Here is a 57,671-nt window from a genome sequence, read left to right on the forward strand (position 1 = left end):
GAAACTCCGTTTTCGGAAGGATTGTTCCACTGAATGAAAAATCCACTTTTTAGCGTGCTAAACAAGGGGAGTGTGAGGGTGGGAGAAACGCCCTGCCCCGCCTCAAATATCTAAATATTAGTTAGGCGGGGTGAACAAGTAGTGTTTCCTACCCTCACAAAGAAAAAATATTTTCAAATTCTCCAAACGAGAATACTCAACCCAACTATAAATAAAGCCACTAAACTTGCACTAATACCCAAGAGATATTTTGTTCTTTTTTCTAGTAACTCATTTTCTGTATTACTAGATATTTTTTTAGCAACGACTTGAATTTGATTAGAATTAGCTGATTCCAGATTCTGAAAATACGATCGGCCCATATAAATATATTCTTTACCCTCCTCAATTTGTTTTGAATCAATAAAAATCAGAGTATTTTTTTTCGTCTGCCCAACTAATTTATAATTGGTATTTTTTGTTTTGCGATAAATTCGATACCCATCAATATTTTTGGTCGGTGATGCTGACCAAGAAAGTGAGACTTGAGGATTGTCTTCGAATGAACCGAAAGCTGCTAAATTTTTCATTGGTTTTAAATCAGAAGAGACCTTGTCAGAGGGTGAAGAACCAATAGTAGCCGGAGATGGTGGGATTGTAATTTTGGGAGTTTGGGTGGACGATTCGGCTGGTGTTTCAACAGCTGGCGTGGTCGTTTTTTCCAATTCATAAACATGAACTTGATAAGGCGTGAAAGTATCACTAAAAGTATTTCCACTCATCTGAGAACTTCTATTTTCAAATAACACCCTGATTTTATAATTTTCAACCGGTAAAGTAAAAGTAATTTTATTAATTTTTTCATTGCTATCATTGGCGGCAATTAAATAAAACTTACTTCCTTTCTCGCGAAAGATGAAATGAATTTTATTATTAGAACTTTTAACCCGACCCTCAATTGGCGGCAAATTCAACAAAGGCATCACAATTGGTTTTATTTCATTTTTTACCAATGGCGCCAGCACCGTGTCTATCCAATTTTGATTAGCTCGATAATGCGTCCAAAATAAAACCCGCTTGGCGCCATGAATATATGCCGTATAAACCATATATCGTTCTTCATTAAGGGTGGGCAATCTACGCGTCAGTTGACCATCGCCAAATCCTTGTGCCACAAACGCTGAGTAAGGTTTAGAATTTGCTTTTGAAAAATTGCTTAAGTTCTCGACAAGTGATGGAATTCGTCCAAAATTAATCCTGGGATCGAATTCCTCGTAGCCATCCCAAATAGGATAATCGTCATGCATCCCAATATCAAAAGAGTCTTTATAATTTCCCCAAACTCCTTTAACAGAAAAAGTCATAAAAATTGGTTTTGTTGATATTTGCTTGACAGCATCAAAAGCTATTTTTAATTTTTGAGGAGTCACATTCGCATCATTTTCTGGTTCATCAAAAAGATACCAACCAATCACCTCGGCACGAGAATTATATCTTTGGACCATATTTTTTATTTCGCTTACATTCTCGCTTGTTATCCAATCCTTATTAATTGGCAGAACCATCTTTAAGTTTGCATTTCTTGCCGTAGATAAATAGGTATCAGAAAAAGTATAAGGTAAAATAACATCAATTCCTTCAGATTTAATTTTTGCTAATTTATCACCTTCACCACTATTTGAATACCAACCGACAAATCCGCAATCTAAGGGGCAATTATCAAAATTTTCTCCGGTTTCACAAACAAAATTGCCGCAGGTTGTGCCTTTGATAATGGAATCTGCGACTATTTTTAATTGATCCCGCTTCCAAATTAAACCAACTGCCATTAAAAATAAAAGTAAGACCCAAAAACCAATAATTATAACTTTTTTCTTTTGCATGCCCCCACTTTTTTAGCGCTATTTTTAGGATGAATTCCTATCTTTATTATATAAAATTTTAGACCCAAAACAAGTCGATTTTCGCAAATGCCTCTTTTTTTGTAGTATAATATAGGTATAAGATAATAATAGACCCCTCAACTGCGTTCCTTCAAGTGAGTTCGGGACAAGTCGGGGTAATCTCTCGATATAGCTCGAGATAAACCCCTCGAGCAAGCTCGGGACAAGTCGAGATAAACCCCTCGACGAAGCTCGGGGTAAAGGAGTGTGGATGAATAAAAAATTACCAATAGTTGCGATTATTGTTTTAGTTATCTTTGGTTTAGCCACTGGTGGTTATTTCGTTTGGGTAAAATATTTTACCCAAAAAGCCGTCAAAACTGAAGATACCAAAAAACTTAATTTAGAACCGGAAAAAGTCAAAACTCATCTTTCAAAAGTAGCCGATACCCAAGGGGCTTATTGGATGCGGGGCGGTTTTGATTTGTCGTGGAATGAAGCTGAAAAAACAAAAGGCCAATTAGATTGGACCGCAACTGATGAAATGGTTAAACAATTTAATGAGCAAGAAATTTATTTAATTCCCATTGTCAAGCCTTTCGCCAATTGGGATCAAAATACTTGCCATCCAGAATCTAAATATGAGGCTGAATATGATTCGGCAAAAGGCGGAAATATTAAAGTTGGCAAACCCTGCGATATGCAGGCATATGCTGATTTTTTGGCAAAAGCCGTCGAGCGCTATGATGGTGATAATCAAGATGATATGCCAGGATTAACCCTGCCAATAAAATATTGGGAGATAATGAATGAGCCGGAAATGCAGGGCGGTTCAACCGGCGGTATGGGCGAAGAATTAAAATTTTTTGTCGGCACCCCGCAGGAATATTTAGAAATATTAAAAATTTCATATCAAACAATCAAAAAGGCTGATTCAGATGCGAAAGTTTTACCGGCAGGTATGGCAGGAATGCAGCAAAATTTTCAAGACTTTTGGGATCCAGTATTTGCAGCCGGCGGCGGAGATTATTTCGACATTGCTAATATTCATACCATCAACACTAATTTCAAAAGAGAAGATATGTATGTAATTAAATTTAAAAAATACTTAGAAAAATATGGTTTAGACGATAAACCAATTTTTATTACCGAAGTACAATTTGGCAATTTAGCTCAAAAACCAACAAATCTAAAAGATTTTGAGATTTTAATAGTTAAAAGCACCGCATTTTCTTTAGCATTAGGTGCTGATAAACTCTTTTACATTGATAATTGGATGTTTTGGGATACAATTAAAAATAACAATAAAGAAGAAAAAAAGAACAGGCCAAAAGTCGATCCAAAGGCTTTAACCAGCTCAACTCACCAAGTTTATCTTAATTTAGTAAATCTTTTGAATAATTTTGACCAAATTGATTGTGTCCAAAATAAATATTTTGAAAATCCCCAAGAAAATGATGGTGTGACTTCGAATATTTTCCAATGCAAATTCATCTCAAAATCAAAAACCATTTATGTTTTGTGGGGGGAAGAAAAAGTTCCCTCAGAGATTTCAGGAAGAATAAAAGTGACTAATATTTATGGAAAAAGTCAAGAAATTTCAGCAAATGACTTAATACTCGGTGATGAACCTATTTTTGTCGAAATCCTTTAATTTATGTTTTTTTAATCCTTCGAAATAAATTCTCTTACCCTCAAGAAATATAATAAAAATTAATTAGATTTTTTTGATTTTGATATATACATTTCAAGTTCTAAAAACGCCTCTTTTTTGTAGTATAATATAGATATATAAATAAAAGCAGGTTTATCCGACAACTTGCGGAATAAGAGAGGAAATGAATAAAAAAGTCTTAGTTATCATTTTATTAGCTGCAATTTTAGTAATTTCTGGTTTAGTAATAGCTGGTTATTTCACCTTCAAACATTTTTATAAAAATGTTTCTGAAGAACGAAAAACAGACACCAACGATCAGTCCACAAAACCCACCTCTTCTCAAGCTAATTATCCTTATACTTTAATAGCTTATACTGGAGAGGTTTTTGGCGCCAAAGTACCCCAAGGTTGGACCGTCACAAGCAATGAAAGCGGCGTGGATATTATGGATCCTAATGATAATAATACCGGCGCTTCTGGCGCAGTCGCAGTAGGTTGGTTTGGTTATCAAACGCCAGATGGTTTTATTGATTTTATGCTTAATGCGATTGGTGCGACCGCAGTTAGTTATGAAAATGAGTCGTCTCAAGAAACTATTACCGACCCCATTTCTGGTTTAAAATGGGTGATGAAAACTAAAACTTTCACTTTTAACAACAAAAATGGTGTTAAAATTAAAGCTAAGGCCTCGGCTGGAGTATTAAATGGTTACGGCCAATTTATGGGCATGATTACCGCTTTCCAAACCACCCCTGATAAATGGTCAAAATGGGCGCCAACCTTGGAAAGAATTGCCAAATCTATCACTATTATTAATCCCTCAAAAGCTGGCGGAATTGATAAAGTCAAATTACCAACTGCGGCTGATTTGGCTAATGATTCTTCGCCGATTATGGAATCATGGGAATATCGAAACAGAGTTCAAGATCGTACTTCCCATGAATTTTCTGACGCAATTATGGGGCAAGAAACTGATTTAGTTTCACCTGCAACTGGACAAAGTTATACCAGACCTTTATCATCTTATGACCCGACGATTGGCGGATATCGCAATCCAGATAATTCTTCAGAAATTTTAGTTGATCCTTATGCAAAATAAAAATTAATTATAAAGCCATCGACTATGCTCCCTCAAGTAAGTTTAGGACAAGTCGGGGTAATCTCTCGACACAGCTCGAGATAAGCCCCTCGACGAAGCTCGGGGTAAAGGAGTTTAAAATGGCGAAAAAAGATTTAGAAAAAAACCAGAAATGGCATCATCATCAGGGGATGTTGGGTGGCGGCTATTTTTTAGGAATGATTGGCGCTGCCGTTTATTTTGTCCAACAAACCAGCGGTTTTTGGCCTGGAGTTTCGGGAGTTTTAAAAGCCTTGGTCTGGCCGGCATTTTTAATCCATCGAATTTTTGAATTATTAATGATGTAAAATTCTAAAAAATTATGAGAACAAAACTAAAAAAATGGTCAAAAAAGGTAACTGAGCATAGCATCGCTTTAGATTTAGAATCAAATGTTTTTACTTGGAAAAGCCCCAAAAAAATTGCGCTCTCGCTTAAAAATTCAGCTGAAAAGAGCACCCGCCGTAAAGCCTCACCTTTCCAATCCGCGATGTCAATGTTAAATTTTTATATTAACCGCGCGGGCACAAATTTGAATTCCACGCAGAAAAAAATTTTAGAAAATGCTAAAATAGAATTAAGAAAATTATTTAAAATTAAAAGTAAAAAATGACAATTTTCTTATCTTTACTAATTGGATATTTACTCGGATCTATTTCGCCAGCTTTTATCTTAGGCAAAATTCTTAAGGGGATTGATATTCGAGAACACGGCACCAAAAATGCCGGCACCACCAACGTCAAAAGAACTTTGGGAATTGGCCCGGCCACCATCACCGCTATTTATGATCTTGGCAAAGGCTTGTTGGCAATGTGGATCGCCTCATTATTGGGTGCGAGTCCAATAATTATATATGCGGCTGGTTTCGCGGCTGTCTTTGGCCATATTTTTCCGTTTTATTTAAAGTTTCGTGGCGGTCAAGGTTCAGCGACAGCCTTGGCGATTTTATTTTATAATTTATCGATTCTGCTGCGCCAAAATTTAATGCCCATTTCTGATATTTTAGCGTTGGCAGTTTTGGTTTTGGGCATATTATATATTACCCAACAAGGAGAAATGATTGGCTTTGTGGCTTTGCCTGGCTTTGCATATTTTATGTTTAAAAATTATCCAGTTAATATTATCACCATTACCTCGGCAATAGTTTTGGCATTACTTTTTACCAATGTTGTTCGTGAAATTATCAGACAAAAATTATATACCCTAAAACCAGCTTTCCATAAAAAAGTAAAATTATGGCGCCTTGTCAGCAGGCCCCTTGCGATAGTTTTTCCTTTACTCCTATATTATACAGATAAAAAAGTGACACTTTTGGTTCTGGGTCCAATTTTATTAATCTCAATTATTGCAGATCTAATACGCTTGCTCAACAAAAAAGCAAATTTATTTTTTCTCATTACTAAACCTGGAATTTATAAAGAAAAAGAAGCCCGCAGATTTTCTTCTATTACTCTTTTCTTGATGGCTTCTTTTTTGATAATTTTGATTTTTCCAACCCCGATTGCAGTTTTGGCGACTGTATTTCTAATTTTTGGCGACATGTTTTCCAAATTTTTCGGAATTCAATACGGCCGAACTAATTTTTTTGGAAAAACTCTTGAAGGTTCAGTGGCATATTTTGTGGTTTGCTTTTGTGCTGGTTTTTTCCTCTTAGATTATTTTCCTAATCTGAGCCTTTTTATGATATTGGCAGGGTCAATTGTCGCGGCCATTATTGAGGTCTTGCCGCTCGGAGTTGATGATAACTTATCCACTGGTGTGATCTCGGCTGCGGCAATGTTTTTTATCCAACAAATTTCATAAGATTTAAGACGATGATTTTAACCAAGGCCGATTAGGATGACGCCTTAGAATATAGTCATAGAGGTCGGTTATTTTTTGTGTCTTTTCGTCCAACAAAGGTGTTCCACCAGCATAAATCGTGTCCGCAGGATCTCCATACCGATTTAAATTATTAGTTTTAATCCATCCTTGAATTTTAGTTTTTTCAGTGGTGGATAAAACCTTGTAATCACGAACACCCTCGAGGCTATATGCTAAACTATTGGATTCCATTTCAAAGATAACTTTATCAAATTGGCGCCAAACAAATAATCCCATTGGCAGAATAAATAAAACTACAAACATAAATGCTAAAATAGTTGAAATTTTATACTCGAAAAAATTATAAGTGTTCATTTTTTAGGCAGGCAATTTTGAACCTATATATTTTATAAATTCCGCGAGACGATGCGAATATCCCATTTCATTGTCATACCAGGACAAGACACGCACTAAGTCGCCGTCGATCACTTGCGTGGAAGCTAAATCAATAATTGAGCCGGCAGGATTGCCTTTAAAATCTACTGAAACCAAGGGTTCTTCGCAAACCTGCAAACTCCCCATCCAGTCCACATTTTTTGCCGCGGTACGAAATGCTTCATTAATTTCTTCGATGGTGGTTTTTTTCTCCACGAGAGCAACAAAGTCTACCACGGAAACGGTTGGGGTTGGCACGCGCAAAGATACCCCGTCCATTTTATCTTTAAGCTGAGGCAATACTAAAGCTGCGGCCGTGGTGGCACCAGTGGTGGTGGGAATAATTGATTGTAGGGCAGAGCGAGCGCGCCTTAAATCTTTATGCGGCGCATCCTGAAGCCGCTGATCCATCGTAGATGAATGAATCGTATTCATTGAGGCTTTAATAATTTTAAAGTTATCATCTAAAACTTTTGCCACCGGAACTAAACAATTAGTAGTACAAGATGCCATCGAAACGATTTTATCAGTTCCCGGATCAAAATCTTGGTGGTTAGCGCCCAAAACAAAAGTTTTAATTTTTTCCGAATCTTTAGATGGGGCTGAAATCACCACTAATTTAGCGCCAGCTTTTAGGTGGGCAGAAGCTGAATTATAATCTAAAAATATTCCCGTAGATTCAACCACCACATCAATGCCTAATTTTCCCCACGGCAAATTAGCCGGATCCTTTTCGGCTGAAACTTTAATCTCTTTTCCGTCAACCACCAGTTGGTTATTCTTAACTTCGATTTTACCTTCAAATTCGCCATAAGTTGAGTCAAATTTAGCCAAATGCGCTAAAGTTGGCAAATCCACCAAATCATTTATCGCTGAAATTTCTAAGCCACTTTTATAGATGGCACGAAAAAAAGTTCTGCCGATTCGGCCAAAACCATTAATTGCAATTTTTGTCATTTAATCTCCTTTACCCCGAGCGTAGTCGAGGGGTTTATCCCGACTTGTCTCAAACTCACTTGAGGGAGCAAAGTCGAGGGATTATTCTATTTATTTATAAATGTTTTGGAATATGAGCAATAATGCCATTTTTGGCACCAATTTTTTTAATCACTGAGCGGGCATTAGTAATCCCTAATTTTAAGGCAAATTTAATTTTTTCACGTCGAATCATACCAGCCACAAAAGCTGAAGCGAAAGCATCGCCGGCCCCAGTTGAGTCTTGGATATTTTTAACCGGTTTAGTGGGGATTCTAAAAAATGAATTTTCATCCGCCGCAATCACCCCTTTGGCACCCAAAGTTATCACCGCAATATCTGCTAAGGATTTTAATTTTTTGAAAATTTTAGTTTGAGCGGTTTGTCCTGTTAATTTTTGCGCTTCTTCGAGGTTCATAATTAATATTTCCAGATGTTTGAGGATTTTTGTAAATTTTTGTCCTTGTTCAATCTCTTTTGACCCGGGATTTAAAGCCACCTTAATATTGTGAATAGCCGCATAATTTAAAATTTCTTTCAAGAGCGTTAAATTTCCGCCCAAAGAGCTGATGTAAAACCATTTTGCCTCGTGAAGTTTTGCCAGCTTCACATCAGAAGCTTTTAAATTAATTTCGGCTCCCCGAAAAATTAAAATAGTTTTTTCGGTATTGGGTTTTAGACAAATGACCGAAAAAGCAGTTTTAGTTTTAGGATCTTCTTCAATTAAATTAGTAGCGACATTAAATTTTTTTAAGGTTTTTATCACTTGAGCGCCAGCCGCATCTTTACCAACTCTGCCCCAAAAACCGACCTTAAAACCTAGTTTTGCAAAGGTGCAAGCGGCATTTGTGCCGCCGCCGCCAACTTCAAATAAGGAATTTTGAAATTCAACTTTTTCACCAAATTCCAAATGATCATGCGCTTGAATAATTTTTTTTCGGTCATGATGAGATAAATTGTCAGCCAACAAATAAATATCTTGTGAAGCCCCTCCGATGGTAATAATTTCGTTCATCTTCCCCCAACCCATATTTCTAGTTTATGATACTGCTTTGTCGCGGCTGCCGATTAATTCAATTTTTTTTTCTACCACCGCTTCAACCGCGCTCGCCGCCGAACCCAACATTTCTCTTGGGTCAATGTTTTGCTGATGGGTTTTTAAAAATTCCACAATATTTTTAGAAAAAGCAATTTTAATATCAGTATCAATATTGATTTTGCATATTCCCAGCGAAATCGCTTTTTTCATCTCGGCTTCTGGCGTGCTCGAAGCACCATGAAGCACTAAAGGCACGGAAACTTTGTCGCGAATTTGTGAAAGGCGATTAAAATCTAATTTTTCTTCAGGCAAAGGAATACCGTGGGCATTGCCAATTGCAATCGCCAAACCATCAATCTCGGTTGTTTTGACAAATTCTTCGGCTTTTTCCGGGTCAGTTAAAAATTGATTAATACCGACTTGATATTTATCAGGCGTCGCCAGCGCACCCAATTCTGCTTCAACGGTGACATTTTCACGATGTGCAAGTTTTACTACCCGGCTAGTTAAGCTGATGTTTTCTTCAAAAGAAAGGCTTGAGGCATCAATCATCACTGAAGTATAGCCAGTTTGGATTGCTTTTTGGCACAAATCAAAACTTTTGGCATGATCTAAGTGCATTACCACTGGAATTTTAACCTGTTCAGCCTCATTTTTAATAATGTCTGCCAGTTGTTCAAGTCCAGCAAAGCTGATCGCTTTTTCGGAAGTAGCGACAATCACCGGCGAATTAAGCTTTGCCGCCGCCATCACAATTGCTTTAGTGATTTCTAAATCAGAAGTATTAAAATGACCAATAGCATAGCCTGATTTTTGGGCATTATTTAAGAGCTGTTTTGAACCTGTAAGCATTTTTGTCCTTTCTTCTAACTTAATATAATTTGTTTGAAAAATCAACTTAATTTTTCCTTTAATCTTAAAAAGTGGTAAAATTAAAGAAGGAGGATGTATGAGCAGGCGAATCGAAAAAATCAATGAATTACTCCAGCAAGAATTATCAAAATTAATTCTCATTGAGGAAAAAAATTTATCACCAAATTGCATTATAACTGTAATGGAAGTCGAAACTGCCGAGGATTTAAAAACTGCCAAAGTCTGGGCGAGTGTTTTAGATGGGGTGAAAAAATCAACACAATCTGAAAAAATTATTAAAAAATTACAGCATTTATCATTCCAATTTCAAAAAGAATTAAGCCGAAAATTAACCCTGAAATTTATCCCAAAATTAACTTTTAAATTAGACACCACCGGCGAAAGAGCACAAAAAATTGATAAAATTTTAAACGAAATAAAATAAACTCAATCAATCTTGAAAAAAATTAAATTTAAGGTTAAAATAGATTAAGTTAGAGGAGGCGGGTTGCTCTTTAAAGCATATTTGTGGGGAATCGCAATTGTGGCAATTTTGTCTTGGTCAGCCTTAGCCATTATTGTGATTAATGTTGATCCATTTGTGGCGGATTTGAGAATCTTGGTGGCTTTTTTTGTTAGCTTATTTTTAGGCTTAACCCTTGCGATCACTTTTATGGGTTATCTGATTCGGGTAAAACTTTCCCGCAAAGAAGTGGTTTTTGCCCATCTAGGTATTGCCTTTCGCCAAGCCGCCCTAATTTCTTTAGCTGGGGTTGGAATTTTAATTTTATCTTCTTTTAGCGTTTTAACCTGGTGGACGGCAATTTTGCTCGTTGCCGCGGTGCTATTGCTGGAATTATTCTCAAAAACGAAATAATAATCTCAAGGATTAAATGAGTATTCATCCAATTCGACAATTTTTACAAAAATCGGTTCAGGTTTTTTCTGATCTTGGTTTTGAAGTCTATCAAGGTCCGGAGATTGAATCCGAATGGTATAATTTTGATTCTTTGCGCATGTTTGCCGATCATCCAGCCAGAGATATACAAGATACTTTTTGGTTGCGTGATGGTCGCGTTCTGCGAACTCACACTTCCGCCGCTCAAGTTAGATTAATGGAAAATCTTAAGCCGCCAGTTCGAATTTTGGTGCCGGGTCGGGTTTTTCGCCACGAAGCGATCGATGCTACCCATGAAGCCAATTTCTACCAATTGGAAGGTTTTGCCATTGATAAAAATATCAACATGGCAGATTTAATTGGCACTTTGGATTATTTTATGCGCAAAATGTATGGAAAAGAAATTAAAACTCGGGTTCGGCCAGGTTATTTTCCTTTTACCGAGCCTTCAATGGAAATGGATATTATGACTTCAAATTCAAAAGAATGGCGAGAAATTTTGGGATCAGGCATGATTCACCCCGGCGTTCTTAAAAATATGTTGAAAGGAAATGAAACTGAAGCTGGTCCGCCAGCTGGTGGATGGCAAGGTTTCGCTTTTGGGATGGGTTTAGACCGTTTGATGATGGTGGCTTTTGGGGTTGATGATATTCGCCAATCATACTCAGGTGATTTAAGATTTTTAAAACAATTTGGGGGCTAAAATGGCTGAAATTGAATCTGGCCACCCAGAAGCGTCAAAACAATTTACAGATTTACCAGAATTTCAAGCAGAAATCGAACGATTAAAAATTGAGGAAAAAGAAGCCGGAAAAACAGTTCATTTGCTTGAAACTAAAGATCGTCCAGAAATTATTCCAGCTAATTTAACCGAAGAAGATATGCAAGCCTTTAATGATTTATTGGCCGAAAGATATGATCCGGAAAAATTTAACGAGTATCGGCACAACATCGCTTTACATTTTCAACAAGACCGTTCTGATTTAAAAACAAAAAACCGGCTTGATTTTGTTGCCTTTTTAGCAAATAAATGGATGTCAATATTAAATAAAAAATCCTAAAAAGATAAAAGTAAGATGAAAATTCCCGTTGATTGGTTGAAAGAATTTGTCAAAATTGACTTAAAACCCGAAGAAATTGCGGAAAAATTAACGATGGTCGGTTTTTTGGTGGAAAAAATTGAAGATGGCGTTTTGGAAGTCGAAAACTTAGCGAATCGTGGGGATTGTTTGTCCATTTTAGGAATTTCCAGGGAATTAGCCGCTATCACTGGGCAAAAAATTAACCTACCTCAAAATAATTTAAAAATTGAATCATTGGATTTGCCGCTTGAAATTAATATTGCGCAGCCGAAATCTACCCCAAAATATAGCTATCGGTTGATTTCTAATTTAAAAATTGGGTCATCCCCAGATTGGTTAGTAAAAAGATTAGAGCAAATGGGAGGCCGGTCTGTTAATAATATTGTTGACGTCACCAATTATGTGATGTTAGCTGTAGGACAACCTTTGCACGCTTTTGATTATGATAAAATTGAGCCTAAAATAATCTCGATTCGGAATTCAGAAGATTCAGAAAAAATTACCACCTTGGATGGGACTGAGCATAAATTAGCCCCAGAAACGCTCGTAATTGAGAATAACGGCCGTTTAATTGATCTTGCAGGGATTATGGGTGGGGAAAATTCACAGGTTTCTCATGAGACCGGCACAATTATTTTACAGGCAGCAATTTTTGATCCTGTCCAAGTCCGCCGCAGCTCAAAAAAATTAAATTTTTCCACTGACGCCTCATACCGATATGAAAGGGGAGTGGATTTTGAATTTACGCAATATGTCTTAGATTTCGCCACCAACTTAATCTTGAAATTATCAAAAAATGCCAAAGCTGGCGAAATTGTCGATTTAGTTTTGGAAAAAGAAAAACCAATTGAATTAGACTTATCTGTCGAGAAAATCAATCACCTTTTAGGGACAAATTTATCCAAAGAAGTAATGGAAAAAATTTTGAAAAATTTGGGATTCAAAATCGGCAATAAAATTACAGTTCCGTCCTGGCGCCACGATATTTATTGCTGGCAAGATTTAGCCGAAGAAATTGCCAGAATTTCCGGATATGTAAATATTAAAATGAGTTATTTAAAACCCAAACCTCAACGGACGAATTTGGAATTTAATATTGAACAAAAAACAGCTTCAATCATATCCTCGTTGGGATTTGTCGAAACTTTAAGTTATTCATTTGTTTCAGAAAAAGATTTGCAGAATTTTGGACAAAATCCAGCTAATGTTTTGGAAGTCACCAATCCAATTTCAAAAGAATATCAGTATTTGCGGCCTAATCTAAAAATTTCCGTCATTAAACAAATTGCCAAAAATCCCTGGGCGCCCGAGGTCAAATTATTTGAAATTGGGAATGTTTTTAATAAAAAATCTTCAAAAACGGAATTATTAATCGCCTCCACTCAAAAAAAATTAAAAACCGAAGAAATTATCTCAAATCTTAAAACCGGGTTAGGGATTAAGAATATTGAATATCAGGAAGAGGCGATTGAAGCGCGACTTTTAGGTTTATATAAAATTCGCCGTCCGGTGCGGATTATTTCAATTAATTTTAATCAAATCAATAAAGTCGCCAAGCCTATTAAGATTGAATACCAATTACCAGAAATGTCCCAAAAATATCAACCAATTTCTAAATTTCCACCCACCATTCGCGATTTAGCCTTTATCATCGATGCTAATATTTTGGCAGATGAGGTTTTAAAAACTATTAAAGTAATTGATCCGAAAATATTTTTAGTCGAAATTTTTGACGAATTTGCCTCTGATAAATTTGGAAAAGGCAAAAAAAATCTTGCTTTTCATATCTGGCTACAAGATTTACATAAAAACTTGAATCCAAATGAAGTTGATAATATAGTTGAAAAAATTAGCAATCTCATACAGAAAAAATATCAGGCAAAAATTAGAAATTTCTAAGGAGTAAAATGACTCAACAATCAAAATCATCAACCAAATTAGAAACTCGAATTGAAATTATCAAATGCCCAGATTTAATTAACAAAGAAGTTCAATTATCAGGTTGGGTCCATTCCCGCCGCGATCACGGCCAGATAATTTTTATTGATTTGCGGGACCGATCTGGAATTGTGCAATTAGTTTTTTCTAAAGATTTAAGCCCTAAAGCTTATCTGCTTGCTCAAAAATTAACTGCCGAAGACGTAATTTCAATTACCGGCCAAGTTTCTGCCAGACCTGAAAAAATGGTCAATTTAGAAATTCCCACCGGTAAAATTGAAATTTCAGTTAAAGAATTAGAAATTTTAAACAAAGCTGCCAATTTACCCTTTGATCCAACACAAGACACCCAAAAAATTAATGAAGAAACCAGGCTAAAGTATCGTTATTTAGATTTACGGAATGAACGCCTCAAAAATAATCTCGAAAAAAGGCATCAAGCAATTTTATTTATCAGAAATTGGTTAGCCAAACACGATTTTTGGGAAATCGAAACCGCAATTTTAACTAAATCCACTCCAGAAGGTGCCCGCGATTATTTAGTGCCTTCGCGCCAACAACCAGGCAAATTTTATGCCTTACCACAATCCCCTCAGCAATATAAACAATTATTGCAGGTGGCTGGTATTGAAAAATATTTTCAGATCGCACGTTGTTTTCGCGATGAAGACCCCAGAGCTGATCGCCAGCCCGAATTTACTCAGTTGGATTTGGAAATGAGTTTTGTTAAGGCTGAGGATGTGATGCAAATCACCGAAGAACTTTTTATAGAATTGGTTGAAAGAGTTTTCCCAAAAAAGAAAATCAGCCAAAAACCATTTCCGAAATTAACTTATGACGAAGCGATCAAAAAACACAAAACCGACAAACCAGATTTAAGAAAAGATCCCAAAAATCCCCACGAATTAGCTTTTGCCTGGATTACAAATTGGCCATATTTTGAAAAAACCGAAAATGGTTTTGAACCGCACCACCATATTTTTACTTCGCCAACCCAAGAAACTGTCAAATATTTAGATTCAGATTTATCGAAAGTCAAATCTTCCCAATATGATTTAGTTTTAAATGGCTATGAAGTGGGTGGCGGTTCGATTCGAATTACCAACCCCGAAATTCAAAAAAAGATTTTTAAGGTGGTAGGGATTTTGGAAAAAGATGCCGAAAATAAATTCGGGCACATGTTAAAAGCCTTTACTTTTGGCGCGCCCCCGCATGGCGGTATTGCCCCGGGCTTAGATCGAATTATTGCAATTTTACAAAATGAAGATAATATTCGCGAAGTCATCGCCTTTCCTAAAACCGGTGATGGCCGTGATCCTTTAATGTCTTCGCCCTCTGAAGTGGCAAACGAGCAATTAAAAGAACTCAAAATTCAAATTAAAAAATAAAAAAAGCTTGGCAGGGGTTTTAGGAATTAATATTAAAATGGAGATAACCCAATTACCAAGCTTAGATTTTGGATAAAGTAGATTTAGTGTTTGTGCTACACCCTGATAAAAGTAGGTGGTGATTCAATTAAATGAAAACGGCTCACAAATGATTGAACGCCACAAATATCAGTATAAGATTTAGGGAATGGGCTATTTTCTGAAATCGGACAGGTATAACGGTATGCTACTAAATTATTAATTACTCTGGTTACGACCACTTCCGTATTATCAGAATTTCGACGAAATTTTTCATTGAGACGAGGTACTCTTGGGCTGTCCATGATGGTTTATGCCTCCTCAGTATCTCGAAATAAATCTTCCTGACATTCACCAATATACGTAGTCGAAGCTGCGGCAGCTCTTAGTGAGCGGGCATGGATTAATCTCATTGGATTATTCGAATAAGCCTTTCGAGCTTTTTCTTCAATTTCGCGAATTTCTTCAGGTGTTCGCCTGATAACTCGTAAAGTTTTTCGTGATTTAACGTTCTGCGAAGCCTCAAGTTCTTTACTTCGCAATATTACTAATTGTTCCTCGGTTAAATCACGATGATGAGAGGGATATTTTAACAAATGAGAAAATCTTGGCGTCTTTTTACGGTGTGTTTTTTTTGCCACGCTCATCAGCTCCCTGAGAGGAGTCAAAACCCATCGTTTAAATTATATCTAAAAAACAGGTAAAAGTCAAAAATTTGCATTATTTGAAATTTAATTTTATGATAGGTATAGATTAGAAAAAAAAGAGGGGAATTCAATGATTAAAAAAATCAGCCTGTTTTTTATCGCTTTAATTACTTTATTTTTGCCTCAAACGGCTTTGGCAGATGGTGGAGTTTTTCCGCCCCCAGACAAATATGTCACCGAAACTGATCAAAAAGCCATTATCGCCTTCGAAAACAATTTAGAAACCCTAATTTTGTCCGTCAACTTTAAGGGTGATCCTGAGGATTTTGGCTGGGTAATTCCTATTCCTTCAAAGCCCGAAATTACCAAATCCCAAGATAATTTATTTCAAGCCTTATCAGATTTAACACAACCTATCACCACCCAAACCCCGACAATGTCCAATGGTTTTAATTTATTAGATAAAGCGACTACGGCCGAGACCCATGTTAGTATTGTCGAAACGCAAGAAATTGAAAATTATGATATTACTACTATTACTGCCAATGATTCCAAAGCCTTGGCCAAATGGCTCGCCGATAATAAATACCAGGTTCCCGAAACAGCTTCCGGAATATTTGAAGATTATGTGCAAAAATCATGGTATTTTATTTGTATCAAATTGGATTTATCCAAAACCACCGCCGCGGCCAAGGACCAATTAAAAAGTGGCCACGCCACCCCCTTAAAAATTCAGTTTGAATCAAAACAAATTATTTTTCCTTTAAAACTAACCTCGATTTTATCCGAATATGAAGAATTATCTCCGGATGCCAAAAATGAGGTTAAGGGTTTAACGCGTTTGCCCCAAATTTCCATCATGCTATATGTTTTAGCAGATGGCAAAAAAACGGCTCCGGGCTTTACCACCCAATTTGCTAAATGGTTGCGAAGAAATGAAATTCAAGATTTATCCCAAGATACCGAAGGCTCGAGTTGGTATCAGCCAAAAGCTCCAAAACTATATTTGACAAAATTATACCGTTCCATGAGTACGGCGCAAATGACTGACGATTTAGTAATTTCATCAGTCAGCAATAATGAAACTGTCGGGACATCGGCAAACAATTTGTGGCTGGACATTATTACTGCCGTGGTGGTTTTTGCCTTGTCGTTAGTGATTATTATTTTATCGCCGCTAGGTTTGTTGTATTTTATTTTTGCCTTGGTTCAGTTTTTCTCAAAATCCAAAACCGCTCATATTGTCGCCTGGATATTTCAATCTTTATTAATTTTATTAACATTGTTGGTGGGTTTGGTTGTATCTTTAGTGGTATCGGATAATTTTAAAAATAATGTTGCCATTGACTCAATTGGGTATAATTATCGCTTTGATTGGTCTGGAGTTGGCGTTTTAACAGCTATTGTGATGGTGATAGCCTGCCAAACTGTAGTTTTATTTTATCAGCGTCGACATCACCAAACCTTGATCCAGACCAAAAACGATAATCCCGAGAACAAAGCTGACGAAATGTTTGAAGGCGAAAAGCAGGAAAAATAAAAAATGGTTTCAAATTTTATTTTAGCAGTTACAATTTTAGCTGAAATTTTTGGTATTGTTCATCCCACCCAAAAGCTCTCGACCGAAATCGGTGAAAATTCTGTTTTTGTCAAATCGACTCCGGGACAGGTTTTAGGAGAAAGCTCTAAAGATTCACAACTTCCCCAAATAGCGCTTTCGCAGATTAATCCCTTGCCTCAGCCAATCCAAAAAAATCAATTTTCAACCAGGGCACGCTCAGCCTTAGTTTTAGATATGAATTCAAATAAAATTTTGTATCAAAAAAATGCCAATTTATCACAACCCATAGCTTCAATTACGAAATTAATGACCGCGGTGGTGATTTTAGATAATTTTAATGTTAATGAAACCGTGGATATTTCTGCCCATTCAGCTTTTCAGGTCGGTTCAAAAGCCCATTTATTACCCGGTGAACAAGTTTCCGCTTTAGAATTAATTAAAGCCATACTCATTGTCTCCGGCAATGACGCCGCCGCCGCCTTAGAAGAGCATTATGGTCAAGAAAAATTAGTCGCCACCATGAACGAAAAAGCCCAGTTTTTGGGCATGACAAATTCAAAATTTGCCGATGCGACCGGTTTAGATTCGGGTAATATTTCAAATGCGAATGATTTGGTTTTGCTGACTAGGTATGCGATGAAAAATAAAATCATTGTTGATGCTGTTATCACTAGGGAATATATTGTTGTGGCAAAAAATGGCCAAACTCAACATCTTATTCATACTACCAATCGTTTATTAAACCAATATCCAGATATTATTGGTGTAAAAACTGGTTTTACAAATGAAGCTGGCAATTGTTTAATTGCCGTTGCAAAACAAAACAAACATCAAATTGTCTCAATAGTGCTCGGCGTTGATAATTACGACTTGCGGTTTTCAGAATCGCGAGATCTTTTGGACTCAGCCTTTTCCGGTTTCAAATGGTAATTATAAATTAAAAAACCTTGCTTACAAACCAGCCGATCATGATGGCGGCTAAGGCAAATTTTAATATTGAGCCGAAAATAATTCCAAAAATTGCACCTACACCAGCCTTAACAGCTCCTTCAATTTTTTTATGGGAAAATATCATTTCAAAAAGAATTGTGCCTATAAATGCTCCGCCTATGATACCGACCAAGCCACCAATAAAAATCCCCACAATTGCTCCCACGATTGCGCCAAGAATGCCCATAAAATCTGCTTTGCCGCTTTTGGCACCTAAAATAGCTCCCAACCAATCAAATAATAAACCAAATAGGGTCAAAGCCAGAAAAATTATAATAAAAATTAAGTTTGTTTTTTCAAAACCAGTCCAAATCGAATATATGAGTGCGCCCAAAAAAACAAAAATTAAATCAGGCAATCCTGGCACCAAAATTCCCGCCAGTCCGACCAGCATTACAATTAAAGCAACAATAAATGGCGCTAAATCGGTCATTTTTTTGATTCCTTTGGCCATTTATCAATGGCATTTTGGGCAGCTTTTACTTGGGCTAATTGTTTAGATGATCCTTGTCCAAGACCTGCCTCTTTGTTGCCTAAAAATACGGTCATCGTGAAAATTTTCGCATGGTCGGGACCGGTTTCCTTCAAAACCTCATAGGTTGGCGTCACGCCCAATTCATCTTGGGCTTTTTCTTGTAACTGAGTCTTAGGGTCAATATAAATCTTTTTTTCAATAATTTCCGGCAAATCGCTTAAAAGGTGTTTTTCGAGAAATTTTTTTACCTTTTCGTAGCCTTTTTCTAAATATAAAGCGCCGATTAACGCCTCAAAAGCATTCGCTAGCAATAAATCTTTTTCACGGCCACCCATTTTTTCTTCCCCGCGGGATAAATACAAAAATTTTCCCATCTCAAATTTTATGGCAACTTTAGACAGGCTTGGTCCGCAAACCAAAGCCGAACGCCAGCCAGTTAATTCGCCTTCGGGATTTTGATAATTTTTAAACATATTTTCCGTCACCACTAATTCCAAAACCGCATCACCTAAAAATTCGAGCCTTTCATTTGACTCTAAAGTTAATTTCGGATTTTCATTCAAGAAAGATCGGTGAATAAAAACATTTTTGAGCAAATTTTTATTATCAAATTTAATCTCAATTTTACTTTCAAATTCTTTTAAATCTCGCATTATGCTCCTTTAGGGTAAATCATAATTTCTAAATTCTAAATCCTAAACAATATTAAAATTCAAAAGTCCAAATATCCCAAACATGTTTGAAATATTGTATTTTAGAAATTTGAATTTGTTTAGTATTTGGTGCTTAGGATTTCGGATTTCTTCAAAAGCAAAATTGCTTTTGAAACGATTGGCTTTAAATCTTTATATTTAATTAATTTTTCAGCCTCAATTATTGGTAACCATTTCGCATCTCTAATTTCATGTTTTTGAATTTTTAAAGCATCTTGCGGATCAGCTTTAACTAAAAAATATTCCACAATTTTAAAAATTGGTTGACCCTTAAGTCGAAAAAAATATTTTGCTTTTCCAATTTTTTCAATAATTTCTAATTTCACCAAACCGGTTTCTTCGGAAATTTCCCGTAAAGCCGCATGGGTCATTTTTTCTTTGATTTCCGGATGACCCTTTGGCAAGGCCCATTTTCCATAAGAATCCTTAATCACTAATATTTCAAATTTATTTTTTAAATCGTGGCTTTCAATTTTCCTATAAACCACCCCACCCGCGGAAATTTCAAATTTAGTCTTGGGTTTATTCAATTTTTTATTTTCACTCTGCATTTTTACTTTTTGCTCTTTTATTTTCAAATTTATTATCATCTTCTTTGACATAAACATCTGAATGGCGATAAATTGTCCCTAAAACACCGTTCACAAATTTAGAACTATTTTCCCCTCCAAAATTTTTAGCAATTTCAACCGCTTCATCTATGGCAACTTTTGGCGGCACGCGCTTATCTTTATCTTCGTACAAAAGCTCAAAAACTGCAATTCTCAGTACGTTTTTATCAACTCGAGCAATTTGTTCTAACGGCCATTCTGGGGCGGAATCGGCAATTAATTTATCAATCTCCTTGGTATGTTTGATGACACCCGAAATCGTATTTTTTACAAAATCTTCATCCGTATTTGGTTTTTCGGTAAAATTTCGATTTAAAATTTCCGTCAATTTTGCCGATGGCCTAAGATCAAATTCGTATAAAGACTGCATTGCGCAAATACGAGATTGATGACGATTTGCCATAATCGCTCCTTTTAGTCGCTAAAATTTAAGATTAAAAAGAAAAGATTATAAATTAAAATTAAAAATAACAGATTATTTATTTTTTAAAGTTAAAATACTTTTACCTAAAATATTACTAAGCTGATTCGTCTCGTCAAGGAGTTTGTTCGTTTTATATATTTCTGATTTTTTTGAATCGCGAAGTAAGCATAACCAAAATTTAGTTTCATTTGCAGATTTTAAGGCATGGCTTAGGAAATTTTTAAAATCATTTCGAGAACTTGACGCTTGAGCCTCCACGATATTTGCACTAATTGACGTTGCAGAACGTAATAGTTGTTTGTTTATAATCTGTGTTGTTGTATTTTCAGGCGTACTTTCAATAAATTTAATAATATTCAACGCAAAGACATAAGCTCTTTCTTTGGCAACATTGTTATTCTGTCCAAATCTTTGATTTTTGCTTTGCATTTTTACTCTTTTATTTTTTATTTTTTATTTTTTTAGTCACTTTTGTGGCGGTTTCTAAAACTTCGCGTCCTTTATATGTTCCACAAACTTGGCAGACATGATGAGGTAGATGTTTGGTACGGCATTTTGGGCAAATTGATAATTGAATTTTGGTTATTTTTTGTGATCCCTTGCGTTTTCGGTTTCGAGATCGAGATAGCTTTTGCTTTGGCTCTGGCATATTCGCTCCTTCCCTTCCTAATTTATTTGGGTCAGTCGCTTAAAATAAAAGATTAAAGAGAAAAAATAAAAAATCCTGTTATAAATTTTTAATCTTTGCTCTGCATTTTTAATCTTTGATTTTTAATTTTTACTTTTATATTTTCTTATCTAAATTATATCCGAAAAATCGCCAAATTGCAATCCCATATACCTATTATATATATTAATAAAGCCCTGCCTCAGCAGATGTGATCTGCGTCTGAGGCAGGGCTCGTATGATATCAGCAACTCCGAAAGTCGCTGTTAGGGGTTCGTTTACAGGGTAACTCCTTCGGCGATGTTTAGACAACGCGGCAGCCCAAAGGGGAACATCGAACACTTATTACCTGAACAAGTATTGCGGGGGCAGTCCTTGGCGAGCACTTTATCGTTGACGCCAACATACAGGGCATGGGACAACTCATCCATCGAAAGCATTGTAGATTTAATGTCATGTTTTTGAGAGCCATTCATCACTCCCCAGACAATGCCGTTTTTACCCCGAGGTGCGTACCACCAGGGACAGATGCCATTAAAATCATCAGGTGAAAGGTCGCAAATCCGGTAAGAATCCGTAATTCCTCGAGCCTTTAGCTCAAGCACCTTGATTATTCGCGCTGTATCAGCAAGATCTAAATATTCGTCTGATGGACCCAAATCATCCTGGGGACGATGCACCCATTGATTGAGGAGAATCTGGGTATTGCCCGATGATTGACGCTGAATAATAATATTGTGCTGCCCACCAGCTTTGCTTCGGCTATAACCGGCAACACCGTCCACATCAGTTTCGATCATTGCCACTGAAATACACATTCGTCCGATTATGAATGATTTACACTTCACTTTATCTTGATATTCTGCTGGGACAGTAGCATCATACCAACGTTTGTAATCAACCATACCGTCAACAATTCGTCCAACCAGCGTTTTCTCGCCTGGATCGCCAAGCTTTTTTCTTAGGTGCCCCATGATTGAAGGTAAACTAAACATTTCCAGAAGTCGGACCCGATCTTGTATTTCTTGCGGAGCTCCCAAATCACGAAGATCCTGAGAAACCGTGAAAGGCCCTTCGGTGTCGTGCATGTCAACATAATCAACAAGAGCTCGAAAATAAGGGTGAAATTCAACTCCACCCCGGCGCGCGACGAGACGGGTTGTCGAACAATCAACGTCACTGGTTCCATGGTGGTCAATAACGTAAAGGTCTAATTCCGGATCGTGCAATTTCTCAAGGGTTAAATGTTGTCTCCCAAAATCAAGAGCAATCGCACCAGCTTGTTTCATCTGTGCTAAGGTCATTGGCAGTTTGCCATGAAATTCAACTTTAGCCTCGCGAATTCCGGGAAATGCATGCAAACACTCTTCCTGGCGAGCGATTGCCAAAGATGCGAGGGCATCAAGGTCGGTATTTTGATGTAAAAGGACAATCTTAATGGTCGGATATTCTCTAATAGTTCGTGTCGGTTCTGAGTTAGCCACTTGAGTCACCTCTTGGGGCGTGGTAGAGATTAAATTGTGTATGTGCTTCTGGTTCAAGATTATATCAAATAAATTATAAAATGTCAAGATTTTAGTACAAAAAAATCCAAAATTATATTTTTTGGATTTAAAAACGATAAAGGCTGGCATAGGTGGATTCTGAAAGAGAGGATCAACAGAGCGAACTCTGTTGAAGATTCTTTCAGGCCTATGTCAGCCTTCTGGACATCAAGCTCTTGGGGAGCCTGATGTTAGTAGTTTAGGTTAGAACGGGGGTGTTGGTGGGTGGGGTGTGCCCCAGGTTGGGCTACCCCTCGCGGAGGAAGCTGTTGCGGGTGCGGGTGGGTTTGTTCTGCCGAGCGGCACGGCGAATCTCCTTGCCGTTCTCGGCGTTGCGCTTGGCATCGCGGCGGGAAGTGGGGCGGGAAGTGGAGGCCGGTGCGGCCTGAGTAGTGGTCTGTTCCAGGTAGGGACCCACATCGCCGTACTCGCGGTGATCAGCCTTGGCGATGATCAGCCGAAGACCAGTACCGTTCATGCGGTCCTGTACCGCGGCCACGAGACCCTCCCCGCGCTCACGCGAACGCAGGTACATACCGGCGTTCTTGAGCGCCGTTGCGACCTCGTTCCATGTCTCCTGCCATTGCGCGCCCTGAGCGAAATACGAGTGGGCACGTTCAAGCTCGACGGGGAAGCCGTCGGCTTCGGCCTTGGAGATGAACTTCTCGACGGACTGTCTGGCGGCAGTCTCGTTGCCCTGGAAGACCTCGCTGGCAACGCCGAGAAGTTCGGCGAGGCACGTCTCGAACTCGTCGTGGCTCATCGCAGCGACGGTCTGTCCCTCCCACGCATAGGAGGGTTCGAACTCGCGAGACGGCAGCTCAGCCTGTGTGGCCGATGCCGTCGCTGCGTCCGTGTCGGCGCAGACGTCGTCTGCGGTCTCGGTCTGTGTCTCGGCCGCGGGCTCTGCAGACTCAGCGACGGGTGTCGCTTCAGCCGCAGGCGCGGTTTCGGGGGTGGGGGCCATCTCGGCCTCGGACCCACCCTCGTCGCTCGGTGCCGGAGGGATCTCCTCCTCTACAGGAGCAGGAGGGATCACCTCTTCGGCGGCAATGAGCTTCGTTTCGCGAAGATCGAACCACGAAGCCCAACCGTCGTTGGCGGCGCGGAGCTTGGCGACGCCGTCGGTGTTCTCATCGCAGACCTGACAGAACTCCGTCAGAGTCTGTGCCCCCTGAAGGGCAGTCGAAAGATCAGCGAGAGTCAAAGACATTATTGAACCTCCAGTGGTGCTATATTCCCTCCGCTTAAGCGCGAGGGTTTGTAACCTTGGAGCATGATCACGTCGAGTATGTAAACGAGTTAGTACGACAAATCTAACTCGAGACTTTTCCAGACCTTGGATGTACAAGTTGCGATTAAGTCAAGTTGTGAAGGAACCGAGTTGATCTGGCAAACAGCGTGAAGCTGAAATAATACCATTACAACATATGCGTATATTATAGCAAATAATAATTTATTTGTCAAGAGTTATAGGAATAAAATCTCAGAAAATAATTTAGGCTCATAAAAAACGAACAGGGTGGGCAGAAAATCTCGGGTTGATAGCTGAAAGCTATCAAGCTTTGAAATTCTACCCACCCTTGGGTAAATTGTCAGATCCGACCGAAGTCGAATCATTAGTCATCGGGTACGGGCGGAATCGGTTCAAGTGTTGGAGTTGACGGGGCTGGAGGTGCGGGGGTTGGTGGCGTTGGTGTAGTGTCGGCGGTGGGACCAACAGTCGCGCCAGCGGCGAACCGAGTCCGATTGGTGACCCGGGTGGTGTATCTGATGTACACAGAATTCCGGGCCGGGATCTCGGTGACCCCAAAGTCAGACAAGGAGGCATCCCCACCAAAGAGTCGAGCAAGTTGCTCGTCCGAAATGGGGATGTCTTCGCCGTCCCGGCCGATGTTAAGCAGACCGGAACCGGCCACCAAGGTCGCGTCACCATGTAGATTGTCGGTGCCGCGAACCTCATCCGCACGGGTCGGGGTATACCCGGAGTTCTGCCAATCGAGGCGCCACCGGAGATAGTCCCCGACACCGGACTCGACATTCTCCTGCCAGCCTGAGCCGGCGGGAGTCCGAGTCAAGTTCCGGACAAGCTTGAACGTCCGGAGCGGAGGCGGGAGGATCACCCTCGAAGCAGCTCGCGCTTCCCGAATGGGGATTCCCAGGAACCAACCCCGCAAGATATTGGTAATCCTGCGACCGGACCAGAACAGAAGCCACAGGAGCCAGGCAACGACTCCTGCTGCGACGACGGACAATACCGTTACGAGTGTGGTCATTACCATAACCTCCTGAGGTATTCCCGGATGCCGATGTACGCGCAGCCCAAGATTACGAAAATCAGGGCTACGATGGCAACGAGTAGCCAAGGGCTGTCTCCTTGCCCATCGGGTGCGGACGGACCAGTCATTGTCTTGGATGCGAGGACCTGACGGTCTCGTGCCTCGACAAACGACTTTGAGACGACGCCGGATTTGATAGCCCATTCCGCGATGGTCTCAATGACCACGTGGCGCGATAGGCCATCTTGTCCGGCTGGTCCGCGAGGTCCGCGCGAACCGCGACGTCCCAGACCCGAAGGTCCAGGTACGCCATCTTTGCCAGCAGGACCAGGAGCACCGTTTTGGCCGTTTAGACCAGGCGCCCCGTCCTTAACGGCAGGCCCCGGGATTCCCTGCGGACCCGGAGGTCCGGCAAGTCCGCCAGTTGACACCACCACTGGGGGTGGTGTTGTGTCCGGTGAGACCGGAGGCGCTAGAGTTTCCGGAGTCGAATTGACCTCCGGTTGCTCCACTGGAATCTCCACTGGGATGGTCGGCTGGTTGGGCTGATCAGTGCGCCCAAGGACTTTTACGTCCCGGGCGTCACCTTCGGCCCTTGCAACTTGCAACGAGGCCACCGCTGCCAGGAGGCAAGCGGCGACCCAGAGAACGAACTTGTGACGGTTCATCGCCGTCACCTCCTATCCGGCAGCGGTGACCTCTCTGGTGGTCATCGTGCCTAAAACCGTCCCAATACACCCACAAAGGGTTTAATCAGGATCGGTCGAGAGCTATGTTAAAGTGCCTGAGGCACTTGGAATCTGAGAAATCTGAGAGTAAGCCTCGAATTCCTATATTATATCAAAAAAAGCTCCCTCTGTCAAGGGAATTAGCTTTATTTTACTAAATTTATTCTAGCGCACTATAAAATTTAATTAGATCACAAAATTTATTAAACGGTTTGGGACCCAGATCGTTTTTTTTATTTTTTTATCAGCCAATAACGCCAAAATATTTTTAGATTTTTTCGCCAGTTCAATTATTTCTTTTTCCGAAATTCCATTGACCACTGTTAATTTATCTCGAACTTTGCCATTAATTTGCACTACTACCAAAATATCTTTAAGTTTGACTAATTTCTCATTAAACTCAGGCCATTGTTCTTCGAAAATGGGATTTTTATGTCCTAATTTTTGCCATAACTCTTCAGCCAAATGCGGAAATATCGGTGCCATTAAAATCAGGATTTTTTCACCAGGCTTTTTTTCGTGATTAAAATATTCCATCATTGCCGAAATTGCGGTATTTAATCGAAAATTTTCTAAATCTTCTGTCACTTTTTTAATCGCATGATGTAGCAGTGGTGTTTCATTTTGACCAAATTTTGTCCCCCAGACTTTTTTCAAAAACCTAAAAATACCCAAGATGCCAGAATCCATCCATTCCGAATCCTCATCAGCCGGACCGATAAACATTTCATAGCCGCGTAAAGCATCGGTGCCATATTTTGCCACCAATTCATCTGGCGAAACAATATTGCCTTTGGATTTGGACATTTTTGCACCTTGATAATAAATCATGCCAATGTTAAATAATTTGCGAAATGGTTCGCCATCTGGATCAAAATTAGTTAATTTGAAATCGTGTAAAAATTTACAAATAAATCTCGCGTATAATAAATGCATCGTGGCGTGTTCAATACCACCAATATATAAATCAACCGGCAACCAAAACTCGGTTTTTTCCTCATCAAAAGCTTTTTCAGAGTTTTTCGCATCCGCGTATCTTAAATAATACCAAGATGAACAAACAAATGTATCTAAAGTATCGGTTTCTCGTACAGCTTCGCCGCCGCATTTTGGACATTTGGTTTCTAAAAATTCTTTATCGTGTTTTAATGGAGAACCGCCAGTCGGTTTAAATTCAATCTCTTTTGGCAACACCACTGGCAGCTCATTTTCAGGTACAGCCATCTCACCGCACTTATTGCAATATATAATAGGTATAGGGGCACCCCAATAGCGCTGCCTCGAAACCAACCAGTCTCGTAAATGATAAGTGGTGGTTTTTTTAGCTTCGCCCTTTTTCGCCAACGAGCTTGTAATCTTAATTTTTGCTTCATTAGAATCCAAGCCATCAAATTCACCCGAATTTATCAAAATTCCCGTCTCCTCATAAGCCAAATTTTCATGATCAATTCGGTCAAACCACAAATCTAATTCTGCACAAGTCATTCTGGCTGGAGTAATTTGCTCGCGAGATAACCATTCAATCTCGTGTTTTTCTTTTTCTTCCGCAGAAACTGGTACGCGCTCGTCATCAATCAATTCAAAATACAAAGCATTCGTCATCGCCTGCCGATTGACATTTTTGTGAGCGGCATAATATTCGGAAAAAACCAGACCGCCTAAAAATCGAGTGAATTTAACATTCACAAAACCGGTTTCTTCTTTAATTTCTCTTTTGGCTGCCCCTACTAAATCTTCGCCATCTTTTGCGCCGCCAACCACAAAAGCGATCCAGGGTTGTTTTTTCCAATTCAAACAGAGGTATTTTTTAGTTTTTGGATTGAAAACTATGGCATGGACTGAATTTCTTTTGGCAATTTCTTTTCCGTCTTTGGGTGGATTTTTAGAATCAATTCGATGGGGGATAATGACATCTTTTATCGGTAAATCGTATTTCTTAGCAAATTCAAAATCGCGCTGGTCATGAGCTGGCACACACATAATTGCACCTGTCGCATAATCTCGCAAAACATAATCCGCGACCCAAACCGGGATTTTCTCGCCATTTACCGGATTAACCGCGTATGCACCCGTGAAAACGCCAGTTTTTTCACGAGTCGTAGAAGTTCTTGCTATTTCCGAATATTTTCCGGCCTTTTCCACGTATTCCGCCACCGTCTTTTTTTGTTTAGGAGTAGTAATTTTAGCCACCATTTCGTGTTCTGGGGCCAAAACTAAATAAGTGGCGCCAAATAAAGTGTCGGGTCTGGTGGTAAACACCTCAATAAAATGTTTCGAATTTAATATTTGAGATTTAGGATTTGTTTCGAATTTCGAATTTCGAATTTCGAATTTAATCGTTACTCCCTCAGAGCGTCCAATCCAATTTTTTTGCAAGATCTTAGTTCGTGCTGGCCAATCAATTTTTCCCAAATCCGCTAATAACCGATCGGCATATTTAGTAATCTTAAAAAACCATTGTTTTAAATCTTTTTTGACCACTTTTGAACCGCAACGTTCGCATTCACTTGCCACCACCTGTTCATTAGCCAAAACCGTGTGGCAAGATGGACAAAAATTAACCAAGGCTTTTTTGCGATATGCCAAACCCTGTTTATATAATTGCAAAAATAACCACTGCGTCCAGCGATAATAATCAGGGCTTGAGGTATTAATTTCTCGTTCCCAATCATATAATGAACCAATTTGTGCCAATTGTTCTTTAAATTTAGAAATCGCAGTCTCAGTAAATTCCGCCGGATGAGAATTTTTTTTAATCGCCGCATTTTCCGCCGGCAAGCCAAAAGCATCAAAGCCCATCGGATGCAAAATATTTTTACCTTTTAAAATTTGATAGCGCGTCCAAATGTCAGACAAAACATAGCCTCGCCAATGCCCCACATGCAAACCTTCCCCAGATGGATAAGGGAACATATCCAAACAATAAAATTTGGGCTTTTTAGAAAAATCCACGGCCTGATTTAAATTATTCTTGGCCCAAACTTTTTGCCACCTGGATTCAATTTTTTGAGGATTATAATCTGTCATAAATTATTCCTTTTGAGTAAATTTTATCAAAAAAAATCAAATTTCGCAATTAAAATTGGCAAAATTTCAATAAATTAAATTTTAGGAGGTTATGATTGAGTTTGGATTTTGCTCTTTTGCTTAAAGACCCAGAATTTACTCCAGATATAGTTCCAAATAAAAACCAATATTAGCGAAATAATTTTTGCATAATTGAACCATAAATGGGCATATTGAATAAAAACAAACATCGCCAATAAATTTAAACCAAAACCCGTGCCGCGGACAATAAAAAATTGAGTGTATTCAGTCGCTTTATTGCCTTTACTTTTGAAAGTCCAAATCCGATTCCAAATATAAGCATTCGTGGCCGCCACGATAAAGGAAATTGAGGTGGCAAGGTAAACATTCGTATGAAAAACTATCACCAATAGATTTAAAACCGCAAAATCAATTACCAACGATGAAAGGGCAACTAAGGCAAATTTTAAAAATTCAAGCACATTTTTTTGAGTTTTTTGGGGTTGGCTATTTTCCGGCATTTACTCCTCCTTTAAAAAATTTAGTCCTATTTAATATTTTCGATTTTTATTGAATTAATTTTGTCGCCAACTGCGATATTTTTCACTACATCCATTCCGACAGTAACTTGTCCGAATAAATTATATTGTTTTGGCAGGGTTGGTTGATCATCTAAACAAATAAAAAATTGCGAGCCGTTGGTGTCTGGACCAGAATTAGCCATCGCCACTGTGCCAGCTTTATAATCTCCTTGAACTTTCTCATCCTCAAATTGATATCCCGGGCCACCCGATCCGGTTCCCTCGGGATCTCCGCCCTGAATCACAAAACCAGGTACTACACGATGAAAAGTTAAACCATCATAGAACCCTTTTTCAGCTAAATATACAAAATTACTGACCGTTTTTGGCGCAGAATCTGCATATAATTCAAATTCAATTTTGCCCTTGCCAGTTTCTAAAACGGCTTTTTTGTTATTAATTTTATCTTCTGCTAAAATTCCAGGAAATTCTAATTTCATCCCAGTCTCCTTTTTAATATTATTATCAGCGGTATTTGTGTCGGTGTTATTATTAGTATTTGATTTTGCGCCAGACCCTTTGAGTCCAAAATATGCAAAAACCGCAATAATCGCAATTAATATAATAATTCCAAAACTTTTCATGAATAATATATCCTTAGGTAAAAAATTATTTATAACACATGTGTTTCGAAAATAAATCTATTTTATTATTGAAAACTTTAATATAATTGTCGGCTAGTTTTTTTTATTTTAAATTCTTCAGTTAAGTATTTTTTCATATCTTATTATTTAAACCCTTCATCTTTTTATCTATCTCATTATAAAGTTCTGAACCTACTTCCTCAAAAACTTTTAATAAATCTTCATAAGTATTTTTACCGCCAAGTAAATCCCAAAATTCAACCCCAACCAAAACTTCTTCTTTCAAGTCAAAAAGTCCTTGCAATGTCCAACGCTCATATGGTTTTGGTTCGTAAGGATTATATGGAATAGCAACGATTGTTTTAATTTTTGCTTTTGGGTTTTCACTACCGCGCATCGTAATCCAATCTAGCATTTGCTTTTTAATGCCGGTAAATTCGTTCATGTTTGGTTTTGCGCTTTTTAGTTCAAAATAATACTCTGTTTCGTCTTTCATTTCTATAAAAAGGTCAACGCGCTTTTTAAGTTTTTTTCCCATTTCGCCTTTGCCGGCTACGGCCAATACTTCTTTCGTTTCTTTATCCTTATCAGGCGTTCGTGAAGCAAGACGTAATTCACGCATTATACTATCAATTTTCAAAACGGCTTCGCTACTGATATATCCTTCAAATCCTTTATATTGTCCTATTGCTTGTTTGGCTTTTGGCTCGGCGATTATTTTACCAACCTGCTCAAAAATTGATGTTCCAAGTATTGTGTTTACTGATTGAATAAAAGAGAATAACGCCATTCTATCTTTGCCGAGTAAACGAAAATGAAATGGCATTGAATTTGTCTCCGGATCATAAGTCGCCAACTTTTGGCGGATTTTACTTACTAAATACTCCTTAATCTGTTTGCTTTGTTGAGTTGTGAGTGCCATATTATTTTTCCTTTTTTAAGTGAAAAATTATTTCCGAATAAGGAGACTTGTCCCGTTCGGTTCTATTTAATACTGGTCGTTTAAATTGGTTTATAATTTTCATTCCAACTCGATCGGCAATTGTAGAATAAAGATTGTATTTATCGTTTGCAACGATGAATACATCAAAATCATTAGCTAAAAATTTTCTACAATTAAGCAGAACTCTTGAAATTCCCTCAACATAAGATGCGCGCGCTTCCGTACTCTGACCTTTATAAAGCGGTCCTATCTCAAGCTCATCTCTGCGTTCAAATCCGAAAAGATCGTATGCATAAGCATGTTGCTCGTGATAATCAATTTGACCAACATAGGGTGGTGAAGTAAAAATGCCATTGATTTTTTTCTTCTTTAAAACCTCGTAGAATTTTTTGTTTCTTTTTTTTACTTCTTCAAAAATATCCACCGTCCGAGAGTCTGCAGGAAGTATGGTATAATGTGCGTTTGTCTTTAGCTTTGTGAAGGTTCTGAGTCGATATACAGTATCAACTGCATATCGATCGAACCACTCCTTTACTGAGAAAAGAGGCTTACAGATCTTTTTGTGTTTCCAGCAATAATAAGTTGTTATTTGCGGTTCTTTGAGGGTAGCTAAATCCGAGTGTGTCGTTGCGCGGCACGACCTTATCGTTCGACTCAAAATTATCGCTAATATCTTTTTATTCCTGACATCTTTTACTTTCTTGATTTGTTTAAATGCAAAATCAATTTCTTTGCGTATATTTTTAATATACCATTTGTCTAAGAAGTTTTTAGCGGAAAAATGATTTAATTCAATACCATATTTCTTAACGAGGCCGTTATAAATTTTCAAAAATTCTTTTTCTTTCTCTGTCGAGTATTTTTTTTCATCTATTTGTCTTCTTTGAACCTTATATTTGAATTCTGGACTTGGGAAGTATTTATTATTGAAATTTGTCATATGCATTAATAGCTCATTTTCAAAACTAGTAAGATTAATGTCAGCCTCGTAGTTTGTAATTGCTTGTCTTATTTTTTCAACTTCGCTCTCAAGAGCTGGAAAATCATAATCGAGCAACTTTGTTTCTGTCATCATGCAATTAAAACGAGATATATCAATACCGATAGCATTTATTCCCATTTCATGTGCTTGTACAAGTGTTGTTCCTGAACCGGAAAACGGATCAAGAACAATGTCGCCTGAATTAAAATAAACATCTTTTTTAAAATTGTCAGTATGGTTGTCAATAAAATATTGGACAAGTTGCGGAATAAACTTGCCTTTGTACGGATGCAAACGATGGACGTGCTTTGTCGTGTCCTTTTCTTTGAGGTGATCAAAGGACAATGCCCAATTCAAGTCATTACCAAGTCGTTTTTTCCAATCAATCTCTTGTTTTCCTCGATATGAATCATAATAATTTTTTAAATCGTTTAGATTAACAAAAATAGAAGCACCGCTATTGTGTTTTTTTATTTTCCCGTATTGAACTAAATACGAAATATTTGATTCGCTAATATCGCGCCTAAGGAAATCACTTGCCCAATGACTCGCTTCTTTAATTGTTAGAAGTTGTTTAGTTTGTTGCATGATTCCATTTTATCAAATCATCAATTAAAACGCCCAGCGCTTTGGCTATTTTTGAATGTTGAATTTTCAAATTATAAAAAATAAAATAATTTTTGGACCCAGCCGGATTCGAACCGGCGGCCTCATGCATGCCATGCATGCGCTCTAGCCAGCTGAGCTATGGGCCCAAATTTGTAAAAATCCTAAGCACGAAATCCTAAATCCTAAACAAACTCTAATGATCAAAATTTTAAATGTTTAAAATCGGTTTTGAAAATTTGAATATTGGGATTTTGATATTGTTTAGAATTTAGATATTCGGATTTCGAATTTTCAACGAAGGTGTGGCCAAAAAATAATAATCCCTACCACCAGTGAAACGATAGACCACAATAAAACAAAACCGGCCATCATGTCTTTAATAATTTTAACGTCTAAATCATTTGAGGGATGAAAACGATCCAAGGTAAATTCGACTAAAGTGTTTAAGATTTCCGCCGCAATCGTTGATGTCACAAAAAGCAAAAGAATTAATTCCTTATTAAATTCCAATTGATAATACCAGGCTAAAAACATTACCAATATCCCGACTACCAGCATAATCCATAAATTTTGTTCAGTGACTAGCGATCGCCACAAACCAGACCAGGCGTAAAAAAAGCTTCCTTTAAATCTTTCCCAGCTTGAAAAAATCATTTTCCCTCCTCCTAATTTTACCCAATTTGTACCTAAAAATCAATAAATTTATATATTTTTAATAAATTTTTCCGCTTCAACTTTAGTTTTTACTTTTTCTTCGAGCTGCGCATCCATTAAAGCTTCCATAATTTTTCCTACCTCAGGGCCAGATTCAATTTTTAAAATTTTCATAATCTGATTACCATTTAATAGTGGAATAGGTGGTTGTGGTTTTTTCAATTCTGCCTGATATAATTTTAAAGAATAATTATACAAGGTTAAATCTTCAGGCATTGATCCTTGGCCATCAGCTTTCCAAACCGCCAATAAGTCGTGAATCCAAGGATGCCTTGCCCAGCGGATTTGTTTGGCCAATTTCATTTGCATAATATCTTTGTGGCGTAAATGTTCGCGTACCAAAAAAACCACTTTTTCAGAAAATTTTCGTGGAAATTTTAACCTTTTCATAATCTTTTCTGTCATTTGCGCTGATAATTTAACATGGCCATAAAAAGTGATTCTTTTGCCATATTTTGGGTGTTCGCGGATTTTCCAGGTTTGCGGTTTGCCAATATCATGCAGTAAAACTGCCCAAATCACCGATAATTTTGCCTGGGCTGGAATTTTTTTCAATGATAAAATCGTATGAATCCAAACATCGCCTTCAGCATGAAAATTATTAGGCTGTGTTGAACCTTTGCCGTTTTCAAGCTCTGGCAAAAGATGATTTAAAATTTCTAATTTTGACAAATCTTCAATACTTTTAGTTCTGGAAGGATTTTTGAGCATTTTATTCAATTCATCTCGAATTCTCTCGGCAGATACCGAAATTACCAATTTCGCATTTTTACGAAGCGCTTTTTCGGTTTCTGGATCAAATTTAAAACCCAAAGCATTTTTAAAACGAACCGCGCGCAAGATTCGCAAATGATCTTCGCCAATTCTTTTTTCGGGATTGCCAATAAATCGCAAGATCTTATTCTTAATATCTTTTTGCCCGTCAACCCAATCGATTACTTTATTTGAAAGAGGATCATACAAAAGGGCATTAACCGTAAAATCTCGGCGTTTAACATCTTCTTCGGCGGTTGCCCAGGAGACTTGGGATGGTCGGCGAGAATCACGATAATCCGCTTCGGTGCGAAAGGTGGCGACTTCAAATTGATGTTTATTTTTGATCACCAAAATCACCCCAAATTTTTTCCCCACCGCCACGGTTTTAGAAAATAGTTTTTCGACTTCGTCGGGTTTTGCCGAGGTGACAATATCAAAATCATGGGGAGTTTTACCCATGACAATATCTCGTACGCACCCGCCAACCCAATAGACTTCGTGTCCGGCATTTTTGAGTTTTTTGACAATTTCCAAGGCTGTTTTTTTCATAATTAATTTAATATTAGCATGAATTCCGCTAAAAATGAAGCTTTGACGAATCCGCTCCGGTTTGATATTGTGGAGAAAGGAGGTAAAATGTCTAAAAAATTTACTTATGAGACTATCAAAAAATCAAAAAAAGACTTAAAAATTGAGCCAAATCTACCAGATTATGACAAGACCCATCAAACTTGGGATTGGAAGAAGGCTGAAAAAGCCCTAACTTGGTTTCCGGGCCACAAAATCAACGCTGCTTACAATGCCATTGACCGGCATGCCGAAGGTGAACGTAAAAACAAAGTGGCACTTTACTGGATGGGCGAAGACGGCACCAAAAAGGAATTCACTTTTTGGGAGATGCAGAATTTATCAAACCAAGTCGCTAATATCTTAAAAAATCATGGACTCGAAAAAGGCGAACGAGTTTTCCTATTTTTACCCAGAAATCCCGAACTTTATTTTAGCTTTTTGGGAGTGATTAAAACTGGCGCCATTGCCGGCACCATGTTTCAGGCCTTTGGACCCGAAGGGATACGCGACCGTTTGCAAAATTCCGGCGCCAAATTTTTAATCACCACCAGCGAAATGGTCAAACGCGTTTACAAAATTAAAAAAGATCTTCCAAATTTAGAAAAAATCTTTTTAACTGATGTCAAACCTGGCCAAAAACTCAAAAAAGGCGAAGTCGACTTTCAAAAAGAAATGAAATCAGCCTCAGTTGAGTTTAAAGTCGTGGAAATGAAACCCGAAGATTACGCCTTTATGCTTTATACTTCAGGCACCACTGGCAAACCCAAAGGCGTGGTACATAGGCACTTAGCTATTTTACAGGAACATTTTACCGCCAAGTGGGTTTTAGACATTCATGATTCTGATATTTATTGGTGCACGGCTGATCCGGGCTGGGTGACCGGCATCGCTTATGAAATTTTAGGGGTTTGGTCAATTGGTGCCTCGTCAGTGGTTTATGATGGCAGATTTGATCCGGCAACTTGGTATCAGATTTTGCAGGATTATGAAGTCACAGTTTGGTATACCGCGCCAACCGCAATTCGCATGTTGGCAAAATCTGGCACTGATTTGGTCAAAAAATATGATTTATCCCATTTGCGCTATATGGCTTCGGTGGGTGAACCTTTAAATCCTGAACCGATTAAATGGGGCATGAAAGCTTTTGGTTTGCCATTTCATGATAACTGGTGGCAGACCGAGATTGGCGGCATTTCCATTGCCAATTACCCAACCATGGACATCCGTTTAGGTTCAATGGGCAAGCCAATTCCTGGCGTCTTTGCCACCATTTTGTCGGATGATGGCAAGGAATTGCCAAATTTGCATGAAGGCAATTTAGTTTTAAAGCCGGCTTTTCCGTCGCTCATGAAAGCCATTTGGCGCCGTCCCGGCAAATTTAAATCTTATTTTATGAAGGGGCTGGCTGGCCACGAGCGGGGAGTCGAGTGGTATATTACCGGCGACCGTGCCTTCAAAGACAAAGACGGTTATTTTTGGTTTATTGGTCGTGCTGACGATGTCATTAAAACTGCCGGCGAAAGAGTTGGTCCGTTTGAAGTCGAATCTGCCTTAATTGACACCGGCAAAGTCATTGAAGCAGGCGTCATCGGCAAGCCAGATCCAGAACGTGGCGAAATTATCAAAGCCTTTTGTATATTGCGGCAAGGCGTGACCCCATCTGAAAAATTGAAAACAGAACTCTCAGAATATGTCAAAAAACATTTAGCCGGCCACGCCTACCCCAAAGAAATTGAATTTGTCGAAACTTTACCAAAAACCCGCTCAGGCAAAATTATGCGACGTGTTTTAAAAGCCAAAGAACTCGGTTTACCGGTTGGCGACACCTCGACACTTGAAGAGTATTAAATCGCCTCATCGGCGATCCGCCAGAGAGGCGGAATATACAAAAAAGCTTCTGGAAAACTTGAATCTATAACCTAGGAGCTTTTTTTATTGGCAAAAATTTCGAATTATGGTATAATTTTGATATTAGTAAGGAATTAAAATAATGGAAAAATTAAAATTAGCGGTTTTAATCGGCCGTGGTGGCAGGTTAGAAGCCCTCTATAATAATTGCCAAAAATCAGGACTTGCAGAAATCGTGGCGGTAATTTCACATAAAAAAGAATCACCCGGGATTGAGTGGGCAAAAAAGCAGGGGATTGAGGCTTTTTATTTTCGCTGGTCAGATTTCAAAATCAACAATAATAACCGTTGCGCTTTTGACACCGAATTAGCTAAAAAATTACAAAAATCAAACCCAGACCTAATTGTTATGGCTGGCTGGGATTTGATAATTCACGACGAACTAATCTCCAAATTTCCCAATAAAGTTATCAATATTCATCCCGCCTTATGTCCCGCATTTCCCGGTACGGAAGCCGAAAAACAAGCTTTAGACTATGGCGTGCAATTTACCGGCTGCACAGTTCATTTTGTGACCGATGAAGGCGTTGATACTGGACCAATCATTCAGCAAGCGGTGGTTAAAATCGAAAAAGGCGAAACCGTTGAATCATTACAAGCCAAAATTCACCAAGGCGAAGATGAAATATTAGCCGAGGCTGTCAAATTAATTGCCCTCAAAAAAATAAAAATCTCCGGTCGCAGAGTGGAGATTTAAAAATTACCAAAACTCAATAAAATTATGCTCGAACCCTTATCGGGATTTAATTTTTATTTAGGCTAGAAAGCAGGCTTTTGCCGGTCATTTCCGCCGGAATCGCTAAGCCTAAAAGTTCTAAAATTGTGGGTGCAATATCGGCCAAATTATAATCAGAACCCATCATTGCCGAGATTATTGAGCCTCGATCAACTTGTTGCATCAGACTATGTTGGTCAAGGCGGTTGTCTGGATTAATTAAAATAAATGGCACCGGATTAGTGGTATGAAAATTTTTTAATTGACCGGTAAAACTGCTAATTTTGCCCATTTCTTCGGCTAAACCATGATCAGCAGTCAGAATCGCACAACCGCCCACGCTAAGGGTTTTTTCGACAATTTCCGCAATTGCAATATCAACATATTTAACCGCCGTTTCCACAACTTGGGAATTTCCGGTATGTCCGCAAATATCAACATTTGGTAAATTCGTCACAATTAGATTAAAATTGCCCTGCACAATTTTAGAAACTACCATATTTTTAACGTCATATAACCTTAATTGTGGTGATTTGTTAATATCATGGCTGGTGTATGATTTGAGAATAAAATTTTCTTCACCTGTGAATTTTGAATGTGAATAGCCGTTAAAATCATATATTAAATTCTTTTCTTTGTAGCTTTCCGTGATTTTAGCAATTTTTAAATTATTTTTAGAAATCACCTCGCTAAGGGTAGGGCTAACTTTGGGGGTGGTAAAAATCGGTTGAGTTTTGAGATGGGAATAATCAGTCAGGGTATAAATATTTTTATTATAATTAGAAATAATATTGATATATTCGGAAATATCTCGGCCATTAAAATTAAAAAATATGATCGAATCGTCAGGTTTGATGCGACTCAATTCAGGATCAAAATTTAACATTAAAGTTGGCGAAAAATCAGCATCACCAACATGATTCTGATAAGAATTTTTAATCGCCTGCAGAGGATTGGGGGAAGTCGGAATTTTATTTGTTTCAAAAAGAGCTCGAGCCGAGATTCTAATTTGTCGCAAATCAGCATCGCCATCCTCAATCCAGCCTCGTCCAGTTAAGGTGGCAATTTTTCCCAAATTTTGGCTTTCCAGCGTTTTTTCTAACCAATCAATCGTGCCAATGCCGGCATTGTGATTGGTGTCAACGCCATCCAAAATCCCGTGCAAATAAACGTTTTTTACCCCTTTATTTTTAAAATAATTAAGTAAGGCCTGTAAATGAGTTAATTCAGCCACCGAATGAGCTTTGGTAATCATGCCCACCAAATGTAAATTTGTTTTGGCATTAAAAATATTTAAAGCAATTTTGTGCAAAATTTGGTTTTGATAAAATTCACCGCTTTTAATCTGGCTGGAGATAATCCCCGAAATCGGCAAAACTAATCGTCCCGCACCAATTATAGTATGGCAGATTTCAGAATCAGGGTATGTGTCTCGATCACTCGAGACCATCGCTAATGATTTTAATGATTGATGGGGATAATTTCGCCAATAATAATTAAAATTTCTCGGCTGTCCCGAAGCAATAAAATTACCGCTCCAAGAAGGAGTTAAGCCCCAGCCGTCTAAAATAATTAGCACAATTGGTTTATAAAGAGATTTTTGATTCATAAAATTAAATTATGTCGTAGTTGGTAAACCATGATAATGATTTTGGGCAAATAAACTATTTTCCATTTCTTGAGGTTTTGGAATATCTAAAATTTCCAAAATTGTGGGCGCAATATTTGCCAAACGCCCAGGATGAAGGTTTTGATATTTTCTCACATCGTCAATGATAATAAAGGGGACATCAGAAGTGCTGTGCTCGGTTTCAGGTTCTGAAGTTTTTGGGTTTAACATTTGTTCGGCATTGCCATGGTCGCCGGTGATGATCGTGACCCCTTTATGGCGCTTCATTTCATTCACAAAACTGCCCACGATTTTATCTAAATAAGTAACTGCCGCAATAGTTGCCTGCATGTTGCCGGTGTGGCCAACCATATCCGCATTGGCAAAATTAATTACCATAAAATCAAATTTATTTAAATTTTCAATTGCTGTTTGGGCAATTTCGGCCGCAGACATTTCGGGTTGAAGATCGTAAGTAGATATTTTTTGGGAGGGGATTAGAATTCTTTTTTCTCCAGGAAATGGGTTTTCCCTGCCACCATTAAAAAAATAAGTAATATGGGCGTATTTTTCAGTTTCTGCCAAATGCAGTTGCGTGAGATTATTGTTCGATAAAATTTCCGCTAAACAATTTTTAACTTCAGCCGGGACAGGAAAGGCTACTTTTATATCTAATGAATTCTCGTATTCATAAGGCACTAAGCTGGCAAAATAACACTTTTTAAGTTTTTTGGTATGAAATTCTTTAAATTTGGGATCGCAAATGCTCCGCACGATTTGTCTCATTCGATCAGCACGAAAATTAAAAAATAAAACTGCATCGCCATCTTTAATTTGACCGGCTGGTTGATTTTTAGCTTCAATACTGGTCGGTTCAATAAATTCATCAGTTTTACCAGCAGCATAATTTGCGCTCACCGCTTTTCGGGCATCGCTTGACACCGCGCTTTTGCCTTCGACAATCACTCGATATTCTCTTTCGGTTCTTTCCCATCTTTTATCGCGATCCATCGCATAATATCTGCCACCAATACTCGCAATTCTGCCCACCTTAGTTTGGTTAATTTTATCAGTCAATTTGGCAATAAACGAAATTGCGGCGGTCGTTGGAGTGTCGCGACCATCGCAAAAAGCATGAATAAATACTGAATCTAATTCTTTTTGCTGGGCATAATCCAATAATGAAAACAAATGATTAATATGAGAATGGACACCGCCATCCGAAACTAAACCCACGAAATGTAAAGAAGAGTTATGTTTTTTCGTCCAATCAAAAGCGGCATTAATGACGGGATTTTTAAAAAAACTCCCATCGCTAATTGATTGGTTAATTCTCGAAATGTCCTGTTTTAAAACCCGACCTGTGCCAATACTCAAATGGCCAACTTCGGAATTGCCCATTTCCTGGCCCGGTAAGCCGACATTATCACCCGAAGCTTTTAATTGAGTATGAGGGTAAATAGACCAATAACGGTTCATGTTTGAAGTTTCAGCCAATGAAATTGCATTACCACCCCAAGAAGGGCTGATTCCCCAGCCATCCAAAATTACCAAAGCAAATGGTGATATTTTCTTCATAATAAAATCTCATTAAATTTAATATATGGTGCTTTCACTTTTAGAATTATGTCCAAAAACCGCTTTTGCACCCAAGGCTTCTTCGATACGAATAATTTGATTATATTTGGCGGTTCGTTCAGACCGTGATAAACTTCCAGATTTAATACCAAACGCACCCACCCCCACCGCTAAATCAGCAATAAATGTGTCTTCAGTCTCACCCGAGCGATGTGAAATAATTATCGTATAACCTGATTGTTGCGCTAATTTAACCGTTTTAATCGTTTCCGACAAGGTTCCCACCTGATTAGGTTTAATAATAATCGCGTTGCCGGCTTGATTTTGAATCCCGAGATTCAATCTTTCAATATTGGTCACAAAAATATCATCACCCACAATTTTGATATTTGTGCCCAGCAAAGTGGTTAATTTGGTCCAGCCTGCCATATCATCATCTGCCAAACCATCCTCAATGCTATAAATTGGGTATTTGTCCGCTAGGGATTTTAAATATTCAATCATTTGGTCGGTTGATAAAACCTTATTTTCTTTTTTAAGCGTATATTGACCGGATTGATTCATTATTTGAGAGGCGGCGACATCCAAGCCAACAAAAACATCTTTTCCGGGAGTAAAGCCAGCGCTGGTAATTGCCTCAACAATTGCCGCAATCGCTTTTTCGTTTTGGTCAAAAGAGGGAGAATAGCCACCCTCATCGCCAACATTCGTTGAAACATTTTTTGATTTTAATTGTTTGCCTAAAGCATGATATACTTCAGAACCCCATCTTACTGCTTCTTTAAAGCTGTCTGCACCCATGGGAATAATCATAAATTCTTGAATATCTAAATTGTAACCCGCGTGAATGCCGCCATTAATGACATTCATAAAGGGCACCGGCATATGATATGATTCAGGTTGTGGTCGAGTCAAGCGAGTTAAATATTGGTATAAAGGGTATCGATAAGCGATTGCTCCAGCTCGAGCACAAGCTAAAGAGGCGCCTAATATTGCATTTGCACCTAATTTGGCCTTGTTGGCAGTATTATCTAAATAAATTAAGATGCGATCAATTTCAGTCTGATTGGCTAAATCTTTGCCCACAAGATTTTTTTGAATTACAGTTTCCACATTTTCAACCGCTTTTAAAACTCCTTTACCGCCAAACCTTTTTGGATCGCTATCCCTTAATTCCAAAGCCTCAAATTGTCCCACCGAGGCTCCAGATGGGACCGAAGAGCGGTCAAAAAAACCATCATCAGTAATCACATCAACTTCTACCGTGGGATCACCGCGTGAGTCTAATATCTCACGGGCAATTAATTTCGCAATTTTTGACATTTCTCCACCCCCTTTACGATAGGTCAATAAAATCTTTGAGCTTATTTTTGTAAACGATCTTTTAGGAAAATGATCGTTTCGTTTGAACTGGGATCAACTTCGTGTAAAATTCCCAGATAAAAACTGGTATAATCGCCCAATAACACATAGGCTAACATCTCTGCCAAGGCTGAACATTTTAATTCCAAATTAACCAACAGATTTGGAATTTCTTTTTTATCCAAAATTTCTCGGCAAATCCCAATTCTTTTATGAATTCTTGGATTATAATATTTTGACTGCAATATCAGCACGTATATTGGGTTTGGCTTTGGAAAATCTAAATCAGCAATGGTATTATGGTTTAATTCGGGCAATGCTTCAAAATAAGATGAATATTTAGAATTTTCATTAAACTGGCATTTCCAGCGCCGCGCCACTTCTTCTAGGTTTTCAGCTGACCAAACAAATGGCACTGAGCCAAAAATCTGATTTGCAATTCGTTTGGCTAAATTTCGCCCAGTTTTATTTTCAGGTTTGAGGTTTTCATTAACCTGGTTTAAAATCACAATTGCCTCATCAATATCTTTTTGCGCTAATTCCGACATCAAGCCAATTTTTTTCATCACCCCTAAAATTGCCCCGAATCCATAACCCATGGCTGCTCGCGGCTGAGGCGCATCACTTTGGTATTTATACAAAGGCGCGCGATATTTTTTCGCTAATGATTCTAATTTGCCGCCAGTCGTGATTGCTATTAATTTTGCACCCTTGGAAAAGGCGGCCACGAATCCATCTAAAACCTCTTCGGTTCCACCAGAATGAGAAACGGCAATTACTAATGTTTTATTGTCAACAAAAGCTGGTACCCCATAATCTCGATGAATGATTATCGGATGGGGATTCTCTTTTTTTAATAATGCCTGGACCAAAGCGCCAGCAATACCTGAACCGCCCATGCCTAAAATAACAACTTTGCTGGTATTGGGATAAAATGAGGGAATAATTAATTTTTGAGCACTTGACCAGCCTAACTGAATTTGAGGACCCAACTCCGCAATATATTTACGGGTGTTTTTAGTATCAATTTGAGCAATTTTGTCTAAATCATTTAAGTTGTTCATCAAATAATTCCTTTTAGCTTAATTATAGCTATAAATTATAAAAATACAAGACTATACCTGTGGAGACACCGGGAGTCGAACCCGGACCTCGGCAATGCGAATGCCGTGTAATGCCATTTTACTATGTCCCCATTCTGATTTCATTTTACCTTATTTGAGCTAAATTTCAATAAAAAAAGCCCGCCAAGGTTTTCCCGCGACGGGGCAGTTAAGGGGCAGTTAAAATGATAAAGTGTTTGAATAATTGGGTTTGTGTTAAATAAATTTGATCTTATCTGGAGGGGGAAAAGGATTATCCTTGTAAAGGGTTTTAAAGATTTGATAATAATGGCGTTTGGTGGTCCGGCTATTTTTCGAACAAAGCAGACAAGCAAGAACTGACGTAAAAGTCAAGAATGATATAATCGCCAGCAACGGGATTAAACTAACCAATCCGATAACGGCTTCATGGCTCATCTTTCCATCTCCTTTGGGTTGGTTTGGTGACTGTGGATTAAATAAGGCAAGTTTGATTCACGGGCGAGTATCTGAGAATTCAATAAAGGGATTAAATGGATAAAACCCATTTGTCACCCCTGAGCTGGCATCGGACAATATTATCAAAAATCTTTGTTGTGCTTCGTCATCTTCTGGAAGAACAGATTCGATCCAGCAAAACAAATTCTTAAAGAGCCTTTGAGCAAAAAACAACAATACATACCCAATCAATAGGAGAATTGGGATTAATATTGACCAGATGAAGAAAAATGCGATGTCAGAAAAAAGATACTGCAGATTCGCCACCATATGCATTATCTCCTTTCCGAGAAAGGATGTTCAATTTATAATACTACCAAAAAATAGCTAAAAAATCAAATTAAATCTTTAAAAAAAACGATTTTTAGGGTATAATTGAGCTAAGAATGCCGAGGTGGCGGAATTGGTAGACGCGCAGGTCTCAAACACCTGTGAGCGCAAGCTCATGCGGGTTCGATTCCCGCCCTCGGCATTTTTTATTTGGCCACAAAAAAAAGACTTGACATTTTACCGAATTTGAGTTATGATAAAATCAATGAAATTTACATTTTTAGCCCAAGAAAATTTAAAAAATCTTTTCAAAAACGTCCTCAAATTTGCGGTTTTCTTTTTAATTATCTTTGCCATTATGTTTACACTTTTAAATTGGCCAGCCGTGAAAATTAATGTTAGCTATTATTGGGGAAAAATATTTCACCAAAATAATTCCCAAAAAACAGAACTTACGACCTTACCAAATATTAATAATTCCAAACAGCCAACCACCACCGAACTTAAACTCGGAAATAACCGGATTGTGATAAATAAAATAAATATAAACGTTCCTATTGTTTGGAATGTGCCTGAAAAAGATTTTATTGCCAGTTTAAAAAATGGCGTGGCTCATTATCAAGGCACCGCCAAACCCGGCGATAAAGGCAACATTTTTATCGCTGGCCACTCTTCAAATTATTGGTGGGAACAAGGTCCTTATAGCGCCATTTTTTCGATGATCAATAAATTAGATCTCGGCGACGAGGTGATCATTACCTATAATAATAAAGCTTATTATTATCGCGTCCAAGAGAAATTTACAGTTAAGCCATCTCAAGTTGAAGTCATGATGCCAACCAAAGAACCAACTTTAACCTTAATGACTTGCACGCCAATTGGCACGAGTTTAAATCGTTTAATTGTTCGAGCCGATCAGGTAATTCCTTAAAATTCATCGAGCTAATTTCGAAATTTGAGCAAATTAAGTTTTTTATCAAGATCTAAATAAATTAATTGATTTTGCGAGATTATCTCAAAATTTACCCCCGGAGCTAAGGTTATTTCGTTTTTGCCGAATAAATCTATCACTTTTATTTTTTGGTCAAGATTAAAAATAATATAAGGAAAATTATCAAGCCATTCAATTTTCGAAATGGTTTTTGAGGTACGGTAAATTAAGACATTATTTTTGGTTTCCGGATCATAGTACCAAATTTCACCTAAATCGGTTTTGTATAAAAGTTTTGATTTTTTAATCAAGCCAAAAAAGCGTAATTCTTGTGAACAAGAAAAATCCTCGACTTGGCTCGAAATCGTTTTAAGCGAGTTATTAATTACTATTGATAATTTGCCTTTTTCATCTAAAATAAAAATATTTGAATTTTTCACAAAAAGTTTATATTCGCCAGCCGTTAAAGTCACCAAATTTTTAGAATTTGTCAAATCAAAATCAGCTCTTCTGAGCTGGAGTTTATTTTTTGCTAAAGTTAAATAATAAAGGTCGTTATTCTCAGGGAATATTTTTTGAATATTGTCAGCAATTAGCTTTAAGTTGCCATTTTTAATATTATAAAATTTGCTATCTTGAGTTAAAATTAAAAAGGTCTGATGACCTTGAGGTAGCCAATAAATTTGTTTAATTTTAGCCGGTATTTTAAAATCAACCGCTGCCAGAATATTATCATTGGCATTATAAAGATAGTAATTACCATTGCCTGCCAGCAAGGCTACTTCAGAATCTGCCGACCAACTGCTAATTTTAAGATTTTCGGGAATTTTTTTAATGCTTCTAAGGTCTTTGGTGTTTAGATTGTATTGATTTAAAGTTTTATTTATATATAATAATTTATTTGAATCTGGTGAAACCTGGAAAGATTTAATATTTGAAGCGATATTGGTTTTTTCCGGAGAGGCATAAAAAAGGACAATGTCTTCAAATTTAATCACCCGACCAACCTCAACCGTGATGTGCTTTTTCCAACTTTGATAATTTGTTTTGCGAATTTCCAAGTCATAATCACCCGGCAATAATCCCAAAGAAGCCGGGCATTGACTTGCCGCTAATTTTCCCGAAACCAAAATCTCGACATCGCGCGGTTGGCAGGTTATATAAATTAAACCGGATTTTTGCCATTTATGAGCCGAGTAATTATATTTATACCCAGCTGCCCAGAGTACCAAAAATATCGAAACTGCCAAAAAAATCACTCCGATCAAACTCCAAAGACTAAGGGTGGCAATAATTTTTTTATGATGTTTTTTCATAATATTTACTTAAATTATACCTAAAAAACCTCAAAAACTCAAGCAATGAGCTTGCAAAAGAGTGAAATTTTGGTAAAATTAAAGGTAATCGAAATAAAATAATAAAAGGCATAAATATGGCAAAATTTAAAATTATCGGTGGCAAGCCATTACACGGTACTATCAGCACCACCGGTGCGAAAAATTCGGCATTACCGATAATTGCTGCTTGTCTTTTAACTGATGAAATTTGTGAAATTGATAATATCCCAGATATTTTGGATATTCAAGTAATGCTGGAGATTATTCAAGAATTGGGCGCTATTGTTAAAAAAATAAACCCTCATAAGTATCAGATTCAGGCTCAAAAAATTAAAACTACCCAATTAAAATCAGAATTAATCTCAAAACTTAGAGCCTCAATTTTGTTGATGGGGCCAATGTTGGCCCGAATGAAAAAAATTCAAATGAAGCATCCGGGAGGTTGTATTATTGGCAAAAGGCCGGTTGGAACTCATTTTTGGGCTTTAGAAAAAATGGGCGCCACTACCAAACAAGATCAAACATATTATTATGCCCAAGCGCCTCGCGGATTAAATCCGACTGAAATGTTTTTAGATGAGCCATCTGTGACTGCCACCGAAAACGTCTTAATGGCGGCCGCTCTTACTCCTGGCAAAACCGTACTCAAGGATGCAGCTTGCGAACCGCACGTTCAAGATTTAGCGCATTTTTTGATCAAAATGGGCGCATTAATATCAGGCATTGGCACTAATCATTTAGAAATTATTGGCGCTCAAAAATTACAAGGCGCCAAACACCGCCTAATTCCCGACTTTCTTGACATTGGCACTTTTGCCGCGGCCGCCGCTGCCACCAAGGGCGAAATCACTATCAAAGATGTCGTTGCCACGGATTTAGATCCGATTTTAGCCAAATTAGAAATGATGGGCGTCAAATATAAACTTGAAAATCGTAGTCTAAAAATTTTAAAAAGCCCCAATCTTAAAGCTTCCCGGATTCAAACTCGACCCTGGCCAGGCTTTCCCACTGATTTGCAAGCGCCGTTTTGCGTGCTATCCACCCAAGCTAAAGGCACGAGTTTAATTCATGATTGGATTTACGAGCGAAGGTTATTATACACTGATAATCTAATAAAAATGGGTGCCGAAATTGTCTGGTGCGATCCGCATCGCGCCTTAGTTACCGGACCAACCCAATTATATGGCGCACAAATTGGCAGTCCAGATATTCGCGCCGGCATCGCTTTAATTATTGCTGGTTTAGCCGCCAAAGGTGAAACAATCATTGATAATATTGATTTGGTTGATCGAGGTTATGAAGCAGTTGAAATTAGGCTGCAAGCCCTAGGTGCCAATATCAAAAGAATCAAATAATAAACTTGTTGGTATATAAATTAGTATATAATTAGGTAACACGGATTTAATTTAAATATCGTAATGGAGGAAGATGTTAGGTCGAAGAATTGGCATTGATTTAGGGACCACCAATACTTTAGTGTATTTGCCCAAAAAGGGGATTGTGAGTAATGAACCAACGGTGGTGGCATTATCGGTTGATGATAACCGTGTTTTAGCAATTGGCAAAGAAGCCAAAGAAATGATTGGACGCACGCCTGAAAGTATTATTGCTTCGCATCCTTTGCGGGATGGTGTCATTGCCGATTATCGAATTTGCGAAGCGATGTTGAGATATTTTATTAATCGCGTTTCTGGCGGTTTAAGGTTATTTCGTCCGGAAGTGATGATTGCCGCCCCAGCTGGTATTACCTCCACTGAAAAAAGGGCGGTTATTGATGCGGCCTTGCAAGCTGGTGCCAAAGCAGCTTTTATCATCAAAGAGCCGGTTGCCGCCGCGCTTGGTGCGGAAGTGCCAATTTCTTCTCCGTCGGGGAATATGATTATTGATATTGGCGGTGGCACCTCTGAAGTAGCAGTAATTGCTTTGGGTGATATTGTCGCGGCCAGCTCAGTTCGTACCGGGGGCCGGAAAATGGATCAAGCTCTTGCCAATTATATCCGTCGCAAACATAATCTAATTGTTGGCGAACAAACCGCCGAAAACATTAAAATTAAAATCGGTTCAGTTTTACCTTTGAAAAAAGAGTTAAAAATGGAGATCTCTGGTTCTAATTCAATCTCTGGCTTGCCCGAAACAATTATCGTTACCAGCAATGATGTGGTAAAGTCACTTAAAAATGAGTTAAAAGATATTATCAACACCGTCAAAAATGTTTTACAAAACACCCCCCCGGAATTAGCCGCAGATGTGATTGATAAAGGCATTATAATGTCTGGTGGCGGTTCAATGTTGCGAAATATTGATTCATTAATGACCAAGGTCACCGGCGTGCCGTGCCATGTTGCTGAAGAGCCTTTATTGGCGGTGGCAAAGGGAACAGGCATGGCGGTTGAAAATTTAGACGCCTACAAAAAATCAGTCTTATGGATAAAATCATAATCATGATTAATCCTAAAGTAGCCATTATTTTAGTTAATTATAATTCACAACAAGACACTCTCGAATGCTTAGAGAGTCTTTTTCGAATTAGCTATCCGAATTTTAAAGTGGTTTTAGTGGATAATAATTCCAAAGATGATTCAGCCAAAATAATTCGACAAAGATTTGGTGCTAAAGTAAAAATCATTGAAAATTCTAAAAATTTAGGTTTTGCCGAAGGTAATAATGTTGGCGTTCGTTGGGCACTAAAAAACAATGCCGACTATGTTATGCTCTTGAATAATGACACCATTGTTAATCCGAGTTTTTTGGATATTTTAATCAAAAATGTCCAAAATAAACCCCAATTCGAAGTTTTTTCCCCACAAATCCGCATGTATCCGGATAAAAACCGCTTATGGTATGCGGGGGGACGAATGATGCCGTTTCTCGGGTCTGTGCAAATGTTTAATCGGGGTGCCAAAATTTCAAATGCGAAATTAAAAAAACCAAGCGAAATTACTTTTATCACTGGGGCGGCGATGCTAATCTCCGCTTTGTTATTTAAAAAAGTGGGTTTTTTGGATAAAAAATATTTTTTATACTGGGAAGAAACAGATTGGGAAGCTCGGGCTCTTCGTGCTGGGGTAAAATTTTTATATGTTCCAGATGCGGTGATTTGGCACAAGATTTCCCAAAGCACTGGTGGTGCCGCAAACCCCAAAATGCAATATTATTTCTATCGCAACAATTTATTATTTGCGAAAAAGAATTTGGTATTTTATTGGTGGCCAACTTTTTTACTTTTTATATTTTTTAGAATTTTATTTTTTGAAATTGGTTTAGGGTTAATCCAATATTTGTTTGGAAAACGAACTCGATTTTTAGGTTTAAAATATTTATGTAGGGGAATTTTAGATTTTTTTAGCGGCAAATTTGGTGCAACAAAATTGGAATAATTTTTAAAATGTTTCGCTCGGCACTCTCCACAAAAAGACGCTCCGTCAATCAAATTTATTATCAAAATTACTCTCAAGCCGTCGCTTGACTCTTGTCTTGCCCCAATTGTTATACTTTTTTAATGCCTTATCTTGGGCAAGTCTGCGAGACACTTTTTTTAGGAGGTGCCTTCGCTCTTTACCTGTAAATTTTATCTTTTTAAGGTAGAGATATTGACAAATATTTTTGATATGGTATAATAAGTAAAATAAAGAAAAACAAAGATAAACCCAAAATAAACTAAAACGCAGGCAACACCCGCCAGGGTGCAGACGGAGGTCGTCTGTCCCAACAGACCCATTCGTCGGGTCTGACTACATATGGCAGAAGGAGATGGTGTCAATGGTCGTACCAGGTCGCTCAGACAGACAGGGAACACACAGGGCCTGACGGCGGTTGACCCCAGCACCGGACCGGCGATGCGTCCCACAAGACGTAATCCATCATCAGAAAGGAGTATCAACTCCTTGAACCGGTTCTTCTCGAGCTTCCGAAAACGATAGTCCGACCCCACCCCCGGGAGCATGTTCAGTTCAGGTAGGATAGTCAGGATAGTCGGTTGGCAAGCCCGGCAACCTCGAGGTGTTCTGCCAACGGGTTATACCGGTCGTCAGCTGATAAAAGCGCCGTCGCGTTTCCTGTCGTCCGGCATCGCTTCCGGCGTCGTAAAACTCGGCAGCTCCACCAGTCTTCGGCTAGATACCCAACTATCCTCGGAATCACACCCACAGGTTTCATGACTGGGGTTTGGTCCAGGACACGGCCCGTCAAGGCCACTAGGGTTTCGGCCACAAGGAAGACTGGGTTCGGTTCGTACCTTCACAACTAGTCGCAACTTCTTCTCGGCGCATAGTGCAGCTCTCGCGCTAAACTACCAGAAGAACTGGTTCACCTTCGGGTGATAAGAAAACGGTTTCTGCACGAACCGGACCTAAGGTAAAGAAGAAACGCCAAACAGTTTCGCGTCGAGCAGGCATGGCCGTAGTGGTTACAAGAAAGTGTGGCCTGCCGCCGCGAAACTGCCGCTGGGCGACCAGATGTGGTTCCATCTTAGAGCTCCTAATCGGGCTCAACAAACCCATCTGGTCTGACAGCACAACGTCCCACTGGGGGCGACCAAGCCGGGTAACGGGATTGGAGCGGATTCATCCGACTTACAACCCCTCACCAACCTGACTTCGGTCGCCCCTCCCTTTCCACCCTTCCTCCGCAATCCTCGTCTCTTTCGTCCTATTCGGGGCGGCAGCCGGTCCACAACGGGACCCTTCTGGGTCACGAAACCCCCACTGGCTTGCCGCCCCGATATCTAAAAATTATTAGACCTTTTGGTCTTTTTTTGTTTCCAGCTTTATTTTTGGCTTAAAAAATGATAGAATAGCATCAAGTAAAATCAGTAAACAATAAACAAATAATATCCGCCAGTTGGCGGAAGCAATCATCATGATAATTTTAGTAATTTTCGCCTTAGCCTTAATTATTTTTTCATTTCTAAAACCCAAATGGGCGTTTTATTTGTTATTAGCTTTAATTCCCTTCCATGCTTTTTTATTCACCACTTTCAATGAATTATTAAATTTAACTGGCCGCAGTTCGCAAATTCTGGCTTCTTGGAAAGAAATTATTATGTTCGGTTTGATTTTGCGCATTTTATGGCAAATTGTTAAGACTCGAAAACCACCCTTTAAAATTTTATTTGTCGACAAAATTATTGCTTTATTGTTTTTACTCGGCATTTCCACCATGATCTTTTTCTTGATTCCGCTCAAATCTGCTTTTTGGGGATTTCGATTTGATTTTGAGATGTTTTTAATTTATTTCCTAGCTCGCTCCTATGTTTGGAAAAAACCTGAAATTCAAAAATCAGTCCTAATAATTTTATCATCAGCCATGATTGTGGCTCTTTTTGCATTGTTGCAAGCCTGGTTTCTGCCGGCCGATTTTCTGACTCATTTCGGTTATTCATCAGGAGTAAATTGGCAACAAGCGATCGCTTTGCCGGCTTATCAAACCATTGGCGCCTCAAATGTGGTGCGCATGCAATCATTTTTAGCTGGTCCAAATCAATTAGGCTCGTATTTATTAATCCCAATTTTTATCAGCCTGGTGTATTTAATTTCTGCAAAAAGTAACAAATTAAAATTACTGTTAACTGTTTACTGTTTACTGTTAATTTTTTCTTTATTTTACACCTATTCCCGTTCCGCATGGTTGGCATTTGCCGCAGGTTTGGTGGTTTTAATTTTAATAAAAATCAAACAGCGTTACCCACTCAAAACATTTTTAATCACCATGTCTGCAATTTTTGTAGTTTTAATAGGATTGTTGATTTTTATCCAATATCAACCCTTTGGTATTAAATTTGCCGATGTATATATTAATCATCAAGGCTCAAATTTGGAAAGATTTAGCCGGCTTCAAGCCTCTTTTGAAACTATTATTAAAACACCGTGGGGTTTGGGAATCGGACAAGCTGGGCAAGCTCAACTTCATTCCATGAGTGCTACGGCTTTAATTTCAGAAAATTGGTATTTGCAAATTGGCGTTGAATTGGGAATTTTGGGTTTGATAATTTATTTGCTCGTTATCTACCACTTTCTTAAAAATTTATGGCAAACCTTAAAATTTTTAACTGGAAAATTTGGCCACGATCTTAGTCTGGCGGTATTTTCAGGATTTATCGTTCTTTCTTTGCACGCGATGTTTTTACACACTTGGTCTGATATTTCCACCGCTTTAACCTTTTGGTTTTTGGTCGGCTTGATTTTGACACAGACATCTACAAAATTACAAAAAAGTACATAAATACAAGAAATAAAAACTTTCGTATTTTCGTAAAATTTTGTATTTAGTAAAATAGTTATGGAGGATTTATGAAATTAACAATTTTGGGATCCGGTGGCGCGCTTTACAACCTTAAAAGGGGTTTTCCGGGTTATTATTTAGAAATTGGCAATGACAAAGTTTTACTCGATGCCGGTCCCGGCACTTTGACAAAATTAGCCAAAGCCAAAATTGATTATTTTGATTTAACCCATATTTTAATTTCTCATACTCATGCTGATCACCTTTCTGATTTAATGCCGATCCTTATTAATATTTATTTGAAAACTTTATCAGCATATGGTGGGAAAGAGAAAATAAAACCTCTAATAATTTTTGGCCCACCAGGCTTTAAAAAAACATATCATCAATTAAAAGAAATGATGTTCCCCGAAAAAGAAAGTTTTAAAATTGAAATTCGCGAGCTTAAAAATAGCCGACTAAAATTTAAAAATTGGCAATTAGAATCAGTTATTACGCGCCATGTCCCTTACTGGAAATCAATTTCGGTTAAATTTACCGAGTCCAATACTTCTTTTGTTTATTCAGGTGACAGCGCATTTTGTCCAGAATTGATCAAATTATCCCAAAATGCCGAAAACTTATTGTTTGATTGTTCGGCGTTAATTAGTAATGAGTTTCCTCAATCACATTTAAATCCCCAATTTGCGGCCGAAATTGCTAATTTATCTGGTGCGAAAAAATTAATTTTATCCCATTTATATGATTTAGATGAGCTTGCCGAGATTAAAAAAGAGGTTGCCAAAGTTTTTAAAGGTGAAATCCATCTTGCTCGTGATTTGGAAAAATATATCTTATGAAATATCAAATTGGTTTAAAGGTTGGGTCAAAATATGGTTTTGGGGATGTTAAATCCTTAATTAAAAAAGGAATTAGTTGGGGTATTAATTTTTTTGAAATCACCACTACCGATATTAAAGATATTGAATTTTATAAAAATTTAAAAAAACAAAAGATAAATTTTGGTATTCATGTTCCTCATGCTTATACACCTGACAACCCCATGGCTTTATGTGCAACTCTTTCTCCGTATAAAGAAAGAGCAATTAAGTGGTTTAAAAAATCTATTAAAATCGCTCAAGAATTAAACGCAAAATATATTATCGTTCATCCGGATTTATCCCAAATTCCTAAAGGAAATTCGCGTTATCCGGAAGGAATTAAATTTGCGAGGAACAGAAAAGAAGGATTTAATCAATTTATTGAAAACATTAAGAAATATCATCAAGAAATTCCCTTACTAATTGAAGTAATGCCAAGCCCTAATTATTATAATTTTAATTTAAAGGAGAGTTTAAAATTACATAATATAATTAAAACAAATTTTTGTTTTGATGTTGATCATGCTTTTGAAGTTGACCAAAAAATAAACACAGTAATTCACTGGTACCAAGGCATTAAAAAATATGTTGAGATATTTCATGTCTGTGATTTTGATCCTGAAATTAGAGGGCACTTACCAATTGGCGAAGGAAAAATTAATTTTAACAAATTTTTCCAAAAAATTAAATTAAATAATAATCAAATTTTTATTTTAGAAGTTTTGCCAAATTCAATAAAAAGCACCGAAAAGGATTTAATTGGCTCTAAAAATAAATTAGAGCAATGGCTGAAAAATTAATCATATGGATATTTTAGGAGTTAGAGTTCATAATCTTAGTTTTAATCAAGCTCTTGAGAAAATTGAGAGTTTTATCAAAAGTGGGCAAAAACATCAAATCGCCACCATAAATGCAGAATTTATTATTGCCGCGCAAAAAGATTTAGAATTCAAGAAAATCTTGAATTCGGCTTCATTGGCAGTTCCAGATGGAACCGGCTTACTATTCGCTTCAAAATTTTTATATGGTGCAAAAAATGCTTTCAAAGAACGGGTGACTGGAGTTGATTTAACTTGGGAATTGGCAAAAATTGCTGAAAAAAATAATTGGTCAATATATCTTTTGGGCGCCAAAACTGGCGTGGCCCAAAAAACAGCTGTTAGATTAAAATATTTATATCATAATTTGAAAATTGTTGCTATTTCCGAAGGCATGCCAAGATACACCGAGAAACAGGTGCTCGCCAACATTAATAAAGTCAAACCAGATATTTTATTAGTCGCTTTTGGTGCGCCCAAACAAGAAAAATTTATCGCTAAAAATTTACCTAATTTAAATTTCAAAGTCGCCATTGGTGTCGGTGGGACATTTGATTTTATTGCCGAAACGCAAAAAAGAGCCCCGGTTTGGCTACAAAAACTTGGTTTAGAGTGGTTGTGGCGACTAATTCATGAACCTAAAAGAATTGGTCGGATTTATAACGCGGTTATAAAATTCCCGTTCTTAGTTTTCTGGTCAAAAATCACTTGACAAAAAAATTAACCGGGCTTATAATAAAAATGATCTGGTGGCTTTTGGCCACCTCATTTTTTACCAAAATCCTTTGCTGAAATTAATAATATTTGATATAATATATGTAAGGAAATTCTAAATACTAAATCCGAAATCCTAAACAAATTCAAAATTCTAATTTCCCAATTTTCTAAACTATTTAGCAGATATAATTTGGGTCATTGAAATTTGTTTAGAGATTAGAAATTAGAATTTGACTCCGAAGGAGCAATGTGGATCCAGAGTTTGTAGCCGCCGTTCGGCAAATTTGTGACGAAAAAGGCATTCAACCAGAACAAGTTTATGAAACCGTCGCTTCGGCGATCGCTTCCGCATACAGAAAAGATTTTGCCAAACCCGGCAATAAGATTGAGGCCGAATTTGATCCAGAATCTGGAAAAGTGCGAATTTTCCAGGTTTTAGAAGTAGTAGAAGAAGTTGAAAATCCGGATCGTGAAATCACCGTTGATGAAGCTAAAAAATATAAGAAAAAGCCCAAAGTCGACGACACCATTCAAATTGACAAAGAGGCCCCAGTTAGTTATGGCCGCATTGCTGCTCAAACCGCCAAACAAGTTGTAATTCAAAAAATCCGCGAAGCTGAACGAAACGTCTTGTTTAATGAATTCAAAGATAAAGAAGGCGAATTGCTCACTGGCGTGGTTCAGCAAATTGAAGGTCGGAATATCATTATTAATTTAGGCCGAGCCAATGGAATCCTTTTTCCCAAAGATCAAATTGCTGATGAAAGATATTATTTAGGACAAAGATTAAAAGTCTATATTGCGGCGGTTGAAGAAACCTCAAAAAATCCGCAAATTCTTTTGTCCCGAACCCATCCAGAAATGATTCATCGTCTATTTGAATTAGAAGTCCCGGAAATTAATTCTGAAGCGGTGGAAATTAAAGCCATTGCCAGAGAAGCGGGGAAGAGATCTAAAGTGGCAGTTTCGGCAAATCAGGAAGGGGTGGATCCGGTTGGTTCGTGTGTTGGTCAGCGAGGCACCAGAATTCAAGCGGTTTTAGCCGAAATTGGTGAAGAAAAAATTGATATCATTCTTTGGGACGATAAAATTGAAAAATATATTGAAAATGCGCTTTCTCCTGCCAAAATTAAAAGCCTTAAGTTAGATAAAAAAAATCAAGTTGCCACCGTCAATGTGGCTGAAGATCAACTTAGTTTAGCCATTGGTCGAGAAGGCCAAAACGTTAGATTAGCTTCAAAATTAACTGGTTGGGAAGTCAATATTCAAAAAGCCGAAGTTGTTGAAGCCAAGAAAATCCAAAAACCCACCGAAGCCAACCCAGCAAGCGAAGCTGAGACCAATTTGAATCCTAAAGATCTCAAAGATATTAAAACACCCAAAAGGGAAGTTTCAAAAATTAAAAGCGCTAAAGTCCCTAAAAAGGCTACCAAAATCAAAAAAGCCAGTGCCAAATCCAAAACTGTCAAAAAAACTGGCAAAAAGGGATAATATACTTTATTATTTTATCAGCTATTTTTCAGTTGATCGGCTTATATTATAATTAATTTTACAAATTAGAAAATATGTTAAGGAGGTAATATGAACGAATTTAATCGATTTTCGGCAGAAGCTAAAAAGATTATTAAAGTTGCTGAAAATATTGCTACTGACATGAACACTCAGACTGGTTCTAACCATATTTTATTATCAATCGCTTCAAGTTCTAATACCGCTTCTGCTGAAGTATTGCGAAATAACGGTATTAATATTGATCGGATTCATTTAGCAATTTCAATTTCAAGATTGAGTAGTTTTGATGTTTTTCCGATTGGCGTCAGCAATGAAACGAAAAAATTAGTTGAAAAAGCCTTGGTTTGGGCAAAGGATTTAGGTTCGTCCATGGTTGAGCCGGATCATCTTTTTTTAGCAATTTTGTCTGAACCTGGTTTTGCCGGATATAAAATTTTAGAAGATTTAGGCATTGACTCGCAATTATTAAAAGAGCAATTACTGTCGATGTTGACTGGGTCCGAAAAAGCGGCAGAATCTGCCTCAAATTCCGAAGAAACAGATGAGGAACCAGTCTCTGGATTTGGTGAATTTGGCAAATTAGGGGAAATATTTGATGAACCATTTTTTGGCCAAGCTCTTCAAGCGATCCGACCTAAAAAAAGCTCAAGTTCGGTTTTGGCAAATTATACTTTAGATTTAACACAAAAAGCTTCAGAAGGCGTTTTAGATCCAATTGTGGGGCGTGGTCCGGAAATTCAGAGAGTTTTGCGGATTTTAAACCGTCGCAATAAAAATAATCCAGTCTTGGTTGGCGAACCAGGAGTGGGTAAAACCGCGATTGTCGAGGGATTAGCCCAAAAAATAATTGCCGGTGACATTCCTAAAAATATTGCCGGAAAGAGAATTTTGGTTTTAGATTTAGCCTTGTTATTAGCTGGTACTAAATATCGAGGTGAATTCGAAGAAAGAATCAAAAAGGTTACCAAAGAAATAATGCAGGCTAAAGATATCATCCTTTTTATTGACGAACTTCACACCATTGTGGGTGCGGGATCAGCAGAAGGCGCCATGGATGCGGCAAATATTCTAAAACCAGCCTTAGCCCGAGGCGATTTACGCTTGGTTGGTGCCACGACTCTTGATGATTATCGAAAATACATCGAAAAAGATCCAGCCCTCGAGCGACGCTTGCAGATGGTGAAGGTGGATGAACCAACCCCTGAAGAAACCCTGCAAATTCTCCAGGGGATTAAAAAAAAATACGAAGAATTTCACCATGTTAATATTAGTGATGAAGCAATTGAGGCTGCGGTTGAGCTATCTGTGCGTTATATTTCTGATCGATTTTTGCCTGACAAAGCGGTGGATTTAATTGACGAAGCCGCCTCTGACGCTTCGTTATATGCTTCACCTCGAAATCCCGAATTGATTAATCTTAAAAAACAGTATAATGAATTAGAAAAGGAAAAAGATCAATTAGTAGCTCGCGAAAATTTCAAAAAAGCCGCTCAAATTAAGATTAAACAGCGCCAGATTCGACAAAAAATCTTACAATCAGGCTCAAAAACTTCAGATATTCATCCGATTATAATTAACAGAACCAATATTGCCAAAGTTGTTTCTGAATGGACCAAAATTCCAGTTTCATCTTTAGTTAAAGAAGAAATTGCCAAATTTAAAAATCTCGAGCAAATTCTCAAAAAGAGAATCAAGGGGCAAGATGAAGCCATAGATACAATTAGCCAAAGCATTAAGAGATCGCGCACAGGTGTCACTGCCGAAACCAGACCTTTAGGCTCATTTA

54 protein-coding genes and 3 tRNA genes (1 of these 57 running past the window's edge) are annotated in these 57,671 nt (G+C 38.1%); 27 read left to right on the forward strand and 30 right to left on the reverse strand.

The features are described 5' to 3' along the window. Nucleotides 1-173 precede the first annotated feature (173 nt). Nucleotides 174-1,862 carry a hypothetical protein gene (locus tag VJJ80_03185; GenBank protein HLC39094.1) on the reverse strand — a complete coding sequence of 563 codons (1,689 nt, stop codon included), beginning with the start codon at nt 1,860-1,862 and terminating at the stop codon, nt 174-176. A gap of 271 nt (nt 1,863-2,133) precedes the next feature. Between VJJ80_03185 and VJJ80_03190 the strand changes: the two genes are divergently transcribed. The 5 genes from VJJ80_03190 (at nt 2,134) to VJJ80_03210 (ending at nt 6,439) form a co-directional block, all read left to right on the forward strand. After that, entirely contained in the window at nt 2,134-3,516 is a 1,383-nt protein-coding gene (locus VJJ80_03190) for a hypothetical protein (GenBank protein HLC39095.1), read from the forward strand. A gap of 184 nt (nt 3,517-3,700) precedes the next feature. Further along, on the forward strand, nt 3,701-4,618 hold the full coding sequence (locus VJJ80_03195) for a hypothetical protein (GenBank protein HLC39096.1): 918 nt from the start codon (nt 3,701-3,703) through the stop codon (nt 4,616-4,618). Nucleotides 4,619-4,737: 119 nt separating this feature from the next. Beyond that, the gene (locus VJJ80_03200; GenBank protein ID HLC39097.1) at nt 4,738-4,944 is read left to right on the forward strand and encodes a hypothetical protein; all 207 of its coding nucleotides are present in this window, start codon (nt 4,738-4,740) and stop codon (nt 4,942-4,944) included. Between the two features lie 14 nt (nt 4,945-4,958). Further along, on the forward strand, nt 4,959-5,249 hold the full coding sequence (locus VJJ80_03205; GenBank protein HLC39098.1) for a DUF3175 domain-containing protein: 291 nt from the start codon (nt 4,959-4,961) through the stop codon (nt 5,247-5,249). Next, nucleotides 5,246-6,439 carry a glycerol-3-phosphate acyltransferase gene (locus VJJ80_03210; protein HLC39099.1) on the forward strand — a complete coding sequence of 398 codons (1,194 nt, stop codon included), beginning with the start codon at nt 5,246-5,248 and terminating at the stop codon, nt 6,437-6,439. The genes VJJ80_03205 and VJJ80_03210 overlap by 4 nt, the downstream gene beginning before the upstream one ends. 3 nt (nt 6,440-6,442) lie before the next feature. Here the strand turns inward: VJJ80_03210 and VJJ80_03215 are convergent, their stop codons facing one another. The 4 genes from VJJ80_03215 to VJJ80_03230 all read right to left on the reverse strand — a co-directional run bounded on the left by VJJ80_03215 (nt 6,443) and on the right by VJJ80_03230 (nt 9,785). Continuing rightward, nucleotides 6,443-6,814, reverse strand: coding sequence for a hypothetical protein (locus VJJ80_03215; GenBank protein ID HLC39100.1), 372 nt, complete (start codon nt 6,812-6,814; stop codon nt 6,443-6,445). A 3-nt stretch (nt 6,815-6,817) separates the two neighbouring features. After that, nucleotides 6,818-7,831: a type I glyceraldehyde-3-phosphate dehydrogenase gene (gene gap, locus VJJ80_03220; GenBank protein ID HLC39101.1), complete on the reverse strand. Its 1,014-nt coding sequence runs from the start codon at nt 7,829-7,831 to the stop codon at nt 6,818-6,820. Between the two features lie 94 nt (nt 7,832-7,925). Next, nucleotides 7,926-8,864 (reverse strand): carbohydrate kinase family protein, encoded by a 939-nt coding sequence (locus VJJ80_03225; protein ID HLC39102.1) that lies wholly within the window; start codon nt 8,862-8,864, stop codon nt 7,926-7,928. 24 nt (nt 8,865-8,888) lie between these two features. Next, the gene (locus VJJ80_03230) at nt 8,889-9,785 is read right to left on the reverse strand and encodes a class II fructose-bisphosphate aldolase (GenBank protein ID HLC39103.1); all 897 of its coding nucleotides are present in this window, start codon (nt 9,783-9,785) and stop codon (nt 8,889-8,891) included. A 52-nt stretch (nt 9,786-9,837) separates the two neighbouring features. Between VJJ80_03230 and rbfA the strand changes: the two genes are divergently transcribed. From rbfA to aspS, 6 genes are all read left to right on the forward strand, one after another. After that, complete coding sequence (gene rbfA / locus VJJ80_03235; protein ID HLC39104.1) at nt 9,838-10,185, forward strand: 30S ribosome-binding factor RbfA; 348 nt, start codon at nt 9,838-9,840, stop codon at nt 10,183-10,185. 63 nt (nt 10,186-10,248) lie between these two features. Then, nucleotides 10,249-10,617, forward strand: a complete 369-nt coding sequence (locus VJJ80_03240; protein HLC39105.1) for a hypothetical protein — start codon at nt 10,249-10,251, stop codon at nt 10,615-10,617. Nucleotides 10,618-10,633: 16 nt separating this feature from the next. After that, nucleotides 10,634-11,341: a phenylalanine--tRNA ligase subunit alpha gene (gene pheS, locus VJJ80_03245; GenBank protein ID HLC39106.1), complete on the forward strand. Its 708-nt coding sequence runs from the start codon at nt 10,634-10,636 to the stop codon at nt 11,339-11,341. A 1-nt stretch (nt 11,342) separates the two neighbouring features. Further along, the gene (locus VJJ80_03250) at nt 11,343-11,699 is read left to right on the forward strand and encodes a hypothetical protein (GenBank protein ID HLC39107.1); all 357 of its coding nucleotides are present in this window, start codon (nt 11,343-11,345) and stop codon (nt 11,697-11,699) included. Nucleotides 11,700-11,714: 15 nt separating this feature from the next. Beyond that, a complete protein-coding gene (gene pheT, locus VJJ80_03255) occupies nt 11,715-13,619 on the forward strand; it encodes a phenylalanine--tRNA ligase subunit beta (GenBank protein HLC39108.1) in 1,905 nt (634 codons plus the stop codon). Nucleotides 13,620-13,627: 8 nt separating this feature from the next. Further along, nucleotides 13,628-15,046: an aspartate--tRNA ligase gene (gene aspS, locus VJJ80_03260; GenBank protein HLC39109.1), complete on the forward strand. Its 1,419-nt coding sequence runs from the start codon at nt 13,628-13,630 to the stop codon at nt 15,044-15,046. Between the two features lie 95 nt (nt 15,047-15,141). Here aspS and VJJ80_03265 read toward each other — a convergent pair whose 3' ends face one another. Then, nucleotides 15,142-15,369, reverse strand: a complete 228-nt coding sequence (locus tag VJJ80_03265) for a hypothetical protein (GenBank protein HLC39110.1) — start codon at nt 15,367-15,369, stop codon at nt 15,142-15,144. Between the two features lie 6 nt (nt 15,370-15,375). Then, nucleotides 15,376-15,711: a hypothetical protein gene (locus VJJ80_03270; GenBank protein ID HLC39111.1), complete on the reverse strand. Its 336-nt coding sequence runs from the start codon at nt 15,709-15,711 to the stop codon at nt 15,376-15,378. A gap of 130 nt (nt 15,712-15,841) precedes the next feature. Here VJJ80_03270 and VJJ80_03275 point away from each other — a divergent pair, with 130 nt between their 5' ends. Together VJJ80_03275 and VJJ80_03280 are read left to right on the forward strand one after the other, a co-directional pair. Continuing rightward, nucleotides 15,842-17,251 carry a DUF2330 domain-containing protein gene (locus VJJ80_03275; protein ID HLC39112.1) on the forward strand — a complete coding sequence of 470 codons (1,410 nt, stop codon included), beginning with the start codon at nt 15,842-15,844 and terminating at the stop codon, nt 17,249-17,251. 3 nt (nt 17,252-17,254) lie between these two features. After that, a complete protein-coding gene (locus VJJ80_03280; protein ID HLC39113.1) occupies nt 17,255-18,202 on the forward strand; it encodes a D-alanyl-D-alanine carboxypeptidase family protein in 948 nt (315 codons plus the stop codon). A 7-nt stretch (nt 18,203-18,209) separates the two neighbouring features. Here the strand turns inward: VJJ80_03280 and VJJ80_03285 are convergent, their stop codons facing one another. The 8 genes from VJJ80_03285 to VJJ80_03320 form a co-directional block, all read right to left on the reverse strand. Beyond that, entirely contained in the window at nt 18,210-18,695 is a 486-nt protein-coding gene (locus VJJ80_03285) for a DUF456 domain-containing protein (GenBank protein HLC39114.1), read from the reverse strand. Beyond that, complete coding sequence (gene rnc, locus VJJ80_03290) at nt 18,692-19,390, reverse strand: ribonuclease III (GenBank protein HLC39115.1); 699 nt, start codon at nt 19,388-19,390, stop codon at nt 18,692-18,694. Before rnc ends, VJJ80_03285 begins: the two co-directional genes overlap by 4 nt. A 119-nt stretch (nt 19,391-19,509) precedes the next feature. Further along, nucleotides 19,510-20,001 (reverse strand): NUDIX domain-containing protein, encoded by a 492-nt coding sequence (locus VJJ80_03295; protein ID HLC39116.1) that lies wholly within the window; start codon nt 19,999-20,001, stop codon nt 19,510-19,512. After that, a complete protein-coding gene (nusB, locus tag VJJ80_03300) occupies nt 19,991-20,464 on the reverse strand; it encodes a transcription antitermination factor NusB (protein ID HLC39117.1) in 474 nt (157 codons plus the stop codon). The genes VJJ80_03295 and nusB overlap by 11 nt, the downstream gene beginning before the upstream one ends. Nucleotides 20,465-20,536: 72 nt before the next feature. Further along, the gene (locus tag VJJ80_03305) at nt 20,537-20,914 is read right to left on the reverse strand and encodes a four helix bundle protein (GenBank protein ID HLC39118.1); all 378 of its coding nucleotides are present in this window, start codon (nt 20,912-20,914) and stop codon (nt 20,537-20,539) included. 10 nt (nt 20,915-20,924) lie between these two features. Next, nucleotides 20,925-21,134 carry a 50S ribosomal protein L32 gene (rpmF, locus tag VJJ80_03310; protein HLC39119.1) on the reverse strand — a complete coding sequence of 70 codons (210 nt, stop codon included), beginning with the start codon at nt 21,132-21,134 and terminating at the stop codon, nt 20,925-20,927. Between the two features lie 296 nt (nt 21,135-21,430). Continuing rightward, nucleotides 21,431-22,636 carry a hypothetical protein gene (locus tag VJJ80_03315; protein ID HLC39120.1) on the reverse strand — a complete coding sequence of 402 codons (1,206 nt, stop codon included), beginning with the start codon at nt 22,634-22,636 and terminating at the stop codon, nt 21,431-21,433. 307 nt (nt 22,637-22,943) lie between these two features. Then, a complete protein-coding gene (locus VJJ80_03320) occupies nt 22,944-23,909 on the reverse strand; it encodes a hypothetical protein (GenBank protein HLC39121.1) in 966 nt (321 codons plus the stop codon). A 1,285-nt stretch (nt 23,910-25,194) separates the two neighbouring features. Between VJJ80_03320 and VJJ80_03325 the strand changes: the two genes are divergently transcribed. Next, entirely contained in the window at nt 25,195-25,524 is a 330-nt protein-coding gene (locus tag VJJ80_03325) for a hypothetical protein (GenBank protein HLC39122.1), read from the forward strand. Nucleotides 25,525-25,889: 365 nt separating this feature from the next. On the opposite strand, the gene VJJ80_03330 is transcribed toward VJJ80_03325, so the two are convergent. The 8 genes from VJJ80_03330 to VJJ80_03365 all read right to left on the reverse strand — a co-directional run bounded on the left by VJJ80_03330 (nt 25,890) and on the right by VJJ80_03365 (nt 34,448). Continuing rightward, on the reverse strand, nt 25,890-28,730 hold the full coding sequence (locus tag VJJ80_03330; protein HLC39123.1) for a class I tRNA ligase family protein: 2,841 nt from the start codon (nt 28,728-28,730) through the stop codon (nt 25,890-25,892). Nucleotides 28,731-28,819: 89 nt separating this feature from the next. Then, nucleotides 28,820-29,251, reverse strand: coding sequence for a GtrA family protein (locus tag VJJ80_03335; GenBank protein ID HLC39124.1), 432 nt, complete (start codon nt 29,249-29,251; stop codon nt 28,820-28,822). 26 nt (nt 29,252-29,277) lie between these two features. Further along, nucleotides 29,278-29,895 (reverse strand): peptidylprolyl isomerase, encoded by a 618-nt coding sequence (locus VJJ80_03340; protein HLC39125.1) that lies wholly within the window; start codon nt 29,893-29,895, stop codon nt 29,278-29,280. Between the two features lie 133 nt (nt 29,896-30,028). Beyond that, on the reverse strand, nt 30,029-30,817 hold the full coding sequence (locus VJJ80_03345) for a TdeIII family type II restriction endonuclease (protein ID HLC39126.1): 789 nt from the start codon (nt 30,815-30,817) through the stop codon (nt 30,029-30,031). Between the two features lies 1 nt (nt 30,818). After that, complete coding sequence (locus VJJ80_03350) at nt 30,819-32,408, reverse strand: DNA methyltransferase (GenBank protein ID HLC39127.1); 1,590 nt, start codon at nt 32,406-32,408, stop codon at nt 30,819-30,821. Nucleotides 32,409-32,501: 93 nt separating this feature from the next. Beyond that, nucleotides 32,502-32,575: transfer RNA gene (locus VJJ80_03355), tRNA-Ala, on the reverse strand. Between the two features lie 145 nt (nt 32,576-32,720). Continuing rightward, a complete protein-coding gene (locus VJJ80_03360; GenBank protein HLC39128.1) occupies nt 32,721-33,083 on the reverse strand; it encodes a diacylglycerol kinase family protein in 363 nt (120 codons plus the stop codon). A gap of 48 nt (nt 33,084-33,131) precedes the next feature. Then, on the reverse strand, nt 33,132-34,448 hold the full coding sequence (locus VJJ80_03365) for a CCA tRNA nucleotidyltransferase (protein ID HLC39129.1): 1,317 nt from the start codon (nt 34,446-34,448) through the stop codon (nt 33,132-33,134). Nucleotides 34,449-34,535: 87 nt separating this feature from the next. On the opposite strand from VJJ80_03365, the gene acsA reads away from it, so the two are divergent. Beyond that, on the forward strand, nt 34,536-36,317 hold the full coding sequence (gene acsA / locus VJJ80_03370; protein ID HLC39130.1) for an acetate--CoA ligase: 1,782 nt from the start codon (nt 34,536-34,538) through the stop codon (nt 36,315-36,317). A gap of 142 nt (nt 36,318-36,459) precedes the next feature. Continuing rightward, entirely contained in the window at nt 36,460-37,074 is a 615-nt protein-coding gene (purN, locus tag VJJ80_03375) for a phosphoribosylglycinamide formyltransferase (GenBank protein ID HLC39131.1), read from the forward strand. A gap of 46 nt (nt 37,075-37,120) precedes the next feature. Here the strand turns inward: purN and VJJ80_03380 are convergent, their stop codons facing one another. From VJJ80_03380 to VJJ80_03400, 5 genes are all read right to left on the reverse strand, one after another. Beyond that, nucleotides 37,121-38,701, reverse strand: a complete 1,581-nt coding sequence (locus VJJ80_03380; GenBank protein ID HLC39132.1) for a hypothetical protein — start codon at nt 38,699-38,701, stop codon at nt 37,121-37,123. Between the two features lie 9 nt (nt 38,702-38,710). Further along, on the reverse strand, nt 38,711-40,279 hold the full coding sequence (gene gpmI / locus VJJ80_03385; GenBank protein HLC39133.1) for a 2,3-bisphosphoglycerate-independent phosphoglycerate mutase: 1,569 nt from the start codon (nt 40,277-40,279) through the stop codon (nt 38,711-38,713). Nucleotides 40,280-40,297: 18 nt separating this feature from the next. Beyond that, entirely contained in the window at nt 40,298-41,602 is a 1,305-nt protein-coding gene (gene eno / locus VJJ80_03390; GenBank protein ID HLC39134.1) for a phosphopyruvate hydratase, read from the reverse strand. 41 nt (nt 41,603-41,643) lie between these two features. Continuing rightward, nucleotides 41,644-42,705 (reverse strand): bifunctional phosphoglucose/phosphomannose isomerase, encoded by a 1,062-nt coding sequence (locus tag VJJ80_03395; protein HLC39135.1) that lies wholly within the window; start codon nt 42,703-42,705, stop codon nt 41,644-41,646. Nucleotides 42,706-42,765: 60 nt separating this feature from the next. Then, nucleotides 42,766-42,836, reverse strand: a tRNA-Ala gene (locus VJJ80_03400). Nucleotides 42,837-43,609: 773 nt separating this feature from the next. Here VJJ80_03400 and VJJ80_03405 point away from each other — a divergent pair. Continuing rightward, nucleotides 43,610-43,693, forward strand: a tRNA-Leu gene (locus VJJ80_03405). Between the two features lie 63 nt (nt 43,694-43,756). Next, a complete protein-coding gene (locus VJJ80_03410; protein HLC39136.1) occupies nt 43,757-44,422 on the forward strand; it encodes a class D sortase in 666 nt (221 codons plus the stop codon). Between the two features lie 11 nt (nt 44,423-44,433). Here VJJ80_03410 and VJJ80_03415 read toward each other — a convergent pair whose 3' ends face one another. Continuing rightward, nucleotides 44,434-45,738, reverse strand: coding sequence for a hypothetical protein (locus tag VJJ80_03415; protein HLC39137.1), 1,305 nt, complete (start codon nt 45,736-45,738; stop codon nt 44,434-44,436). A 116-nt stretch (nt 45,739-45,854) separates the two neighbouring features. Here VJJ80_03415 and murA point away from each other — a divergent pair, with 116 nt between their 5' ends. The 3 genes from murA to VJJ80_03430 all read left to right on the forward strand — a co-directional run bounded on the left by murA (nt 45,855) and on the right by VJJ80_03430 (nt 49,136). Next, on the forward strand, nt 45,855-47,114 hold the full coding sequence (gene murA / locus VJJ80_03420) for a UDP-N-acetylglucosamine 1-carboxyvinyltransferase (protein ID HLC39138.1): 1,260 nt from the start codon (nt 45,855-45,857) through the stop codon (nt 47,112-47,114). A 73-nt stretch (nt 47,115-47,187) separates the two neighbouring features. After that, complete coding sequence (locus tag VJJ80_03425) at nt 47,188-48,198, forward strand: rod shape-determining protein (protein ID HLC39139.1); 1,011 nt, start codon at nt 47,188-47,190, stop codon at nt 48,196-48,198. Continuing rightward, entirely contained in the window at nt 48,183-49,136 is a 954-nt protein-coding gene (locus VJJ80_03430) for a glycosyltransferase family 2 protein (GenBank protein ID HLC39140.1), read from the forward strand. The genes VJJ80_03425 and VJJ80_03430 overlap by 16 nt, the downstream gene beginning before the upstream one ends. 906 nt (nt 49,137-50,042) lie before the next feature. Here the strand turns inward: VJJ80_03430 and VJJ80_03435 are convergent. Next, a complete protein-coding gene (locus VJJ80_03435) occupies nt 50,043-50,225 on the reverse strand; it encodes a hypothetical protein (protein ID HLC39141.1) in 183 nt (60 codons plus the stop codon). A 391-nt stretch (nt 50,226-50,616) separates the two neighbouring features. Between VJJ80_03435 and VJJ80_03440 the strand changes: the two genes are divergently transcribed. From VJJ80_03440 to VJJ80_03465, 6 genes are all read left to right on the forward strand, one after another. Next, complete coding sequence (locus tag VJJ80_03440) at nt 50,617-51,978, forward strand: O-antigen ligase family protein (GenBank protein ID HLC39142.1); 1,362 nt, start codon at nt 50,617-50,619, stop codon at nt 51,976-51,978. Between the two features lie 68 nt (nt 51,979-52,046). Next, nucleotides 52,047-52,817, forward strand: a complete 771-nt coding sequence (locus tag VJJ80_03445) for an MBL fold metallo-hydrolase (protein ID HLC39143.1) — start codon at nt 52,047-52,049, stop codon at nt 52,815-52,817. Beyond that, nucleotides 52,814-53,638 (forward strand): TIM barrel protein, encoded by an 825-nt coding sequence (locus tag VJJ80_03450; GenBank protein HLC39144.1) that lies wholly within the window; start codon nt 52,814-52,816, stop codon nt 53,636-53,638. Before VJJ80_03445 ends, VJJ80_03450 begins: the two co-directional genes overlap by 4 nt. A gap of 4 nt (nt 53,639-53,642) precedes the next feature. Then, nucleotides 53,643-54,368: a WecB/TagA/CpsF family glycosyltransferase gene (locus VJJ80_03455; GenBank protein ID HLC39145.1), complete on the forward strand. Its 726-nt coding sequence runs from the start codon at nt 53,643-53,645 to the stop codon at nt 54,366-54,368. A gap of 254 nt (nt 54,369-54,622) precedes the next feature. Then, the gene (gene nusA, locus VJJ80_03460) at nt 54,623-55,864 is read left to right on the forward strand and encodes a transcription termination factor NusA (protein ID HLC39146.1); all 1,242 of its coding nucleotides are present in this window, start codon (nt 54,623-54,625) and stop codon (nt 55,862-55,864) included. 90 nt (nt 55,865-55,954) lie between these two features. Then, nucleotides 55,955-57,671, forward strand: partial view of an ATP-dependent Clp protease ATP-binding subunit gene (locus VJJ80_03465; GenBank protein HLC39147.1) — the 5' portion only. It continues 809 nt past the right edge of the window; 1,717 of the gene's 2,526 nt are visible here — the first part of the coding sequence; its start codon is at nt 55,955-55,957; the stop codon falls past the right edge of the window.

It is taken from the genome of Patescibacteria group bacterium (assembly GCA_035288465.1).
Lineage (GTDB): Bacteria > Patescibacteriota > UBA1384 > DATEAH01 > DATEAH01 > DATEAH01.

Excerpts from the sequence above, each read along its gene's own strand:
- VJJ80_03185 (HLC39094.1), bottom strand. The coding sequence starts at position 1,862 with ATGCAAAAGAAAAAAGTTATAATTATTGGTTTTTGGGTCTTACTTTTA.
- VJJ80_03190 (HLC39095.1), top strand. The coding sequence starts at position 2,134 with ATGAATAAAAAATTACCAATAGTTGCGATTATTGTTTTAGTTATCTTT.
- VJJ80_03195 (HLC39096.1), top strand. The coding sequence starts at position 3,701 with ATGAATAAAAAAGTCTTAGTTATCATTTTATTAGCTGCAATTTTAGTA.
- VJJ80_03200 (HLC39097.1), top strand. The coding sequence starts at position 4,738 with ATGGCGAAAAAAGATTTAGAAAAAAACCAGAAATGGCATCATCATCAG.
- VJJ80_03205 (HLC39098.1), top strand. The coding sequence starts at position 4,959 with ATGAGAACAAAACTAAAAAAATGGTCAAAAAAGGTAACTGAGCATAGC.
- VJJ80_03210 (HLC39099.1), top strand. The coding sequence starts at position 5,246 with ATGACAATTTTCTTATCTTTACTAATTGGATATTTACTCGGATCTATT.
- VJJ80_03215 (HLC39100.1), bottom strand. The coding sequence starts at position 6,814 with ATGAACACTTATAATTTTTTCGAGTATAAAATTTCAACTATTTTAGCA.
- gap (HLC39101.1), bottom strand. The coding sequence starts at position 7,831 with ATGACAAAAATTGCAATTAATGGTTTTGGCCGAATCGGCAGAACTTTT.
- VJJ80_03225 (HLC39102.1), bottom strand. The coding sequence starts at position 8,864 with ATGAACGAAATTATTACCATCGGAGGGGCTTCACAAGATATTTATTTG.
- rbfA (HLC39104.1), top strand. The coding sequence starts at position 9,838 with ATGAGCAGGCGAATCGAAAAAATCAATGAATTACTCCAGCAAGAATTA.
- pheS (HLC39106.1), top strand. The coding sequence starts at position 10,634 with ATGAGTATTCATCCAATTCGACAATTTTTACAAAAATCGGTTCAGGTT.
- VJJ80_03250 (HLC39107.1), top strand. The coding sequence starts at position 11,343 with ATGGCTGAAATTGAATCTGGCCACCCAGAAGCGTCAAAACAATTTACA.
- pheT (HLC39108.1), top strand. The coding sequence starts at position 11,715 with ATGAAAATTCCCGTTGATTGGTTGAAAGAATTTGTCAAAATTGACTTA.
- aspS (HLC39109.1), top strand. The coding sequence starts at position 13,628 with ATGACTCAACAATCAAAATCATCAACCAAATTAGAAACTCGAATTGAA.
- VJJ80_03265 (HLC39110.1), bottom strand. The coding sequence starts at position 15,369 with ATGGACAGCCCAAGAGTACCTCGTCTCAATGAAAAATTTCGTCGAAAT.
- VJJ80_03270 (HLC39111.1), bottom strand. The coding sequence starts at position 15,711 with ATGAGCGTGGCAAAAAAAACACACCGTAAAAAGACGCCAAGATTTTCT.
- VJJ80_03275 (HLC39112.1), top strand. The coding sequence starts at position 15,842 with ATGATTAAAAAAATCAGCCTGTTTTTTATCGCTTTAATTACTTTATTT.
- VJJ80_03280 (HLC39113.1), top strand. The coding sequence starts at position 17,255 with ATGGTTTCAAATTTTATTTTAGCAGTTACAATTTTAGCTGAAATTTTT.
- VJJ80_03285 (HLC39114.1), bottom strand. The coding sequence starts at position 18,695 with ATGACCGATTTAGCGCCATTTATTGTTGCTTTAATTGTAATGCTGGTC.
- rnc (HLC39115.1), bottom strand. The coding sequence starts at position 19,390 with ATGCGAGATTTAAAAGAATTTGAAAGTAAAATTGAGATTAAATTTGAT.
- VJJ80_03295 (HLC39116.1), bottom strand. The coding sequence starts at position 20,001 with ATGCAGAGTGAAAATAAAAAATTGAATAAACCCAAGACTAAATTTGAA.
- nusB (HLC39117.1), bottom strand. The coding sequence starts at position 20,464 with ATGGCAAATCGTCATCAATCTCGTATTTGCGCAATGCAGTCTTTATAC.
- VJJ80_03305 (HLC39118.1), bottom strand. The coding sequence starts at position 20,914 with ATGCAAAGCAAAAATCAAAGATTTGGACAGAATAACAATGTTGCCAAA.
- rpmF (HLC39119.1), bottom strand. The coding sequence starts at position 21,134 with ATGCCAGAGCCAAAGCAAAAGCTATCTCGATCTCGAAACCGAAAACGC.
- VJJ80_03320 (HLC39121.1), bottom strand. The coding sequence starts at position 23,909 with ATGTCTTTGACTCTCGCTGATCTTTCGACTGCCCTTCAGGGGGCACAG.
- VJJ80_03325 (HLC39122.1), top strand. The coding sequence starts at position 25,195 with ATGACCACGTGGCGCGATAGGCCATCTTGTCCGGCTGGTCCGCGAGGT.
- VJJ80_03330 (HLC39123.1), bottom strand. The coding sequence starts at position 28,730 with ATGACAGATTATAATCCTCAAAAAATTGAATCCAGGTGGCAAAAAGTT.
- VJJ80_03335 (HLC39124.1), bottom strand. The coding sequence starts at position 29,251 with ATGCCGGAAAATAGCCAACCCCAAAAAACTCAAAAAAATGTGCTTGAA.
- VJJ80_03340 (HLC39125.1), bottom strand. The coding sequence starts at position 29,895 with ATGAAAAGTTTTGGAATTATTATATTAATTGCGATTATTGCGGTTTTT.
- VJJ80_03345 (HLC39126.1), bottom strand. The coding sequence starts at position 30,817 with ATGGCACTCACAACTCAACAAAGCAAACAGATTAAGGAGTATTTAGTA.
- VJJ80_03350 (HLC39127.1), bottom strand. The coding sequence starts at position 32,408 with ATGCAACAAACTAAACAACTTCTAACAATTAAAGAAGCGAGTCATTGG.
- VJJ80_03360 (HLC39128.1), bottom strand. The coding sequence starts at position 33,083 with ATGATTTTTTCAAGCTGGGAAAGATTTAAAGGAAGCTTTTTTTACGCC.
- VJJ80_03365 (HLC39129.1), bottom strand. The coding sequence starts at position 34,448 with ATGAAAAAAACAGCCTTGGAAATTGTCAAAAAACTCAAAAATGCCGGA.
- acsA (HLC39130.1), top strand. The coding sequence starts at position 34,536 with ATGTCTAAAAAATTTACTTATGAGACTATCAAAAAATCAAAAAAAGAC.
- purN (HLC39131.1), top strand. The coding sequence starts at position 36,460 with ATGGAAAAATTAAAATTAGCGGTTTTAATCGGCCGTGGTGGCAGGTTA.
- VJJ80_03380 (HLC39132.1), bottom strand. The coding sequence starts at position 38,701 with ATGAATCAAAAATCTCTTTATAAACCAATTGTGCTAATTATTTTAGAC.
- gpmI (HLC39133.1), bottom strand. The coding sequence starts at position 40,279 with ATGAAGAAAATATCACCATTTGCTTTGGTAATTTTGGATGGCTGGGGA.
- eno (HLC39134.1), bottom strand. The coding sequence starts at position 41,602 with ATGTCAAAAATTGCGAAATTAATTGCCCGTGAGATATTAGACTCACGC.
- VJJ80_03395 (HLC39135.1), bottom strand. The coding sequence starts at position 42,705 with ATGAACAACTTAAATGATTTAGACAAAATTGCTCAAATTGATACTAAA.
- VJJ80_03410 (HLC39136.1), top strand. The coding sequence starts at position 43,757 with ATGAAATTTACATTTTTAGCCCAAGAAAATTTAAAAAATCTTTTCAAA.
- VJJ80_03415 (HLC39137.1), bottom strand. The coding sequence starts at position 45,738 with ATGAAAAAACATCATAAAAAAATTATTGCCACCCTTAGTCTTTGGAGT.
- murA (HLC39138.1), top strand. The coding sequence starts at position 45,855 with ATGGCAAAATTTAAAATTATCGGTGGCAAGCCATTACACGGTACTATC.
- VJJ80_03425 (HLC39139.1), top strand. The coding sequence starts at position 47,188 with ATGTTAGGTCGAAGAATTGGCATTGATTTAGGGACCACCAATACTTTA.
- VJJ80_03430 (HLC39140.1), top strand. The coding sequence starts at position 48,183 with ATGGATAAAATCATAATCATGATTAATCCTAAAGTAGCCATTATTTTA.
- VJJ80_03435 (HLC39141.1), bottom strand. The coding sequence starts at position 50,225 with ATGGAACCACATCTGGTCGCCCAGCGGCAGTTTCGCGGCGGCAGGCCA.
- VJJ80_03440 (HLC39142.1), top strand. The coding sequence starts at position 50,617 with ATGATAATTTTAGTAATTTTCGCCTTAGCCTTAATTATTTTTTCATTT.
- VJJ80_03445 (HLC39143.1), top strand. The coding sequence starts at position 52,047 with ATGAAATTAACAATTTTGGGATCCGGTGGCGCGCTTTACAACCTTAAA.
- VJJ80_03450 (HLC39144.1), top strand. The coding sequence starts at position 52,814 with ATGAAATATCAAATTGGTTTAAAGGTTGGGTCAAAATATGGTTTTGGG.
- VJJ80_03455 (HLC39145.1), top strand. The coding sequence starts at position 53,643 with ATGGATATTTTAGGAGTTAGAGTTCATAATCTTAGTTTTAATCAAGCT.